Origin of the sequence: Glycomyces arizonensis DSM 44726, assembly GCF_000482705.1 — a bacterium.
In the GTDB taxonomy this organism is placed as follows: Bacteria; Actinomycetota; Actinomycetes; order Mycobacteriales; family Micromonosporaceae; genus Glycomyces; species Glycomyces arizonensis.
Map to the genome: position 1 here is coordinate 1 of NZ_AXWO01000029.1, position 55216 is coordinate 55216.

The following is a 55216-nucleotide window of genomic DNA, read 5'->3' on the forward strand; positions in this document are numbered from 1 at the left end:
GTGGTGCTCGGTAGGCGGTAGTGGTCGAGGGATGGGTTGTTCGGCGGGCGATAGTCGGTGGTAGGTGAGCAGTGGTGTTCGACTCGTAACCCTGCTCGGGGCGCCCGCGGGGCGCCGGGGCGCTACTCCGCCCCTCTGTACCCACCCGCCGCCGTCCTGCACACCACGAAAGTCCTCGCCAGCCTGACAGAGGGCCGAAAACGGGTCAAGGAAAAGTTTCTGCGCCTGTGGATAACTCCTCGGCGGAGAGTGCGCTGGACCTGTGGACCACTCCCGGCGAAGGCGTGCGGGACCTGTGGATAACTCCCCGGAACAGTGCGGTCCACCTGTAGCAACTCCCCAGAACGGGGTGGTGAGCTTCAGGATGCTGAGGCAGCGGCGTGCCGTCTTCGAGGACCCACCCCGCCCCTCCACTCCCGCCTTTGTCGCTGCCCGCTTGAAGCCGGCCTCACGATCACCTCACTGCCGAAGGGGCCCAGGTGAGCACTCCGCGTCTTTGTCGCCGCCTCAACGCACAACAACCATGTACAAGCAGGACCCCGCCAGCGCACCAACGACCATTGCCGGGCTCCCCAGGCGTCCTCTGCCGCTCTTTGCCGTTCTGCGGAATCCACGCCGCCGCGGAATCCGCACAGCCACCGCCGGGTTCCTTCTAGGCCGTGTTCCAGCCTGCCATCAGCAACCCCGCGTCATCCAGGGCCTCTACGAGGTTGTCCAACTCCCAGCGCATGACGTTCCTGCGGGTCCTCGTCTCCTTATCCCCTTCGGCCAGTTCGGCGTCCAAACGCCGTGCCGCCTCGCTCAAGTCCACCGGGCCCGGCGAGGGCGCCCCTGCCGCCAATGCCGCCAGTCTTCGGTAGGCGGCCTCCACCGCCGCCGCGAAGTCCTCCACCCCTGGCAATGCCGCTGCCTCGTCCTTGCTCACGCTCGCGTTCACCGCCACCAGTGCCCTGCCCGCCCGCGACAGTGCCTCCTCTGCTCCCAGCGCGTCCGCCGACAGCGGGCTCACGCTCGTCACCGGCTCGGCCTTCGCCTGGTCCGCCGCCGTGGCCAGTGCCGCCCGTTTTGCGCGCACCGCGTCGATCACCGCGTGCATGAGCTTCGCGTCGTAGTCGCCCGGATGGGCCTGCCGGTCCAATGCCAGACGCGCATAGTCGCTGTAGGCGTTCACCAGCTCGGCGAGCAGGTCGCCCAGCCGCCGGGTCTGCCACGTCGGCGCCAGCATGTAGAACCCGATCGCCAGTGACGCCCCGATCGCCGTCGACACGCCCCGGTCCAGCGCCCCCAGCAGCGGGTCGTCTCCCGACAGGTCGATCTGGAACACCGTGAACGCCGCCACCGCCGCCGCGAACACCAGCATCGACACCGGCCGCACCCAATAGGCCAGCAACGAGAAGACCAGCACCGCGAGGCTGAGCCACACCGGCTCGTGCGGCACCACCAGGCTCAGCAGCGAGGCGGCCACAACGCCGCCGAACGTGCCGAGCGCTCGCGTCACGCCCCGTGTCAGCGTCCCGGCGAAGTCCGCCTGGAGCACGATCCACGCCGTCAGCGGGATCCAGTAGCCGTGATCGCTCGGCCAGGCGAAACCGAGCCCGGTCGCCAACGCGATGACGCCCGCGCGGCGCAGCGAATGGTGCACCACCGGGTCCCTCCGGTGCAGGCGCCCGCGCAGCCGACTGAACGCCTCGCGGGCCTGCCCGGTCGCGTAGGCCAGCGCCGGGTCGGCGATGACGTCGTCCGAGCCGGTCGCGATGCGGCTCGCGTACCCCTCGGTGTCGTGCAGCGTCCGCAGCAGGCCGCTGATCTCGGTCGGGATCGTCCCGGTGGAAGTGGCGACGGGGTGCCGCGCGAGCCCTTCGAGGAGCTCGTCCCAGTCGAGCGCGGCGGGGGAGCGGGCGGTGATCTCGTCGGCGAAGTGGCGCAGCAGCCGCGCCGCCAGCAGCAGCGCCTCGGAGTGGAAGGCGACGGTGTCGGCCTCGCGGGCGTCGGCGCGGGCCCGCGCCGAGGCGACGCGGCCGATCGCGGCCGATACGGCGTAGATCTGGGCGCGCGCCTCCTTGACCGACGCGGGCAGGGCCCGGCGCCGGTCGAGTTCCCTGGCGGCCTCGGCGAGCGCCTCGGTCGCGAAGGGCGCGTTCGGGTCGCCCGCCAGCGCCTCGGCCTCGTCGGCGAGGGCCAGCCACGCCCCGGCGAGGATGCCGCGGTCGTGCGCCCACCGGTAGCGCGGCGGCAAGAGCGCCCCGAGCGCCTGCACCGCCGCGCCCGCGCAGACTGCGGCCGCCGCCGCCCACGGCGCCGCGTGTTCGGTCAGGTCGTCGGCGAGGAAGAACGGGATGCCCGAGACGGTGAGCATCACGCCCGTCGCCTGGGAGATCGAGCTGATGAACGTCAGCACCAGCGCGTACACCGCCGCCGCGGCGACGAGGAGCACCGGGTGCCCGAGCGAGCCGAGCAGGAGCCCGCCCGCGCTGGACAGGCCGATCAGCAGCGGCACGCCCGGCTCGGTCCGCGTGCCGGGCGTGAGCAGCCCCACGCCGCCGAGCCAGGCGCCGATGATCGCGGACTCGCCCCACGCCGGCAGGCCCAGCAGCTGCACGACGAGCATGGCGGCGGCGATCCCGGCGGCCGCGCGCGCGGCGAGCACCGGCGCGGCCTCGCCCGCGGTCCAGGACCGCAGGTCGCGGCCCACGCGCCTGAGCGACTCGGCGACCCCGGGATTGACCACACCGCCAGGCTATCGGCCCCGCCGCGCCCCGTGGTGTGACGGCTGCGACCGGTTACCCTTGACCGCATGCAACAACCGGTGCTGGTGGTCGACTTCGGGGCCCAATACGCGCAGCTCATCGCCCGCAGGGTCCGCGAGGCCCAGGTCTACTCGGAGATCGTGCCCTCCGACATGCCCGCGAGCGAGATGCTCGCGAAGCATCCGGCCGCCGTGATCCTCTCCGGCGGCCCCTCCAGCGTCTACGCCGACGGCGCCCCGCACGTCGACGAGGCCCTCTACAAAGCTGGCGTGCCGGTCCTCGGCATCTGCTACGGCTTCCAGGCGATGGCGCAGGCCCTCGGCGGCACGGTCACCAGGACCGGCACCTCCGAGTACGGCGGCACCGAGCTCGACGTCACCGCCTCCTCCAAGCTCCTGGCGGGACTGCCCGAGCGGCAGTCGGTGTGGATGAGCCACGGCGACTCGGTCACCGAGGCACCCGAGGGCTTCACCGTCGTCGCCGCCACCGCCGGGGCCCCCGTCGCCGCCTTCGAGAACGTCGAGGCGCGCCTGGCCGGCGTCCAGTACCACCCCGAGGTGGCCCACACGCCGCACGGCCAGGCCGTCATCCGCCACTTCCTGCACGACATCGCCGGGATCGTGCCGTCGTGGACGAACGCGCAGATCATCGACGAGCAGGTCGCGGCGATCCAGAAGCAGGTCGGCGACAAGCGGGTGCTGTGCGCCCTGTCGGGCGGCGTCGACTCCTCGGTGGCGGCCGCGCTCGTGCACCGCGCCGTCGGCGACCAGCTCACGTGCGTGTTCGTCGACCACGGCCTGCTGCGCGCCGGGGAGGCCGAGCAGGTCGAGAAGGACTACGCGCAGCTCACCGGCATCGACGTGCGCTGCGTGGACGCCTCGGCGCAGTTCCTGGACGCTTTGGCGGGCGTGGCCGACCCCGAGGAGAAGCGCAAGATCATCGGCCGCGAGTTCATCCGGACCTTCGAGGCCGCCGCCCGCGACATCGCCGCCGAGAAGGACATCGAGTTCCTCGTCCAGGGCACGCTCTACCCCGACGTCGTCGAGTCCGGCGGCGGCACCGGCACCGCGAACATCAAGAGCCACCACAACGTCGGCGGGCTCCCCGAGGACCTCCAGTTCGACCTGGTCGAGCCGCTGCGGACCCTGTTCAAGGACGAGGTCCGCGCCATCGGCATCGAACTGGGCCTGCCCGAGGCGATGGTCTGGCGCCACCCGTTCCCCGGCCCCGGGCTCGGCATCCGCATCGTCGGCGAGGTCACGCGCGAGCGCCTCGACCTGCTGCGCGCGGCCGACGCGATCGCCCGCGCCGAGCTGACCGCCGCCGGGCTCGACCGCTCGGTGTGGCAGTTCCCGGTGGTGCTGCTCGCCGACGTCCGAAGCGTCGGCGTCCAGGGCGACGGCCGCACCTACGGCCACCCGGTCGTCTTGCGCCCGGTGACCTCCGAGGACGCCATGACCGCCGACTGGTCGCGCCTGCCGTACGAGCTGCTCGCGAAGATCTCGACGCGGATCACCAACGAGGTGCCCGAGATCAACCGGGTCGTCCTCGACGTCACCAGCAAGCCGCCGGGCACGATCGAGTGGGAGTAGCGCCCTCCGGTGAATGGCGATAGACATCCCATGATCAGGTCGTACAGTTGAGGGATGCAATTCCGGATAGCTGCGTACGGGGAGGTACGTGACGAGAGCGGCCGGCTCCTTCTGACCCGGCGAAACCGCACAGGACGCGAGGCGGCCCCCTGGCATCTGCCGGGGGGCGTCATCGATCACGGCGAGCCCCCCGCCAGCGCGGCCCAGCGCCTGGTGGCCGCGCACACCGGTTTCGAGGTCGCCGCCCTGCGACCGCTCGAGGCGGTCGCCGTCGCCAGACGCGGCACGCACACCAACGCGATCCTCTATCAGGTCGCCGTCGAGGGCGGCCCGGCCTCGGGGCCCGACGGCGAGGCCCTCGAATGGGTCGACCCGGCCACGGCCGCCAAGGAGACCCATTCGCCGTTCGTCTCGGCGTGCCTCGGCCTGGCCGACGACCGGCTCGCGGGCCGCGTCGACAAGGCGCCCACCGAGCTGCGGCCCACGCCGCCGGCCAAGGCCAAGAAGGGCCGCCGCCGCCGGGGCCAGCGCTTCGGCGCCTACGGCGTCGTCGCCGACGCGGCCGGGCGCATCCTGTTGGCGCGCATCGCCGAGGGCTACCCCGGCGGCGGCACCTGGCACCTGCCCGGCGGCGGCGTCGACTTCGGCGAGTCGCCCAGAGCGGCGGTCTTCCGCGAGATCTACGAGGAGACCGGGCAGGACGCCAGCGTCGGCGCGCTGCTGAACGTCACCTCGTTCCGCCACCGCCGCGCGATCGGCCCCGAGGGCTACCCGCTCGACTGGCACGGGGTGCGGGCGATCTACTCGGCGACGGTCGCCGACCCTTCGGCCGCGCAGGTCGTCGAGGCCGCCGGCGGCTCCACGTCCGAGTCGCGCTGGTTCGACGCGGGCGTGCTGGCCGACCTGCCGCTGTCGGCGGCGGTCGAGGACGCCCTGGAGGTGGTGGACTTGACGAAGCTCGCGGCCACGCCGCCCAGAGCGGCTTAACGCCAGCGGGCGATGACGGTCTCTCCGGCGCGGATCGGCTCGCCCGGCGCGCAGACCGCGTCGGCGAGACCGGCCGGGAGGTAGACGTCGGTGCGCGAGCCGAACCTGATGAGCCCGTACCGCTCGCCCTTCGCCAGCGCCGCGCCGACCTTGGTGCGGTTGACGATCCGCCGCAGCACCGCGCCGGTGCGCTGGGCGACCACGACGCGGCCGCGGGCGGTGGCCAGGACGGTGTAGCAGGCGGCGTTGTGCTCGGCCTCGGGCGCCGAGACCTTCGCGTACCCGCCCTTCTCGAGGAACACGTCGACGACCTCGCCCGCGGCGGGGGCGCGGTTGATGTGGACGTCCAGGAGCGACAGGTGCACCGAGATCCGCAGCCACTCGGCGCCCGCGGTGCCGGTGGCGGCGCCGAACCGCTCGTCGACGACGGTCTCGACGCCCATGACGCGCCCGTCGGAGGCGGCCAGGACCGCCTCGGGCTCGTCGTCCTCGCCGCGCAGGTCCGCCTCGCGCTGCGGGTCGCGGAAGAACGCCGCGACCGGGAGGGCCGCGGCGGCCGGGACCAGCCACGCCTTGGAGGAGGGGCGGATCCGCTTCGTCGCCCACGCCGCGCCGAGCAGTGCCCCGCCGATGATCATGCCGTTGGAGTCGAGGTGCATGCCGGGGGTGAGCGGCACCGACGAGGCCCGCCACGCCGGGGCGAGGTCCTCGGCGGGCGCGACGCCCCGCGGCGCGGCCGCGTGCGCATCGGCCGAGCCGATGCGCAGCTTGTGGATCCGCAGCGGCGGGAAGGACCGCACGACCAGGTCGGTGCCGATGCCGTACTCGGCGACCAGTTCGGCGATCTCCTCGCGCGCCGGGGCGGTGAGCGTCGCGGCGAAGGACAGGACGCCGCCGGGGACGACCTTCGCGCGCAGCGTCGCGATGTCGGCGATGAACGCCTCGGCCTCGACGGTGACGGGCGCGGCGAGCATCACCTGCTCGGCCGCCTCGGCGTCGGCCAGGTCGTCGACGACGGTGACGTTCCCGGCCGTCCAGGAGCCCTCGGCGTCGAGCGCCGCACGCAGATCCGAAGTGGAGGAACGGTCGGCGACGACGGTGAGCCGGTCGGACGGCATGAGCGCCTCGAGTGCCGCCGTCAGCACCGGGTTCCCCCAGGCGGCGTCGACGACGAGACCGCTCTTGGGGCCGCGCCGGCGGCTGAATTCGTCGGTGATGCCGCGAGCCGCGGCTTTCGAGATCGGCATGCCCCCGACTATAGAGCGCCCCGCCCGCCCTCCAGGCGCTGCCGGGACCGGTCGATGCCTGCGGCAAGCGCCGTGGCGGCAGTGGTGAAAAGCATTCAATGCACCGGTTTGGCATCGTACTTTCGGTGAATTCCAAGCATCATTCGTATGAGCGGCCGCGCCTCGGCCGCGAGCGTCTCGTTTCCCTTCGTAGCAAGCGGACCACAACCCCACCGCTCCAGGAGGACGGAAGAACGATGAGACGACACCCGAGACTCGCCCCCTTCGCGGCGCTCGCCGCCGCGGCCCTGACCGCGCTCGTCCCCGCGGGCGCGGCCAGTGCCCAAGAGGACGAGCGCGAGCCGGTCACCGGCGACATCGTCGTCGACGAGGGCCTCGAACTGCGCGGCACCCTCGGCGCCGAGCAGTGGGACACGTGGGCGAACATGCTGGGGCTCACCCCGCGCGGCGGCGAGGAGACGCTCCAGGTCTACTGCATCGACATCCGCACCGAGCTCGACCACACCAGCCCCTACACCGAGGGCGACTGGGAGTCCTCGGGCGTGGCGAACCTCGAGAAGGTCCGCTGGGTCCTGTTCAACGGCTACCCGAACGTCACCGCCGAGGACCTGCTGGCGACCACCGACGCCGAGTCCGACGCGGACTGGGACGAGACCGGGACCGCCCGCGTCGCCTACGCCGGGACGCAGGCCGCCGTCTGGCACTTCACCGACGGCTTCAAGCTCGACACCGACGACGCCGTCATCGGCGGCAGCGACGAGCAGAGCGCGGCCGTGGCCGCGGTCTACGAGTACCTGACGGCGAACGCCGGGCGCGTCCCCGACCCCTCGGAGTTCTACATCGAACTCGACGGCGCCGAGGAAGCCTCCTATGCGGACGGCAGGTTCGGCCCGTACACGATCCGCTCGACCGCCGGGCCGGTCGAGCTGAGCGCCGAGGGCGGCACGCTGGTCGACGCCGAAGGCCGTGAAGTGGACATGCTGGAGGACGGCGGGCAGTTCGCCATCGTGCTCGACGAGGGCTCGGAGAAGATCACCATCACCGCCCACGGCACCTACGACCTCCCGGTCGGCCGGGTCTTCATCGCCGACCCCACCGCCGAGGTCGAGGAGTCCAACCGGGTCGCCTCGCAGATGCTCATCCTCGCCCAGCCGCGGGAGGCCGACATCCCCGCCGAGTGGGCCTTCGCGCTCCAACTGCCCGAGGACGAGCACCCCACTGAGTCCGCCAGCGAAGCGGCCCAACCGAAACTGCCGACCACCGGCGTGAATCTCACGGTGGTCTTCGCCGCCGGGCTGGCGCTGCTCATCGGCGGCTCCACCGTCATGGCCCTGGCGAAGCGGAAGTCCGCCGCCGGTTAGACCCGACAGACGCGGGGACGCACGAGCCCCGCTGCCGCCGGAGCGTTCGAGCCCGTCTTTCCAGAGCATCGCCGTCCAGTGCATGCCGATCGGGTTCGCGGCCGGGCACGCTCCGGCGGCTCACTCACTTGCATCGGGCGCATGGTGCGCCGGGGCCGAAGCGGGACTGCGCTTCGGCCCCGGCTCTTGCGTCCCAAGAGCGTCCACGCGTCACCGACGGGCGTCCCACGGACATCGATGCCGAATCGTTACAGTGTCGTCCCTCATGTGGACCGGCCGAGATCCCTTGCCGTCCAGGCAAAACCCCTGATCGGTACCGTTTCGGTGACGAAACCGGGTCTAGTGCAACCGGCGCGAGGTCACTAGCGTGTCGTATGCAGAACCAACGCGTCAATTCCCCGGAAAACAAAAGGGACTTCAACAGATGATGAAAAAAGCCCTGAAAGGGTCGCTGGCCGCTGCCGCGGGACTCGCGCTCGGCCTCGGCACCAGCGGAATCGCGCTGGCGCAGGACGGTGAGGCGGCTCCCACCGCTGTCACCGGCACCTACCAGCTCATTGAAAAAGGCATCACCCTCAACGGGGAGATCCCGGGCGAGAACATGGACGTCAGGGCCCAGCTGCGGGGCCTCAAGCTGAACGAGGGCGACGTCCGCCTCGTCTACTGCATCCAGATCAATGTGGGCATGAACGAGGACGTCGACCACGTGGAGAGCACCTGGGAGGCCGTCGGCGTCGACAACCTTCCGGAGGTGCTCGGCGTGCTGCTCGCCGGCTACAACGGTTCCAACGCCGCCGAGCTCATCGAAGCCGCCGGTGCCTCCGGCGAGGACCTCGGTGACTTCAACGAGGCCCAGGTCGCCTACGCCGGCACCCAGGCCGCCATCTGGTCGCTGACCGACGACTGGACCCCCGACGCCGACCCGACCGAGGGCGGGCAGGGCGTCGACAACGCCGTCACGAAGATCAAGGACTACCTGCGGGCCACCGAGCCGGTCGACGAGCCCGACATGGACCCGTACTTCGAGACCGACGACTCCGAAGCGGTCGTCGAGGGCGACACCTACGGCCCCTTCACCGTCTCCACCAACCTCGGCTCGGTCACCTTCGCGCAGCCCGAGGGCGCCACCATCGTCGACGAGAACGGCGAGGCCGTCACCGAGTTCGTCGACGGTCAGACCTTCTACGTCAAGTTCGACGAAGGCCAGTCCGGACCCGTCGCGCTCACCACCGACTCGGTCATCTGGACGACGCCGGTCGGCCGCGTCTTCGTTCCGGTCAACGACGAGGAGGATCCCGGCCAGAACCTCATCCTGGCCGAGTCCCACGAAGAGGAGCTCGCCGCCGAACTCGAGTTCGAGATCGCCGTCGAGGACGTCCCCGCCACCACCCCGGCCGCGCAGCCGCAGCTGCCGCAGACCGGCACGAACCTCACCATGGTCGCCGGCATCGGCGGCGCCGTGCTGCTCGCCGGTGTCGCCGCGCTGGTGCTCATGCGCCGCCGCGCCGCCACCGCCGGGGCCGACTGGGGCTCGGACGACGACAAGTAGCCGATCCCGCGCGCGGGCCGCACGCGCTTGAGCAGGGCCCGCGACACGGAATATGCGACAAAGCCCACACGCCCGCTGGTGTCACCGGCGGGCGTGTGGCATAATTGCCGACGTGAATCAGAACGCGCGATTTTACTTTTACTACGGCACGGATCGTCCGAGCCGTAGGTCGTCGCGCTGACCACAGACCTACAGCCCCGGGCGATGAGCCCGGGGTTTTTGCGCACCCAGGGCTCGAACCCGGACATGCGATCCGAAACGTACAAGGAGAAGCCCTGATGAGCACCACCACTGCCGACCAGACCGGGACCGACGAGCTCGGCGAGCTGCGCGGCCAGATCGACGCGCTCGACGCCGAGATCGTCCGCCTCTGGAAAGAGCGCGCCGGTCTGTCCAAGCGCGTCGGCGAGATCCGCATGGCCGGGGGCGGGACCCGCCTGGTCCTCGACCGCGAGCGCGCCATCCTGGAGAAGTACCGCACCGCCCTCGGCGAAGACGGCACCCAGATCGCCATGCTCATTCTCAGGGCGGGGCGCGGGCCGCTCTGAACCGCCCGGGCTCATGCCGCGCCGGGTCGTCGTACCCCGCGCGGCATAATTGACCCCCTATGAGTCACGACGCCACCGAATCCCCGCTGACCGGCCTCAACGAACCGCAGCGACAAGCCGTGGAGCACGCCGGCTCCCCCCTGCTCATCGTCGCCGGGGCGGGATCGGGCAAGACCCGCGTCCTCACCCACCGCATCGCCCACCTCCTCGCCGAGCGCGGCGCCCATCCCGGTGAGATCCTGGCGATCACCTTCACCAACAAGGCCGCCGCCGAGATGCGCGAACGCGTCGACGCCCTCGTCGGGCCCCGCTCGCGGGCCATGTGGGTCTCGACCTTCCACTCCGCGTGCCTGCGGATCCTGCGCCGCGAGGCCCACCGGCTCGGCTGGAAGTCGAGCTTCACGATCTACGACACCGACGACGCCCGCCGCCTGCTCACCCAGATCGTCAAGGAGCTCGGCCTCGACTCCAAGAAGCAGTCGCCGCGCTGGTTCGCCGCCGAGATCTCCCGGTTCAAGAACGAGCTCATCGGCCCCGAACAGGCCGCCGCCGCGGCCGACGACGCCCGCAGCCGCCTCATCGCCGACGTCTACGCCCAGTACGACGAGCGCCTGCGCCTGGCCGGCGCGGTCGACTTCGACGACATCATCGGCACCACCGTCCACCTGCTCCAGGCCTTCCCCGAGGTCGCCCGCTCCTACCGGATGCGGTTCCGCCACGTCATGGTCGACGAGTACCAGGACACCAACCACGCCCAGTACGTCCTCATCCGCGAACTGGTCGGCACCGGCGAGGACGCCGCCGAGCTGTGCGTCGTCGGCGACGCCGACCAGTCCATCTACGCCTTCCGCGGCGCCACCATCCGCAACATCATCGAGTTCGAGCGCGACTACCCCGACGCGAAGACGATCCTGTTGGAGCAGAACTACCGCTCCACGCAGACGATCCTCGACGCCGCCAACGGCGTCATCCGCAACAACACCGAGCGCGGCCGCGAGAAGCGCCTGTGGAGCGACGAGGGCGCCGGGGCGGCGATCCTCGGCCACACCGGCGACAACGAGCACGACGAGGCCGCCTGGGTCGCAGGCCGCATCGACGAGCTCGCCGACGCGGGGGAGACCTCCTTCGGCGACGTCGCGATCTTCTACAGGACGAATGCGCAGTCACGCGCCTTCGAGGAGGTGTTCGTGCGCCGCGGCATCCCCTACAAGGTCGTCGGCGGCGTGCGGTTCTACGAGCGCAAGGAGGTCCGCGACCTGCTCGCCTACCTCAAGCTCACCGTCAACGGCGACGACACCGTCTCGGCGCAGCGGGTCGTCAACGTGCCCAAGCGCGGCGTCGGGGACCGCGCCGTCGCCGAGATCGAGGCGCTCGCCGCCCGGCACCGGATCTCCTTCCCGGCGGCGCTGCGCCGCGTCGACGAGGCCGTCGGCGTCTCCTCGCGCGCCCGCGGTGGCATCAAGCGGTTCTGCGAGATCCTCGACGCGGCCACCGAACTGGCGCGCACGGCGGGTCCTGAGGAGGTCCTCGACAAGCTCATCGCCGACACCGGATACCTCGAAGGGCTCGAGCAGAGCAACGACCCCAGGGACGAAGGGCGCGTGGAGAACCTCCAGGAGCTCGTGGCCGTCGCCCACGAGTTCACCGAGCAAGTCGTGCGCGGCGCTTCGGATCCGGTCGACGAGGAGCCCGACATGAACGCCGACGTCGCCTCCTTCCTGGAGCACGTCGCGCTCGTGTCCGACGCGGACTCCATTCCCGACCCCGAGGCCGAGGACGGCGGCGTGGTGACGCTGATGACGCTCCACACCGCGAAGGGCCTGGAGTTCGACACGGTGTTCCTCACCGGCATGGACGACGGCCTGTTCCCGCACGAGCGTTCCATGTCGAAGCCGGGCGACCTGGAGGAGGAGCGGCGCCTCGCCTACGTGGGCCTCACCCGCGCCCGCAAGCACCTGCACGTCACCCGCGCCGGGACGCGGAACGTGTTCGGGCAGCCGGAGTTCTACGCCGCCAGCCGGTTCCTCTCCGAGATTCCGTCGGGGTTGATCGAATGGACCGAGGCCGCGCCGCCGCCGCGCCCGGCGAAGGGCCGCACGCCGTCGTTCGGGCAGCCGATCACCGTGCGCAACCCGGCGGACGTGCCGTCGCTGGAGGTGGGGGACCGGGTCACCCACGACAAGTGGGGCATGGGCCGCGTCGTCGAGCTCAAGGGCTCGGGGCCCAGGGCCCAGGCGCGCATCGACTTCGGCGACGGCGAGCCGAAATGGGTGATCCTGCGGCTCGCTCCCGTCGCGAAGCTCTAAGTCAGCTCCAGGCCCGCCGATTCGAGGTAGCCGATCGGCTCCACCGGCTCGCCGTTCACATGCACCTCGAAGTGGACGTGCGGGCCGAGCGAGAACCCGGTGTTGCCCGACTTGGCGATCTCCGTGCCCGCGTCCACCTGCTGGCCTTTGGCGACGAGGACCTCGGAGTTGTGCCCGTAGTAGGTCTCGACGCCGTCGCCGTGGTCGATGACGACGAGGTTCCCGAACCCCGACTCCCACCCGGCGTACTCGACGGTGCCGGGGTAGGCGGCGTAGACGGGCGTGCCGATGGCCGCGGCCAGGTCGATCCCGTTGTGGCTGCGGCCCCACCGCCGCCCGAACAGGGACGTGATGTCGATGTGGTCGAGCATCGGCCGCCACTCGATCTGCGCGGGCTGGGCGTCGATCGGCGAGTGGCGCTGCTCGTCTCGGGTCTCGGCCGGTGGGGTCGCGGCCGTCTCGCCGGGGGCCTCGACGGCGGGAGCCCGGGCGGTCGGCGCCTGCCCGCTGGGAGCCGGGGCGGCGACGGCCTCGGGGCGGGAGGTCTCCTCGGCGATCGCGGCGATGTCCGCGACCGCCTGCGAGGCGGCCGGGTCGGGTTCTCCTGAAGGGAGCCCCGCCGCGCTGGCGAGGGCGACGATCGACGAGGCGGCGACGGCGGAGCCGACGACCGCGGTGTAGCGGCGCTGCGTCCCGTCGACCAGTGGGGCGAGTTCGGCCGCCCACGAGGCGCGGTGCTGGCCTCGCATGCGATGCGGCCGGGTGGCGTGGCGCCGGATCGTCTCCGCGCCCGCCCGTCCGGTTTCGGACATCGGTCCTCCGGGGCCGTGGCGGCGCTCATCGCCGGGGAGCACCCGGGGGCTTGCCCGAACGTGAGCCTTGCGATCGGATCACCGTAGCGTCGCGCCGAGCGGCCGGGCGAGATTCGTCACCGGTCGGTGTGTCGGGAGCGGCGGATCGGTAAGCGTTCGCCCGCAAGGGATGGGGGTCACCCTGGCGATCGGACACATTGCCGATGTGAGCGATCACCAGGGTCGAAAGGCGCTCACATCCCCTGGTGGAGCGGGCCTTTTCACAAGGGCTTCGGTCGCAATGACCGGACCCGTCGACAAGAGCGCTTCGGCCATCGGAGAGAATGATGCGAGTCGTACTCACCCGTACGGCTGAACCAGAAATGGCCTGAGGTTCACGTCGGCAGGACTTTCCAAGTGCGAGAGGACTGTGGCACGATGGGCTGTACGGTCCCCTTGAACATACAAAACTCAGCAACTCACGGGAGGCCTCGTGAAACCGGTCAGACTGCTTAAGCGACTCGCTGCGGCCACAGCGACAGGGCTGCTCGCCATGGGCCTCGTTGCCGGAACCGCCTCGGCGGCGTCCGCGAACTCCGGCGATGTGGCCTTCACCGTCCAAGGCGGCAACTCCGGCGACGTGGCGCTCGTCGCCCCCCAGGACAACTCTGGTGATGTGGCCGTTGCCACTCCCCAGGGCGGCAACTCCGGAGACGTCGCCTGATTCAGGCGCAGTGTCATGAAGGCGAGTGCCCGTGATCCGAGATCGGTACCCGCGGCTCATCGGCCGGGTACTGCCATGGGCACTCACCGCACTGCTCGTCGCCACCGACGTGGCGGCGCTCGTCTACTTCGGTCCGCCGCAGGATTATCCGATCCTCCAGGTCGCGATGTTCGCGGCCTGCTTCGTGCTCGCCCAGAACCTGCTGGTGCAGCAGCACTTCCGCGGGCTCCGGATCTCCTTCAACCTGGCCGACATCCCGCTCGTCCTCGCGCTGTTCTACCTGCCGCCGTTCTGGATCGTCATGGTCCGCGTCGTGGCGTCGCTGATCTACTACACCGGGCGGTACCTGCGCAGCAAGGACTTCGGGCTGCTCAAGCCGCTGTTCAACATCGGCATGTCGGTCTTCGGGGCCGCCACCGCCGCGGCGGTCGTCCAGTACACGGGCCTGGGGAACGCCAACGACCCCCGCACCTGGCTGATCATCGTCGGCGCGGTCGTCCTCGTCGGATTCGTCACCACGATCCTCATCTCGCTGCTGCTCCTGCTCATCGGCGGATGGAGCAGCATGATCAGGGCCTGGGTCGGGTTCGCGATGACGCTGGCCGGGCCCGTCATGGCCGCCTGCGTCGGCCTGATCTTCCTCGTCCTCATCGAGGCCACCGTGTGGTCCGTGATCCCCGTCGCGTTCCTGCTGCTCACCATCGTCGTCTTGGCCCGCAGCTACATGAAGCTCCGCCGCCAGCGCCACATCCTCGGCGAACTCAACAACTTCACGCAGCTCGTCGCCGACTCGGTCCGCTCCAACCGGCTCATCGACGCCGTGCTCGGGCGCCTCCGCGAGATCCTCTCCGCCGAATCGGCCACGGTCTGGGTGCCCGCCGGGGGGCGGTACCCGGAGATCCGGCTGACCTCATCGGTCGACGACCACGGCCTCACCGACCTCGACCCGGTCCCCGGGAGCCTCCAGCGGTCGGTCATCGACACGAAGGAACCGCTCCTGGTGGATCTGCGCCACGGCAGCCGCCGGCAGCGCGACGAGCTCGAGTCCGCCGGACTGCGCTGCGCCATCCTGGTACCGCTGCGATCCGGCGACGACGTGTACGGATGCCTGTCGGTCGCCGACCGCATCGGGGGAGAATTGTCCGTTTTCGGCCCGGTCGACCTCCAACTCCTCGAGACCGTCGCCGCCCACGTCAGCGTCGCCGTCGACAACACCCGCCTGATCGACCAGCTCCGCCATGACGCCTACCACGACCCGCTCACCGGGCTGGCGAACCGGCGGCGCAGCCTCGAAGCCCTCCAGGAGGCGCTCGCGATCACCGTCCCCGGCGAGGTCGTCGCCGTGCTCATGTTCGACGTCGACGGCATGCACGAGATCAACGACGCCCTCGGGCACGAGGCCGGGGACGCGCTTTTGGCCGAGTTCAGCCGCCGCCTCACCGCCCACGCCCCGGACGCCTCGTTCATCGGCCGCATCGACTCCGACGAGTTCATCCTCCAGACGCGGCTGCCCTCCACCGAGGCCGCCGCCGAGACCGCCCGGCTGCTGCGCGCCGAAGTGCAGGGCCCGTTCGAGTTCAGCGGTGTCGCCGTCGAGGTCTCGGCCGCCGTCGGGGTCGTCACCCACCCGGACTTCGCCACCGACGCCGACGAGCTCCTCCAGCGGGTCGACACCGCCACCAGGCAGGCCAAGGACGCCGGCGACGGCGTCCAGACCTACCACTCGGGCCTCGAATCCGAGAGCCTGCGGCGCATCGGCCTCGCCGCCGACCTGCGCCGCGCCCTCGACCGCGACGAGCTCGAAGTCCACTTCCAGCCCAAGGTCAGCCTCGCCGACGGCGCCCTGTCCGGCGCCGAGGCCCTGGTCCGGTGGCCCCACCCGACGTACGGGCCCGTCGCGCCCGAGGAGTTCATCGCGATCGCCGGGAGCACCGGCCAGCTGGAGCAGCTCACCGAGATGGTCCTGGCCGAGGCGCTGCGGCGCTCGGCCGAATGGGCCAGGGAGGACGGGCCGCTGCCGATGGCGGTGAACCTCTCGCCGCGGACCCTCGCCGACGCGGACTTCCCCGCCGTGGTGGCCGCGCTGCTCGAACGGCACGCGGTGCCGCCGGAGCGGCTGACGTTCGAGATCACCGAGAACGACATGGCCGCCGACCGGGCCCGGCTCGCGCCGGTGCTGGACCGGCTGCACTCGATGGGCGTGCGGCTGTCGGTCGACGACTTCGGCACGGGCTACTCCTCGCTGGCGTACCTGCGGCGGCTGCCGATCCAGGAGATCAAGATCGACCTGCGGTTCGTGCAGGGCATGGCGACCGACGCCGACGACCGGGCGATCGTCAAGGCGGTCCTCGGCCTGGCCAGGCACTTCGAGGTCGCGGTGGTGGCCGAGGGCATCGAGTCGCACCAGACGGTCGAGGAGCTGCGGGCGATGGAGTGCGAGACCGGCCAGGGCTACTACTTCTCCAGGCCGCTGTCGCCCGACCGCTTCGCGGCGTGGCTCCAGACGCAGGGCGGCGGCAGGGACTCCGGCCGCCTCAGGGCCGTCTGAGCAGTCAGTGCGCCCGGCCTGTGTCCTGAGCCGCATCGCAGGCCCCGCTTCGAAAGACCGGGCGGGATCATGTACTCTTGTCAAGGCCGCGTGAGAGCGCGAGCGCCCCAATAGCTCAGTCGGCAGAGCGTCTCCATGGTAAGGAGAAGGTCAACGGTTCGATTCCGTTTTGGGGCTCGGAAGCACGTACCTGTCTCGGCGAAGCTTGCGAGCCGCAGATCACACGATGCTTCGGCTGCCTTCGACAGATGCTTTCCGATGGCAGTGGGCGCACGGCGGTGTAGCTCAGTGGTAGAGCAAACGACTCATAATCGTTGTGTCGGCAGTTCGATCCTGCCCATCGCTACTTTTTTGTTCAGCGTCGACTACCGAGCTAGGCTAGTCGACGCTTTTGTTTTGTCCGATCCAACCGGCCGCCGGGCCGGTTGCAGCTAGAGGAAGGCACTCATCGTGGCCAAGGCTACTGACGTTCGCCCCAAGATCACCATGGCGTGCGTGGAGTGCAAGGAGCGCAACTACATCACGAAGAAGAACCGGCGGAACAACCCCGACCGGCTCGAGCTCAAGAAGTACTGCCCGCGCTGCAGGACCTCCCGGGTGCACAAAGAGACCCGCTAGGCTCCGCGCCCGGCATGCTCAACACTTCGTATGTGGGACGGTCCCTGCCGACCACCGAACCGGTGACGATCAGCGCCGAGTCGGTCTCGCGTTTCGCGCGCGCCCTCGGGCTGCCCGAGGACGCACAGATCCCGCCTACCTACTTGATCTCCCTCACGCTGCCCGCGGCGGACCCGCTCATCGCCGACCCCGATTTCGGGCTCGACTGGAGCCGCGTCCTGCACCGCGAGCAGCGCTTCGCCTACCGCCGCGAGCTGCGACCGGGCGAGAGCGTCTCCTGCGCCGCCACGGTGGAGTCGATCAAGACCGTCGCGGGCAACGACCTCCTCGTCCTGCGCACCGACGTCATCGGCGACGAGGGCGTCGCGGCCGAGGTCTGGACCACCCTCTTCGTGGCGGGAGACCCGCAGTGATGACGCCGCAGCTCGAAGTCGGCCACACCGTCTTCAGCACCTCCTACCCCGTCGAGCGCGCCGACCTCGCCCGGTACGCCGACGCTTCGGGGGACCGCAACCCCATCCACCTCGACGAGGCCGCCGCGAAGGCCGCCGGGCTGCCGGACGTCATCGCCCACGGCATGTACACGATGGGCCTGGTCTCCCGCGCGATCCTCGAATGGCTCGCCTCGGCTGGGGTCGACGCGCGGATCACCGAGTTCTCGGCCCGCTTCGCCAAGCCCGTCGTCGTGCCGGTCGGCGGGACGGCCGTCGCGATCGAAGGCAAGGTCCGCAAGGTCGAAGGCGACACCGTCGAGGTCGCGATCACGGCCGTCAGCGGCGGCGACAAGGTCCTCGCCCCGGCGCGGGCCACGCTCACCGCGAACCGGGCGGACGCCTGACCTGCGGCACTGCCGCCGTCATTCGTACGTGAAGAACCCTTTGCCGCTTTTGCGGCCGATCTCGCCCGCGGCCACGAGCCTGCGCAGCAGCGCGGGCGGGAAGAACTTCGGGTCGGCCGTGTCGTCGTAGATGTTCTCGGTGGCGTGCGCGATCACGTCGATGCCCGTCAGGTCGGCCGTCGCCAGCGGCCCCATCGGGTGGCCGAAGCCCAGCCTGCAGGCCGTGTCCAAGTCCTCGGCCGAGATCACGCCGTCCTCGACCAGACGCGCCGCCTCGTTGATGAACGCGCAGATCAGCCGCGTCGTCGCGAACCCGGCCACGTCCCGGTTCACCACCACGCACGTCTTGCCGGCGCTCTCGGCGAACGAGCGGGCCCGCTCCAGCGCCTCGTCGCTCGTGTGCATGCCGCGCACCAGCTCGCACAGCGCCATCATCGGCACGGGGGAGAAGAAGTGCGTCCCCACCACCCGCTCGGGGTGCGTCGCTGCCGCCGCTATCTGGGTGATCGGGATCGCCGAGGTGTTCGTCGCCAGGACGGCCTGGGGTCCGCAGACCTCCGAGAGCCGCCGGAAGACCTCCTGCTTGACGTCGAGGCGCTCGAACACCGCCTCCACGACGATGTCGGCCTCGGCGGCCACGTCGAGGTCGGTGGTCGGGGCGATCCGGTCCCGGGCCGCCCCGGCGGCCTCAGCGGTCACCTTCTCCTTCGCGACGAACTTGTCGAGCGAGGCGCCGATGGACGCCTCCGCCCGCTCCAGCGCCCGCGGATCGCTGTCGACCAGCGCCACGTCCCACGCGCCGAGGGCCGCGACCTGCGCGATGCCCGAACCCATCAGTCCCGAACCGATTACCGCCACTTGCGCCATGCGGTGAGGCTATATGGTCGAGGGCATGGCGGTCAATCTCACCAGGATCTACACCAAGACCGGCGACGACGGCACCACCGGCCTCGCCGACTTCACGCGCGTGCCCAAGACGCACCCCCGGCTTGCGGCGTACGGCGACGTCGACGAGCTGGGCGCCGCCGTCGGGGCCGCGCTCGCGCTCCACGGCGGCGAGATCGACGAGGGCGTGACCGCGGTGCTGCTGGCCGTCCAGAACGATCTGTTCGATGTGGGCGCCGATCTGTCCACGCCGGTGGCCGAGGACCCGAAGCACCCGCCGCTGCGCATCGACGAGGGCTATGTGGAGCGCCTGGAGGGCTGGATCGACGAGTACAACGCCGAGTTGCAGCCGCTGCGCTCCTTCGTGCTCCGCGGCGGCACGCGGGGCGCGGCCCTGCTGCACCAGGCGTGCACGGTCGCCCGGCGCGCCGAGCGCGCGACGTGGGCGCTGCTGGAGGCCGAGCCGGAGACCACGCACCCGGTGCCGGTCACCTACCTCAACCGGCTCTCCGATCTGTTGTTCGTGTTGGCGCGCACCGCGAATCCCGGCGGCGACGTCCTCTGGCAGCCCAAGAGGTCACAGCGGTAACACCGGCTCCGGTGGGGCCCTGCTGTCCCTGCGTTGCTGAATTGTTACGCCTCGCGTCGCGGCGGATCTTGACCTGAGCGGTAACACCGGCAAAAATATGACCGGTAACATGTGCCTGAATGAATTCAAATCCCTCGAAATATCGTCTCAAGAAAGGCAGCACTCCCGTGCTCAAGAAGACCCTTGCCGGCATCGCGGCCGGCGCACTCCTCCTCGGCATGGCCGCCTGCGGCGGCTCCGATGACGACGGTGGCGGCGGCGGTTCCGACGACGGCCTGATCGTCGGCTTCGCGCAGGTCGGCGCCGAATCGGCCTGGCGCGTGGCGAACTCGGAGTCGGTCAAGGCCTCCGCCGAAGCCGACGAGCGCATCGGCGAGCTCAAGTTCGTCGACGCCCAGCAGGAGCAGGAGAAGCAGATCGAGGCGATCCGCAACTTCATCACCCAGAAGGTCGACGTCATCGTCCTGGCACCTGTGGTCGAGACCGGCTGGACCGACGTGCTCACCGAGGCCGAGAACGCCGGCATCCCCGTCATCCTCGCCGACCGCGGCATCGAGGAGGCCGACGAGGACCTCTACGTCACCCGCATCGGCTCGGACTTCATCGAGGAGGGCCGCAAGGCCGGCACCTGGACGACCGAGGAGTTCGCCGACAACGACACCACCCGCATCCTCCAGCTCGAAGGCACCGTCGGCTCCGCTCCGGCCAACGACCGCAAGACCGGGTTCTTCGAGGTCCTCGACTCCGAGGGCTTCTCCTACGAGCTGGTCGACTCCCAGTCCGGCGACTTCACCGCCGAGGGCGGCAAGGCCGTCATGGAGACCTTCATCTCCACCCACGGCCTGGAGGACATCGACCTGCTGTACGCCCACAACGACGAGATGGGCCTCGGCGCCATCCAGGCGATCGAAGAGGCCGGCTACACCCCCGGCGTGGACATCGAGATCATCATCGTCGACGGCTCCAAGGCCGGGTTCGAGGCCGGGGCCGAAGGCAAGGTCAACTACATCGTCGAGTGCAACCCCGTCTTCGGCGACCAGCTGATGGACCTCGTCGTCCAGGTCGCCAACGGCGACGAGGTCGAGAAGTTCACGGCCGTGGAGGAGAGCGCCTACGGCGAGGGCGAGTTCGAGGCCGAGCTGCCCAACCGGAAGTTCTAGACCCGCATACCGTGTCCGGGCGTCCGGCGGGGCCGATGCGGCTCGCCAGGCGCTGCCGAGCCGCCGCCCCGCGGGCCCGCCGGCCGCCCGGACCACCCCCCGACAACCCCAGAGCGAAGGTAAGAGCCTATGTCCGACGAGCCGATCGTCCAGATGAGGGGCATCACGAAGGACTTCACCGGGGTCCGCGCCCTCGACGGCGTCGACCTCACCCTCAGGCCCGGCGAGATCCACGCCGTCATGGGCGAGAACGGCGCCGGGAAGTCCACCTTGATCAAGGTGCTCACGGGCGTCCACAGTCCCGACGCCGGCCGGATCCTCCTGGGCGGCGAACCGGTCCGGTTTCACAGCCCCGGCCACGCCCAGGCGGGCGGCATCTCCACGGTCTACCAGGAGGTCAACCTCACCGAGAACCTCTCGGTGGCCGAGAACCTCTTCGCCGGGCGCGAACCGCGCCTCGGGCCGTTCATCAACTTCCGGGCCATGCGCCGCCGCGCCGCGGCCCTGATGTCCGACATCGGCGTCGACATCAACGTGGCCGCGCCGCTGTCGTCCTATTCGATCGCCACCCAGCAGCTGGTCGCCATCGCCCGCGCCGTCGACATCGACGCCAAGGTCCTCATCCTCGACGAGCCGACCTCCTCGCTCGACCGCGACGAGGTCGCCGTGCTGCTGCGCGTCATGCGCCGCCTCGCCGACTCCGGGTGCGCCCTGGTCTTCATCTCCCACTTCCTCGACCAGGTCTACGAGATCTGCGACCGGATGACGGTGCTGCGCAACGGGTCGCTCGTCGGCGAATGGGCCACGGCCGAGCTGCCGGAGAGCGAGCTCATCGGCCACATGCTCGGGCGCGAGGTCGAGGCGCTCGACGCCATCGAACGCCGCGCCTCCGAGAGCGCGCCCGAGGGCGGGACGCCGCTGCTGTCGGCCGAAGGCTTGGGCCGCAAGGGCTCCATCGCGCCGTTCGACCTCGACATCCGCGAAGGCGAGGTCGTCGGCCTGGCCGGGCTCCTCGGCTCGGGCCGCACCGAGGCCGCCCGCCTCATCGCCGGGGCCGACCGCCACGACGCCGGGCACCTCGCCTTCGACGGGCGCCAGGTCTCGGGGCACAACCCCCGCACCGCCGCCGCCCGCGGCATCGGCTTCTGCCCCGAGAACCGCAAGACCGAAGGGCTCGTGGGGGAGCTGAGCGTCGCCGAGAACATGATCCTCGCGATGCAGGCCTCCCGCGGCTGGGCCAGGGCCATCCCGCCCGCCCGCCGCGCCGAGCTCGTCGACGAGTTCATCGCCAAGCTCGACATCCGCCCGGCCGACCCCGACCTGCCGGTGGCGAACCTCTCCGGCGGCAACCAGCAGAAGGTCCTCCTGGCCCGCTGGATGCTCATTGCGCCGCGTCTGCTCATCCTCGACGAGCCCACCCGCGGCATCGACGTCGGCGCCAAGGCCGACATCCAGCGCCTGGTCGCCGAGCTGTCAGCGGAAGGCATGGCCGTTTTGTTCATCTCCGCCGAGCTCGAGGAGGTCACCCGGCTGTCCGACCGGATCGCCGTCCTGCGCGACCGCGAGCTCATCGACGTCCTCCACGAGGAGTCCGACATGACCACCGAACGCATCGTCGACACGATCGTCTCCCGAGGAGGCGCCGAATGAGCGCCTCGACCTCGCTGAAGACCGGCCGGGGGAGGGCTGGCGCCTACTTCAAGCGGCTGATGTGGCCGCTCATCGTCCTCGCGGCGCTCCTGATCGTCAACGTGGCCGTCACCGGCTTCGACTTCCTCATCCCCGACGTCCACGACGACCGCCTCTCCGGCGCGTTCGTCAACATCCTGCGCCGCGCCGCGCCGCTGCTGCTCATCGCCCTGGGCATGACGCTCGTCATCGCCACCAAGGGCATCGACCTGTCGGTCGGCGCGGTCTACGCCATCGGCGCGGCCATCGCCTGCCAGTACCTCATGAGCCGCGACCAGTCCTCGATCGGCGCCGTCGTCTTCGCCGTCGCCCTCGCCTTGGCGATCGCCGCGGTCATCGGCGCCTGGAACGGCACCATGGTCGCCTACTTCGGCGTCCAACCGATCGTGGCGACCCTGATCCTCATGATCGCCGGGCGCGGCATCGCCCAGCTCATCACCGGCGGGCACATCCCGACCGTCGGCGACACCTCGCCGTTCGTCGAGCTCGGGCGCGGCGCGATCGGGACCGTCCCGGTGCCGATCTGGATCGCCGCCGCCGTCTTCGCCGCGCTCGTCCTGCTCACCCGCACCACCGCCCTGGGCATGCTGCTCGAATCGGTGGGCGGCAACCCGGAGGCCTCGCGCCTGGCCGGGGTCCGCTCCAAGGGCATCACGATCCTGGTGTACCTCATCACCGGGGCCTGCGCGGGCCTGGCCGGGATCCTCGGCGCGGCCAACCTCGGCAGCGCCGACGCCAACAACGGCGGCCTGTGGATCGAGCTGGACGCGATCCTCGCCGTCGTCATCGGCGGCACCGCCTTGATCGGCGGCCGGTTCTTCCTGGTGGGCACCACCATCGGCGTGGTCATCATCGGGACGCTGGAGGTCACCATCATCAACGTCGGCCTCTCCAGCCAGTGGCAGTTCACCGCCAAGGCGATCGTCGTGTTCATCGTCGCGATGCTCCAGTCGCCGGAGTTCCGCGCCTGGGTCCTGCGGCCGTTCCGGTCCAGACGGGCCCGCCGATCGCCCGCCGAGCCCACCCCAGAGCCCGCCCCCGAGAAAGCCCCCGTCACATGAGCAGCACCACGTTGACCGAGCGCCCGACCCGCTCCACCGTGTTCGACGGCCTCAGCCGCTACATCCCCATCGGCGCCACCGTGGCGCTCCTGGTGGCCATGTACCTCGGCGGGATCGCCCGCTACCCCAACTTCGACAACCCGCAGCTGATCCCGGACCTGTTCATCGGCAACGCCGGGCTCCTCATCGTCGCCGTCGGCATGACGTTCGTGATCATCTCCGGCGGCATCGACCTGTCGGTGGGCTCGGTGATGGCGTTCTCGACGATGGCCTGCGCCTGGCTCACCGTCGACGCCGGGCTCCCGGCGAGCGTCGCCGTCCCGGCCGTGCTCGCCTTCGGGATCGCCTCGGGCGCGTTCACCGGCGCGGTCATCCACTACTTCAACGTGCAGCCGTTCATCGCGACGCTGGCGGGCCTGTTCCTCTACCGCGGCCTGACGCTCCAGATCTCCGACCACGACGTGTCGATCCGGGAGATCGACTTCTTCTCCTGGGGCATGGAGCGCGTCGAGTTCGGCGAACCGCGGGACGGGGGCTTCAGCCTCCCGTACATCTCGTTCATCGCCTTCGCCGTCGTCATCGTCGCCTTCGTCGTCCTGCACTACACCAGGTTCGGGCGCAGCGTCTACGCCGTCGGCGGCTCCGAGCAGTCCGCGCTGCTCATGGGCCTGCCGGTGGCGCGCACCAAGATCAGCGTGTACGCCGTCAGCGGCTTCTGCGCCGCGCTCGGCGGCGTCATCGCCGCGTTCTACACCAAGAGCGCGAACCCGCTCGCGGGCGTCGGCTTCGAACTGGACGCGATCGCCGCCGTCGTCGTCGGCGGGACGCTCCTGACCGGCGGCGCCGGGTTCGTCCTCGGCACCGTCGCGGGCGTCATGGTCATGGGCATGCTCTCGACGATCATCGCCTTCCAGGGGAACCTGTCCTCGTGGTGGGCCCGCATCGTCGTCGGCGTCCTGCTGTTGGCCTTCATCCTGCTCCAGCGGGTCCTGGCCCGCTCGGGCGAGCGCAAACGCAAGGCGTAGCCGCATTCACCCACGTCAGGGCCGCCGACCGCACCGGTCGGCGGCCCTGGTGCTTGTACGGGATTGCAGACCTGTACGTCAAGATGTAGTATTCCTGCTATAAAACGAAAGACTCCTGTGACAGAGAGGTGATCATGGCGCAGCCCCTGACCGACGCCGGTCCCGCCCTCGCCGTGTCCGACCTCCGGATGCGGTACGGCGACAAGGACGTCCTCACCGGCGTCGACTTCACCATCGAACCGGGCGGCGTGACCGCCCTCCTCGGCCCCAACGGCGCCGGCAAGACCACCATCGTCGAGATCCTCGAAGGCTTCCGCGCCCGCTCGGCGGGCAGCGTCGAAGTCCTCGGCACCGACCCCGCCCGCGGGGGCGAGCACTGGCGGGCCCGCATGGGCATCGTCCTCCAGGAATGGCGCGACAACGGCAAATGGCGCGTGCGCGACCTCGTCGTCCACTTCGCCGACTACTACCGCCCGTACGCCGAGCCGTGGGGCGCCGACGAGCTGCTCGACATGGTCGGCCTCGCCGAGCAGGCCGGGCAGCGCGTCCAGTCCCTCTCCGGCGGCCAGCGGCGCCGCCTCGACGTCGCCCTGGGCATCATCGGACGCCCCGCGCTGCTGTTCCTCGACGAGCCGACGACCGGCTTCGACCCGCACGCCCGCCGCGAGTTCCACGAGCTCATCCACCGGCTCACCGACCTCGAGGGCACCACCATCCTGCTCACCACCCACGACCTCGACGAGGCCGAGAAGCTCGCCGAGCGCATCCTCATCCTCGCCGGGGGCCACATCATCGCCGACGGCTCGCCCGACCAGCTCGCCCGCTCGGCCGCCACCGTCGCCGAGATCTCCTGGACCCAGGACGGGCAGCGGCACGTCCACTCGACCGAGGACGCGACCGCCTTCGTCCGCAAGCTGCTCGCCACCGACGACGACGGCGCGGTCACCGACCTGGAGATCCACCGCGCCAGCCTCGAGGCGGCCTACCTGACGCTCGTCGAGCAGTTCGAGTCCGGCCGCTCCGAGAAGGCGGTCGACCAGTTCAGGGAGATGACCGAGTGAACACCACCGCGCACGAATACAAGACCGGCTGGAAGCGCGGGCTCGTCGAGACCCGCATCTCACTGACCACGCCGAGCGACATGCTCGGCTACCTCGTGCCCCTGGCGATCATGGTCGTCGTCCTCGCGTTCATGCGGGGCGGCTCGTTCGAGGACGCCCCCGTCTCGCTGGGCTCGATGAGCATGCCCGGCATCATCGGTCTGAACCTCGCCTTCGGCGGCATGATGACCCTGGTGGGCGCGCTGGTCATGGACCGCACCAACGGGACGCTGCTGCGGGCCAAGTCGATTCCCGGCGGCATGACCGGCTACCTCGTCGGCCGCATCGTCTCGACCTCCATGTTCCTCCTGCTCAACACCGTGGTGCTGCTGGGCGTCGGGTTGATCGTGTTCGACGGGCTCGAATTCGGCTCCCCCGACCGGTGGCTGCTGTTCGTCCTCGTCGTGGCGATGGGGCTGATCTCGATGCTGTCGATCGGCGCGGTCCTCGGCTCGCTGGTCAACCAGCCGCAGAACATGGCCCTGGTGGTGATGCCGTTCATGGGCGTCGTCGCGATCTCCGGTATCTTCTACCCGATCGCGGCCCTGCCGGAATGGCTCCAGGCCATCGGGCAGGTCTTCCCGGTCTACTGGCTGGGCCTGGGCATGCGGCACGCGCTCCTGCCCGACGCGCTCTCGGCGGTCGAGATCGGCGACTCGTGGCGGACGCTCGAGATGTTCGCGGTGCTCGCGGCCTGGGCGGTCGTGTCGCTCGCGGTGGCCCCGCGGCTGCTGCGCAGGATGTCGCGGCGGGAGTCCGGCTCGTCCGTGGCCCAGCGGCGCGAGAAGATGCAGCAGGGCTGGGGGTAGGGGCCGTGGCCGACGACGTCGTGTACAACCGCATCGCGGTGCTGCGCGCCGAGCGGGGCATCACGAGGCGCCAGCTCGCCGACGCCCTCGGCGTCCACTACCAGACCGTCGGCTACCTCGAACGCGGCGAGTACAGCCCGAGTCTGCACCTGGCGCTGAAGATCGCCGAGTACTTCGAGGTGAGCGTCGAGGTCGTATTCTCCACCAAGCCGTTCCCGCGAATAGGAGCGTGAACGCAGCCCGACAGACCACTACCCACAGGCGGCCTCGCGCCCCGCAGCACGAGCGGCCACAACACCCTGGCCGCGCGGGTCGCGGGGCCGCCGTTTGTCTGGTCTTGGAGTGCCATACGTATGGTATTCTCGGGTCATGTTGAAGACCACGATCTATCTTCCCGAGGAGCTCAAGGACGCCCTCCGGCGAAGTGCCGCCGAGCACGGTGTGGCGGAGGCCGAGCTGATCCGCGAACTCCTCGAAGCCGGGCTCGCATCCGAGTCGCCGCAGTGGGACAGGCTGCCCACGATCCACAGCCCTGAACTCGCGGCACTGGACGATGAAGAGCAGTTCCTGCGGTCGAGCGACTTCGACAAGTGATCATCTGCGATACGAACTGCCTTCTCAGCCTGGTCAATGCCGATGATCCGCACCACGTGGAGGTACGAGGACTGGCCTACGCGCAGTCGCGGCCGCTCATTGTGAGCCCGCTGGTACTGGCGGAATTCGACTATCTGGTACGGAAGGTCGTGAACGGCGCGACGGCGCGCGGCCTCCTGGCAGGACTGCTGGAGGGGCGGATGATCGAAGTTCCATCGCTATCGCGCACGGACCTGCTGGCGGCGATCAAAGTGGACGGCAAATACCGGGCGCTGGATCTCGGGCTCACCGATGCCAGCCTCGTCGTACTCGCCTACCGTTACCACACCACTGATCTGCTCACTCGCGATGAGCGGGATTTCCGTCCAGTGACGCCGCTGCAGGGCGGAGCGTTCCGGCTGCTGCCGAAGGACCGATGACCGGAACAGCGTCCCCTGCGGGTCGCGGGGCCGCCGTTCACCTGTCGTAAAAGGCCGCCCCGGGCGGGGCGGCCTCAAGCCAGGACAGGAAACCGGTGACGGCCGATTCGGTCATCGCGAGCTCCACCTCGCCGGTGGAGCTCTTGCAGCGCAGGACCGTCACCTCCGGCGGGAAGATCTGGGCCTCGGCGCCGGCGGGCACGCGCCGGTCGGCTATCTGGAGGTCGGTGCGCGCGAGGGTGTACCGCGGCCCCAGCGCGAGGGAGAACATCCGGTACCAGCGCAGGGACCCGCGCTCGTACACGGCGAAACCGGGGGCCCAGCCGCGCCCGGCCATGCGCCGCGAGAGCCTCGCGGCCATCGCGACCGAGCCGTGCTTGGAGAAGACGGATCTGCGGACGTACGTCAGCAGGAGGAACACCGCGACGGCGACCGCCAGGGCGGCGGCGACGAGCAGTGCCTTGACCATGGGCTCAGGCCGCGGCGGGGGCGACCGCTTCGGCGGTCTCCGCGAGGATGGTCACCCCGTCGGCGGTCACTGACAGGAAGCCGCCCTCGGTCCGCCAGGCGTGCTCGCCGCCGTCGGTCTGCACGCGGACCTCGCTGCCGACCTTGAGCTCGCCGAGCAGCGGCTGGTGGCCGGGGAGGATGCCGAGTTCGCCTTCAGTGGTGCGCGCGTAGACCGCCGTCGCCTCGCCGGACCACACCTTCGACTCGACGGCCACGAGTTCGACGTTCAGTTGCTTGGCCACAACGCTCCTTAAGCAAACTCCGAGGATGGTTACGGGGAAGTCTAGACGCCGCGGGCGCGGTCGTCGAATCGACCACCCGGCGCGGACCCGAAGATCACCCGCATGAGGCGCTGCGGCGACGACGAGGCCCCCGGCCGGAGCCGGGGGCCTCGACGAGTCGAACGAGGTGCTGCGGCGCGTCTAGACGCGGGCGCGGCGGGCCAGGCGCTCGGGGTCCATGATGATGACGCTCTTGCCGTCCAGGCGCAGCCACCCGCGCCCGGCGAAGTCGGCGAGGGCCTTGTTGACCGTCTCGCGGGAGGCGCCGACGAGCTGGGCCAGCTCCTCCTGGGTGAGGTCGTGCGTCACGCGCAGGACCCCGCCGTCGCGGGTGCCGAAGCGGCTGGCCATGTGCAGCAGCGCCTTGGCGACGCGGCCGGGCACGTCGGTGAAGATGAGGTCGGCCATGGAGTCGTTGGTGCGCCGCAGGCGGCGGGCGATCACGCGCAGCAGCTGCTCGGCGATCTCGGGCCGGTTGGCCAGCCACGGCCGCAGCGCGGTCTTGGACAGCCGGGCCATGCGGGTGTCGGTGAGCGCGGTGGCGGTGGCGGTGCGGGGGCCGGGGTCGAACAGGGCGAGCTCGCCGACCATGTCCGAGGGGCCCATGACCGCGATCAGGTTCTGGCGGCCGTCGGCGGAACGGCGTCCGAGCTTCACCTTCCCGGACATGACGATGTAGAGACTGTCGCCCGGCTCGTTCTCGGTGAAGACGGTCTGGCCCTTGTTGACGTCGACGTACTCCATCTCTTTGATGAGCGACTCGACAGCTTCGGGGTCGACGCCCTTGAACAGGGCGGCCCTGGCCAATACATCTTCCATGTCCGTTCGCACCTTTCTTCAACGCACCGCTAGTGCAAGTACTGAGTCTATGCCTCTTGTCCGCATTGCGGGAGCGAGACCCCCGTAAATCCACATGCGCACTGTCGACGCCGAATTCGACTTTCGTACCCGAAGGAATGGGTTCCGTCGCTTCCGAGTTTCACAGCGTGAGCATTACCTCACCCGGTGAGCTGGGGTTTTGCCCGAAAGCAGTGGTCGCGTCGGCGGCGACCGCTACAGCCTACCGCTATTGTGACGCTCCGCCCAACAGCGAGTTGGCATCAGGCGTGCATATCGCGGCCGCGACGGCGGCATTTCCCCGCCGAGTGCGTCGGCGCTCACGTGCACGCGCCGGTGTCGACTTCGCCCGAGGCGCTTTCGCCTTCGGCGAGGACCGGCGCCGTCTCGGCCATGGTGAGCGCGTATCCGGTCTCGGGGTCGTCGACCGCCGCCGCGAAGATCACGCCGAACACCTCGCCGTCGGTCGTCAGCAGCGGCCCCCCGGAGTTCCCGCCGATGATGTGGGCGTACAGCTGGTAGACCTCGCGGGTCACCGTCCCGGAGTCGTAGATGTCGGGCCCCGAGACCGTGCGGGCCTCCCGCACGCGCGCCGCGACCGGCGTGTAGGGGCCGCCGCCGGGGTAGCCGACGACGATCGCGTCGTCGCCGGAGGCGCCGACCGCGTCGGTCACCGGCAGGGCCGGGGCGTCCAGGCCCGGCACCGACAGCACCGCGAGGTCCGTCTCCGGATCGAACACGACGACCTCGGCGTCGAGCAGCTCCCCGCCCGATTCGACCCGCACCTCGTCGGTCCCGGCCACGACGTGCGCGTTGGTGGCCACCAGGCCCTCGGCGTACACGAAGCTGGAGCCCTCGATCTGCCGGTCGCACTGCGGGGCCGTGCCGTGGACCTTCAGCACCGACGGCTGGGCGTTCACGACCACGCTCGAGGCGGCCAGCTCCGGGTCGGGCGGCTCGACCTCCCGCACCTGCGTCGGGTCCAGCCCGGAGAACACGTCGGGGATCTGCGAGGTGTTCAGCGACTCGCGCATCGAGTCGTAGACGCCCTTGACCGCCTCGGGCATGTACTGGTCGATGCCGCCGACCAGGCTCGAGTTGCGCACGGCCGAGGCCACGGCGGGCATGCTCGAGTTCGCCAGCGGCGCGGCGGCCATCCACGTGACCAGCAGGACCGCGGCGACCGAGACGAGGGGCCCGGCGAGGTGGTCGAGCCGCATCGAGCCGTTCCGCTTGACCTTCTTGCGCAGTTTGAAGCCGATCGCGGTGGCCCCGGCCTGCCCGCCGAGGGCGAGCGCGAAGACGACGACGAGCGCGGCGATGAGCTTGGCGAGCGGGTCGCCGTAGAGGTCGGCGGCGAACGGCGCGAGCTGGACGCCGAGCAGCGCCCCGCCGAGGAACCCGAGGAACGTCGCGGCGGAGATGATGAAGCCCTGCCGGTAGCCGTTGACGGCGAACAGGAGCGCGAGCAGGACGATGGCGACATCGACCACCAGCCCGCCGCTCGTCGCCTCCATCGGCCCTCCTCGCATCGTGGTGTGGACGGGGTGTCAGAACCCTTCGAGTTCCATCATCCGGCCAGTGTTCCATGGCCGTGACCAGCCGCCCAAGTCGAGCAGCCACGACAGTACCCCCGCGGTGAACCCCCAGATCAGCGGCACGCCAGGGACGATGAAGCCCGGTCCGGTCCGTCCCGACGGGTAGCGGACGCTGCCACGGGAGGCGGGGTCGGCCAGGCTCGGCAGGCCGACGCGGTGGGCGGCGGCCACCTCCTCGCCGTCGACGGGCGTCACCGGATGCGGATTGGTCCACAGTGCCAGAACGGGGGTGACGGCGAAGCCGGAGACGGGGATCCACAGCGGCGGCAGGGAAGCGCCGATCGCGACGGTGCGCGGGTCGACGGCGAGCTCCTCGGCGGCCTCCCGCAGCGCGGTGGCGGCGGCGTCGGCGTCGCCGGGGTCGGCCGCGCCGCCGGGGAAGGCGACCTCGCCGGGGTGGTGCCTCAGGCCGCTGGCGCGCTGCTGGAGCAGTACTGACGGGTGGTCGTCCTCGCGCTCGCCGCGGTCGCTGAGGAGCACCAGGACGGACGCGGAGCGGGCCTCGTCCGCCGAACGCAGCCGGGAGGTGTCGCGGACGACCCTCGGCACGTCGGGGCCCTCCACCTCGTTCGCGGCGGCGACGAGCGGGGCCCACCACGGCGGCGCGGTGCCGGTCCCCTCCTGCTGCTCGACGGTCACGACGGCAGCTCCAGGCCGAACGCGGACTCGGCGGCCCGGGCGAGCGCCTCGGCGGTGGTGCCGGGCTCGTTGAGCACTGCGGCGACCGTCCCGTCGGGGGCGACGAACGCGATCCCCGGCAGGGCCGGAACGCCGAGCGCGATCCGGACCTGCTCGTCGGCGTCGAACACCGACGGGTAGGTCAAGGCGAACTCCTCGGCGAACCAGCGGGCCTTGGCGCGGGTGTCGGCGCTGTCGACGCCGACGACGTCGATGAGGTCGCCGTGGGCCTGCCAGAACGCCTCGATCTCGGGGGCCTCCTCGACGCACGGACGGCACCAGCTGGCCCACAGCACGACCACGAGCGGCTTGCCGCTGGTGCCGAACGCGGTCGGGGCCTCGTCGCCGAGGCACGGCAGTTCGAGCTCGCCGACCGGCTCGACCGGCGTCGTCCCGGCGGTGCAGGCGACCGACCAGGTCGGTTCGGGGTCGCCTGCGGCGTCGTGCTCCTCACCCGCACTGCCGGTGCACCCCGCCAGCAGCACGAGCGACGCGAGCACCGCCAGCGCCCACCTCACAGCGCCCCCTCGATGCCCGCCAGCTTCGCGAGCTCTTCGACGTTGCTGCCGCGCAGCAGCTTCACGGCCTCGGCCGGGTCGGTGGGGCCCTCGCCGAACGAGGGGCACTTGGCGGCGAGCGTGCACGCCCCGCAGGCCGGTTTGCGGGCGATGCAGACCCTCCTGCCGTGGAAGATGATCCGGTGGGAGAACATCGTCCACTCGCGCTTGTCGATGAGCTCGTGCAGCTGGAACTCGAGCTTGACCGGGTCCTTGCCCTCAGTGAGGCCGAGCCGGTTGGTGAGGCGGATCATGTGCGTGTCGACGGGGATCCCCGGCAGACCGAAGGCGTTGCCCAGGATGACGTTCGCGGTCTTGCGGCCGATGCCCGGGAGCTTGACGAGTTCCTCCATGCGCTGGGGCATCTCGCCGCCGTGGTCGGCGACGAGCGCCTTGCCCAGGCCGATGATCGACTTGGTCTTGTTGCGGTAGAACCCGGTCGGGCGGATGATCGCCTCGACGTCCTCGGGGTCGGCCCCGGCGTAGTCCTCGGCTGTCTTGTACTTGGCGAACAGCGCCGGCGTGGTGAGGTTCACGCGGACGTCGGTGCACTGGGCCGAGAGGATCGTGGCGACGGCCAGTTGGAGCGGATCTGAGTAGTCGAGTTCGCATCTCGCGTCGGGGTGGGCCGCGGCGAGCAGCCGGTCGATGGCGCGGGCGCGGCGCTTCTTGGCCAGGTCGCTCTCGGCTCTGCTGTTGTCGTTGCTCTCGTCTCTGGGGGCTTTGCGAGCCATAAATCGGTCCAGCTGGCGTCGGCGGCGGTCACCCCGCCATGTTACGCGGCGATCGGGCCGCGGCCGAGGGAGCGCACCGCGCCGGGCGCCATGCCGTCGTGCGCCGCGCCGGGGCGCGCCGCCGCTTGAGGCACACTGCGGCCGCGGTGCCCAGCGCGGCGGTGAGCACGGCGGCGGCCGCGAGCGGCCACGGCGGCACGACCGCGCGCAGTCCGGCCGTCTCCACTAGCGGCGGGAGGCTCGCCGGGTCGGCCGCCACGGCGGCGGCCGCGTCGACCACGCCGGCGCCCAGCGCCGCCTCGCCCGCGTCGGCGGTCGCGGTCAGCACGCGGGCGACCGCGGCGGCGCCGAGTTCGGGATGGGCCGAGCGCACCAGCGCCGCCGCCCCCGAGACGATCGCCGTCGCGAACGAGGTGCCCGTGGCCTCCTTGTGGCCGCCGCCCGAGGCGGCGACCGTCAGGCCCGCGCTGGGGGCGGCCAGGTCCGTCTCCGCGCCGGTGACGGCCGTGGGCCACCGCTGCCCCGACCGGTCGGTGCCGGTGACCGCCAGGACTTCGGGCAGGCGCGCGGGGAACCACACCGCGTCGCCGGAGTCCGGCTCGGCCTGGTTGCCGGTGCAGGCGACCACGAGGACGTCGTGGCGCCAGGCGTAGTCGATGGCGTCGGCGAACGCCCGCGAGTCGTAGTGACCGCCGAGGGAGAGGTTGACGACGTCGGCGCCGTGGTCGACCGCCCACCTGACCGCGTCGCCGACCATCGCCGAGTCGTGGTAGCGGTTCTCGTCGTCGAGGACGCGCACCGGCAGGATCGCCGCGCCGGGGGCGATCCCGGGGTGGCCCGAGGCGGGCCGACCGGCGATGAGCCCGGCCACGGCCGTGCCGTGGCCGACCGGGTCGGCCTGCGCGAACGCCCGCTCGTAGTCCGGCCCGGCGTCCGAGCCGAGCGCGAACGGCGGCGACCCTGAGTCCGCACCGGACCCGACGTAGCTGCGGCCCGGCAAGACCGCGCCGGCCAGGTCGGGGTGGTCGGCGTCCACGCCGGAGTCGATGACCGCGACCGTCACCCCCGAGCCGGTCGACGCGGCCCACGCGCGCTCGGCGCCGACGGCCGACAGGTGCCACGCCGCGGCGGGCGCGGACCAGGTGGCAGGGGCGAACAGTATGACTGCCAACAACGTCGAGCAGACACATGCGATAGTGGTGCGTGCGCAGCGGTCCCTCATGAGAACCGGATCGTGACACAGCGGAGTGGTGATGATACGGGAACGACACGCGCCCGTCTTTATGAATTCGTTATTTTTGGCCTACTGACGGAAACTTGACAACACCCTCGCGTTACGGTGACGATCGCGAGGGAACACCGCGTTACCTCGTCGCTGCCCCATCGAGGACCGGTAGGGGGGAAGGACTGAATGGGATCGATGTGGGAACCGAGTAACGAGACCGAGCACCGTCTCCGCGAAGCGCTGCGCGCCGACGACCAGGACGGCTACTTCCGGATTCTCTCCCAGATCGAACTCGTCCTTCCGTTGTCCTACGAGGACCCGACGGGCCTGGGCGGGGCCGACACCTGGGCCACCTGGACCACCGACGACCGCACCCACATCCTCGCCTTCACCTCCGAGACCGCCCTCGCCGTGTGCCTGAGGGACAACGCCGGATCCTCCCGCCGCGTCCGCTTCAGCGCCCTCGCCGAGGCCTGGCCCGACGAGGAGTGGTGGCTGGCGGTCAACCCCGGCCTGCCCATCGAGGGGTACCTTCCGGCATGGTTCGTCTCGCAGGTCGCCCAGGGCATGACCACCGTCCCCGGCGAGTCCGGGCCCGAGCAGCACTCCGGCGAGCAGTCCTTCGCCACCATGGCCCACTCCGACCCCTTCGCCAACCCCATGGAGCCCGCCCCGCCCATCCGCGAGGGCAGCTTCATGCCCGCCGCCCCGCCCGTCCCCGAGGTCCCGCCCGCCCCCCGGCGCTCGGCCGACCTCGGCGGCGCGAACTCCGGCGCCTACTCCACCGTCGGCGGCACCACCGGCGCGGGCCTGCCGCTGCGCCGCCCGCCCGGCGAAAGCGAGCCGCCCGCGTCCGCCCCCGGCGCCTTCGGCGAGCAGGCCTACCCCTCCCAGCCCCCGGCGAGCGCGGCCCCCGAGCAGCCCCTGTGGCCCTCCGAGCAGACCGAATGGCCCGACGCCCCCGAATGGCTCCGCGAGCAGCAGGGCGGTCCCGGCCCGCTCCCGCAGCGCGAACCGGCCGACCCGTACGGCGCCCCCGAGCCCTACCAGTCGTCGCAGCCCGGCGCGTTCGAGCCGCCCGCGCGGCAGCCCGACGCGTTCACCCCCGCCGGCTCGCACTCCGAGCCGCCGTCGAGCCCCCCGCCCTCGGCCGAGTCGTTCGCCTCCATGTCCAGCGCCTTCGGCCGCAGGCCCTCCCCGGCGCAGGAGCAGACGCACCACTCGGAGCCGCCCCAGCAGCAGCACGGCGAGCCCGCGCCGCCCCCGCCCGTCGAGCTCTCCGGCGCCGACGCCGAGCCGCTCCTGGCCGAATCGGCCGCGCAGGGCGACACCGCCGCGTTCCTGCACACCCTGCTGTGCAGCAGCGTGATCCTGCCCATCGGCGACCCCGAGGCCGCCGCCATCCGCGTCGGCGACCCCGCCTTCCGGTGGGCCTCGGACATCGTCGACGGCATCCACGGCATCACCGTCTACACCACGGTCGAGCGCCTGCACGCCCGCGCGGGCGAGGACGCCCCGTACACCGAGGTGGCCTTCGGCTGGCTCATCCAGCACTGGCCCGGCGTCGAGTACGCCCTCTACGTCAACCCCGGCACCGAGGTCGGCGCCAACATGTCCGGCCCCGAGATCGAGCCGCTCATCAAGTGGGCCGAGGCCAAGGACCTCTTGGACCTCGCCGCCGCGATGGAGCGCCGCCAGGCCGCCGAGGCGCGCGCCGCGGCCCCCTCCCAGCGCGTCAAGCCCGTGCTGTGGCAGAAGACCATCCCCCACGAGCAGGTGCCGTTCTACCTCGAACGCGGCTACGACCGCGTCGGCGGCTTCGTCCACCCCGCGGCCGCCGTCGAGCACCTGCGCACCCCCGCGCAGCTGTACCTCGCGCTCGGGCTGCTGCGCGGCTCGGACGCCTTCAGCCCCACCGACGACGCCGTCCACGTCCTGCGCTGGATCGGCTACCGCACCGACCTGTACCCGCTCGCGCTCGGCGGCGGCGACGCCGCCAGCGCCGAGGCGCGCGGCGGCTGGATCGTCGAACCGGGGCCCTTCCGCGGCGACGGCCTGGCCCCCTCCGAGTCGGGCGACGACCAGATCCCCGAGCACAAGGTCGACTCGGTGCGCCTGCCCCACGGCGCCCAGATCTTCCGGATCGACTCACGCGGCGACGTCACCGAGCTGGCCGTGTTCGATGCCGACACGCGCGAATGGGCGCCAGTCGAGGGCACCGGCCGCTTCACCGGGCCCGTTGAGGGCGGCGGCCGCCCGGCCGCCATCGAGGCCGCCCCGTCCCCGGCGCTCCCGGCGTCGCCCGGCGACGCGCCGATGCCCGCCGGGCCGATGGGCGAGGCCGCCCCCGGCTACGGCGCGGGCGGCTACGAGACCTCCGCGCTGGGCGACGCGTTCGGTTCCGACCCCGCCGAGGGCCACTACGACCTGGTGCGGCCCGCGCCCGAGGACCGGGCCGCGTCCGTGCTGGACCACCGCGAATGGAAGGGCGCCTGAGGATGAGGGACGGCTACATCGCGCGCTGGAACGGCGCCGAGTACGACTCCAGCCCCGACGGGGCCCACGTGCGGCTGTACTCGCCGACCGGCGGCGACGGCTTCGTGCAGGTCGCCGAGGGCCGCTACCGGCGCGGCGTGCCGATCGGCGAGCTCGACGACTTCTTCTATGTGCGCACGGTCTGCACCTGGCGCGGCGAGCCGTTCTTCGTGCTCGGCGAGTCGGGCGACTGGCTGCGCCTGGAGTACCGCGGCGGGAGCAGCGACGTGGCGGTGAGCCTCGGCCTGGAGCCGTACGACACCGGCGTGTACCAGATCTGGGCGCCCGTCGGCGAGGTCGGCGAGATCGCCGAGCAGTACCTCTAGAGCCCAAGGCGACCGTGTTCTAGGCCCCCATTCGGCGAAAACCGGACGGCGACCGCTTTCATGCGGGCGCCGTTTTGCTGTATGCTTCAGAAAACTGCAAGAAAGCGTTTGCCGCTCGCGAGGTCCGCGAGACGGCGGCGCCCGCGAGTCCACCGCCGCCTCGCGGGCCCCGCGAGCGGCGAAGCACCGTCATCGTCTGGAGCAGACCCCCTATGGCAGAACGAATTCCCGTCGGCATCGCCCTGAACGGCGTGACCGGGCGCATGGGCTACCGGCAGCACCTGGTCCGCTCGCTGCTCGCCATCCGCGAACAGGGCGGCGTCGAACGCGCGGACGGATCGGTCATCTGGCCCGAGCTCATCCTCGTCGGCCGCAACGCCGACAAGCTCGCCGAGATCGCCGACCGCCACGGCCTGGACCGGTACACCACCAGCCTCGACGAGGCGCTCGCCGACGACGGCGTCGACATCTACTTCGACGCGCTCACCACGCAGCACCGCCTCAGTGCCGTGGGCGCCGCCATCAAGGCCGGCAAGCACGTCTACACCGAGAAGCCCATCGCGACCAACCTCGACGACGCGCTGAACCTCGCCAGGGCCGCCCGCGACGCCGGCGTCAAGAACGGCGCCGTCGCCGACAAGCTGTACCTGCCCGGCCTGCGCAAGCTCAAGCGCCTGGTCGACTCCGGATTCTTCGGGCGGGTCCTGTCGGTGCGCGGCGAATTCGGCTACTGGGTCTTCGAAGGCGACTGGCAGTCCGCGCAGCGGCCCTCCTGGAACTACCGCGCCGAAGACGGCGGCGGCATGGTCCTCGACATGTTCCCCCACTGGTCCTACGTCTTCGAAGGCACGCTCGCCCCCATCAGGTCCGTCTCCGCCCACGTCACCACCCACATCCCCGAGCGCACCGACGAACGCGGCGAGCCCTACGCCGCCACCGCCGACGACGCCGCCTACGCCCTCTTCGAACTCACCGACGGCACCGTCGTCCAGATGAACTCCTCCTGGTGCACCAGGGTCGACCGCGAAGAACTCGTCGAATTCCACGTCGACGGCACCGAAGGCTCGGCCATCGCGGGGCTGCGCAAATGCCGCGCCCAGCACCGCGCCCACACCCCCAAGCCCGTGTGGAACCCCGACATCGAGCAGCCGATCGACTTCCGCGCGCAGTGGCACGACGTGCCCGACAACGAGACCTTCGACAACGGCTTCAAACTCCAATGGGAGGAGTTCCTGCGCCACGTCGTCGACGACGAGCCGTGGCACCACGACTTCCTCGCCGCCGCCCGCGGCGTCCAGCTCGCCGAGGCCGGCTACCGCTCCGCCCGCGAAGGGCGCCGCATCGAACTCGAGGAGCTCGGGCTGTGAGCCGCCGCTTCCACTCCCGCGTCATCTACTCGGCCGCGCACGTCGTCGCCGACCCGCTCGCCGACAACGGGCCCGGTCGGCCCGCCGCCGTCGACTGGGACGCCACCATTGCCTACCGCCGCCACCTGTGGGACCTCGGCCTCGGCGTCGCCGACGCGATGGACACCGCCCAGCGGGGCATGGGCCTGGACTGGGAGGCCACCAAGGAGCTCATCCGCCGCTCCGCCGACGCGGCCGGACCCGACGACCTCCTCGCCTGCGGCGTGGGCACCGACCAGCTCCCCGCCGAGACCGCCACGCTCGAAGCGATCAAGGCCACCTACCTCGACCAGCTCGCCGTCGTCGAGGACGCCGGCGCCGGCACCATCCTCATGTGCTCGCGCGCCATGGCCGCCACCGCCAAGGGCCCCGACGACTACCGGCGCCTCTACGGCGAACTGCTCGGCGAAGTCAGCGGCAAGGCCATCCTCCACTGGCTCGGCCCCATGTTCGACCCGGCCCTGGCCGGCTACTGGGGCTCGGACGACCTCGACGAGGCCGCCGACACCTTCGTCGCGATCATCACCGAGAACGCGGCCAAGATCGACGGCATCAAGATGAGCCTGCTCGACGCCGACGCCGAGATCGCCCTGCGCCGCAGGCTCCCCGAGGGCGTGCGCTGCTACACCGGCGACGACTTCAACTACCCGCAGCTCATCGCCGGCGACGAGCGGGGCCACTCCGACGCGCTCCTGGGCATCTTCGACCCGCTCGCGCCCCTGGCCGCCAAGGCCGCCAAGCGCCTCGACGAGCACGACACCGAAGGCTTCCGCGCCCTCCTCGACCCCACGGTCCCGCTGGCCCGCAAGGTCTTCGAAGCGCCGACGTACAACTACAAGACCGGCGTGGTCTTCCTCGCCTGGCTCTCGGGCCACCAGGACCACTTCAAGATGGTCGGCGGCCTCGAATCGGCCCGCTCGATCACCCACTTCAAGGAGATCTACGAGCTCGCCACCGCGGTCGACCTCTTTCCGAACCCCGCCGTGGCCGAAGAGCGCTTCGACGCCCTGCTGAAGGTGGCGGGCCAAGCCCCGGTGAGCCGTCGATGAGCACCGACCTCGAACGCTTCCCCTTCAACCGGTTCTCCTTCAACCATGCCACCGCCAAGTTCTGGGACCAGACCGAGGCCATCGAGGCCTGCGCCCGCACCGGCTCCGGCATCGGCCTGTGGCGCGAGCCCGTCGCCGAACACGGCCTGGCCGCCACCGCGAAACAGGTCCGCGACGCCGGCGTCACCGTCACCAGCCTGTGCCGGGCCGGGTTCTTCACCGACCCCACCGATCAAGCCATCGACGACAACCGGCGCGCCATCGACGAGACCGCCGAACTCGGCGCCCCGACGCTCGTCCTCGTCGCCGGGCCGATCCCCGAAGGCGGCACGATCGACAGCGCCCGCGACGGCGTCGCCGAGGCCCTCGCCCGGCTCGCCCCGTACGCGGCCGAACGCGGCGTGACCCTCGCGATCGAGCCGCTCCACCCGATGTTCGCCTCGGACCGCTGCGTCGTCTCCACCCTCGGCCAGGCCCTCGACCTCGCCGCGCCGCACCCCGCCGCGGCCGTCGGCGTCGTCGTCGACACCTACCACATCTGGTGGGACCCGGAAGTCTGGAACGGCATCGCCCGCGCCGGCGCCGAAGGCCGCATCGCCTCCTTCCAGCTCGCCGACTGGATCACCCCGCTGCCCGCCGGCGTGCTCACCGGCCGCGGCCAGCTCGGCGACGGGTGCATCGACATGCGCCGCTACCGCGACGCCGTCGACGCGACCGGCTTCACCGGCCCGATCGAGGTCGAACTGTTCAACGACGCCCTGTGGGCCCGCCCGGGCCAGGAGGTCTTCGACGAGACCCGGGCGGCGTTCGCGAGAGCGCTCGCATAAGGCACGGACGCCGCGGCCCGGGCGGCCAGACCCGGACCGCGGCACGTGCCGGTCAGTGCTCCGCCTCGCCGCCGTTCGTCACGCAGAACTCGTTGCCGTCCGGGTCGGCCAGCACCGTCCACCGGAACGACCCGTCCGGCGCCCCGCGGTCCGCGACCCGGGAAGCACCCGCCTCGATCAGGCGGTCCACCTCCTTGCCCGCGTCGCCGGCCAGCAGGTCGAGGTGGATCCGCCCCGGCTCCGTGCCCTCCACGTACTGGAAGCCCATCCCCGGTCCGGAGCCGAGACCGACCACGACGAACTCGCTCCAATCAGTGATGATCTCCCCGCCCAGCGCGCCGGCCCACCACTGGGCCAGCTCGCGCGGCCGATCGGTGTTCACGGTGACGTTCACAATCTTCAAATCCATGGAGGCCAAGCTAACCGCCGCCGCCGACAACCCGGGCCGAACCGCGCCGACAAGCACGAACACCCGCCGTCCCCGCTGCTCCGCAACCGGGGATCGAACGGGCCGTCGAGACACGGCACCTCCACCCACGACCTGCTGTCCCTACAACCGGGGGGCGAACGGGGCCGCGGGGCGGCCGGCCGGCTCGTCCGGATCGAGCCGGCCGGACCCCTTCCCGCGGGATCCTCGGTAGGCGCCGCGCGGGGAGCGACCCCGCGCGAACTTGTGATGGCGATGTCTGCAGAACCCACTGCACCGCCTGACCTACCGAGGTGGGAATGAAGCCTTGTCCGGGTTTTTCACAAGATCATCACCCGAGTTGTCAATAGGTGGCAAGAAAAAGTTTTCGGCCTGTGGATAACTTTCGAGCCGTCTGCCACGATGAGGGGATGAAGGTTCCCGGGAGCGGCCTCATCAGCGGCCTCGCCGCCACCGCGCGCACCGCCACGCGCCGCGCCGTCACCCGCCAGTACCCCGAGCACCAACCCGAGCTGCCCGACCGCACCAGAGGCGTCATCGCACTGCTCGAACCCAACTGCACCTCCTGCATGCTCTGCGCCCGCGAATGCCCCGACTGGTGCATCTACATCGACTCCCACAAGGAGACCGTCGAAGCCGAAGGCGCGGCCCGACCCCGCCAGGTCAACGTCCTCGACCGGTTCGACATCGACTTCTCGCTGTGCATGTACTGCGGCATCTGCGTCGACGTCTGCCCCTTCGACGCCCTGTTCTGGGCCCCCGACTTCGACTACGCCGAAGGCGACATCCGCGACCTCCTCCACGGCAAGGAGCACTTGGGGGAGTGGATGCACGGCGTCCCGACCTCGGCACTGCCCGAGACGGAGGCGCGATGACCCTCGCCGACGTGCTGCTCGCGGCCTTCGGCCTGCTCGCGCTCGGCGCCGCGCTCGCCGTGGTCACCACGCGGCGGATCGTCCGGGCCGGGCTGTGGCTCGCCGTCGCCTTCGCCGGGATCGCCGGCGCGGCCCTCGTCCTGACCGCCGAGTTCCTCGCGTGGGTGCTCGTGCTCGTCTACGTCGGCGCGATCGTCGTGCTGCTCCTGTTCGCCACCATGCTCACCAAGGCCCCCACCGACCCGTCCGACGAACTCGACCGGCCGAGGCTTCCCGGCGCCCTCGTCGCCGGCGGCATCGGCCTCGCCCTCGCCGCCGTCCTCGTCGGCGCGTTCGGGTGGACCCGGGTCGGCCTCACCGGCCGCGAGGCGGGCGACGCGGCCGCCATGGGCGAGGCGGTCTTCGCCGACTGGGTCCTGCCGTTCGAGGTCCTCTCGCTGCTCCTGCTCGCCGCCCTCGTCGGCGCCATCGCCGTCTCCACCAGGGACACCACAGGCAACGATCACATAACGGAGCCTCACTAGCCGCGCGGTAAGCTAGCGGCCATGACCTCACCGATTTTCGCACTGGCCGACGAGTACATCACCTCGTTCGCGCGGCTGCACCCCATGGCCGCGGGTTCCATCGGCATCAAAGGCGACTTCGGCGTCGCCTCCGACCTCGGACCCGAGGCCGAAGCCGAACGCGCCCAGCTCGCCCGCGACACCCTCGCCACACTGCGCGCCCTCGACTCCACCGGAGCAGCGGATGATCTCGCCCGGCTCCACATGGCCGAGCGGCTCGAATCCCAGCTCGCCCTCTACGACGCCGGCGAGTGGCGCCGCGCCCTGCGCGTGCCCTACGGCTTCATCCAGAGCCTGTGCTCCTACGTCGACCTCGCGCCCCGCGGCACCGAAGACCAGTGGCGCACCACCGTCGCCCGCATCCGGGCCATCCCCGAGATGCTCGCCACCTGGCGCCGGACCATGGACGCCGGCATCGAAGCCGGCCAGACGGTCGCGAAACGGCAGGTCGCCGAAGGCGTCAAGCAGGCCCGCCGCAACGCCGGCGCCCGCGTGTTCGACAAGCACGTCAAGGCCTACGGCGACGGCCCGCAGCTGCGCGACCTCGCCGACGCCGCCGAGGCCGCGTACGAGGCGTTCAACGCCACCGCCGCCTACCTCGAGACGGACTACGCGCCGCACGCCGCCGACCGCGACGGCGTCGGGGAGGAGCGCTACCTCCTCCACGCCCGCAACACCCTGGGAGCCGCCCTCGACGCCCGCGACGCCTACGCCTGGGGCTGGGAGGAACTGCACCGCATCGAGGACGAGATGGCCGCCGAAGCCGCCAAGATCCTCCCCGGCGCCAGTGTCGACGAGGTCGCCGCGCACCTCGACGCCGCGGACCCCCTCACCGACCACGACGCCTATCTCACCTGGCTCACCGACCGGCACCAGAGCTCCCTTGAGGCCCTCGACGGCGTCCACTTCGACATCGACCCGCGCCTGATGAACCTCGACGTCGAACTCGTCCACGGCTCCTCGGCCGGGTCGCCCTACTACACCGGCCCCAGCGAGGACCTCACCCGCCCGGGCCGCACCTGGTGGCCCGTCGCCGAACGCGAGCACTTCGCCGTCTGGCGCGAGCTCACCACCGTCTTCCACGAAGGCGTTCCCGGCCACCACCTCCAGATCGGGCAGACGAAGATCGCCGGGGACGGCCTCAGCCGCTTCGCGAAGAACTCCGGGTCCATCTCGGGCCACGCCGAAGGCTGGGCCCTGTACGCCGAGCGCCTCGCCGACGACCTCGGCTGGCACTCGGACCCCGCCACCCGCCTGGGCATGCTCAAGGGCTCGGCGATGCGGGCCGCCCGCGTCGTCATCGACATCGGCTGGCACCTGGACCTGCCGCTGCCCGCGGCCGAGGCCGCGCGGCACGGCGAACGCTGGAACTTCGAGGTGGCCCTCGAAGTGCTGCGCGAGCGCGGCGGGATCGCCGGGCACCGCGCTCACGCCGAGATCGTCCGCTATGCGGGCTGGCCCGGCCAGGCCATCTGCTACAAGCTCGGCGAGCGGGCCTGGCTCGCCGCCCGTGACGAGGCCAAGGCCGCCGCCGGAGCCGATTTCGACCTCAAGGCCTGGCACACCAGGGCGCTGAGCCTCGGCCCGATCGGCCTCGACAACCTCGCCGCGGTCCTGCGGGGTTAAGGGGGTGCCTGGTGGGTCAGACCGGGCGCTACCCGGCCCATTTGCCCGCTCTGACCCACCAGGCACCCCCTAGCTCCGGCTCAACGCCACAGCTCGACCGTGGCGGCGGCGACCTCGTCGGTCTCCTCGCCGAGCCGGTGCAGCTGCCGCTGCTCCAGCTCCATGAGGACGGTGTTGAGTCGGCCGGCCCGGTCGGTGTCCGGCAGCCGCAGCAGCCAGTTGCGGGCGATGGCCGCCTGCCGGTACTGCCTGAGGAGGTGCTCCAGGTCGGCGGCCGGGACGATCACGCCGTCGGCCGCCCGGCCGAGTCCCGGTCGCGCGGCCTCGGCCATGTAGCGGGCGAACCGGGCGGCCTGGCGCGCCTTGTCGCGCGCGGCCGTCAGGTCCTCGGCGTAGTGGAGCTTCGCGTACGTGTCCAGCAGGTGCGTCTTGGCCTGCGTGAGCGTCCCCATGAGGGAGGCGGCGGGCGCCCGGCCGTCGCGGGTGAGCTCGGCGCGGTCGGCGAAGACCCGCACCTGCCCCAGCAGGGCCGCCACCCACGCCTGGGTGCTGATCCGGTCGATCTGCCGGTAGGCGGCGTCCTGCTCGGACTTGAGCGCTCCGTACCAGTGGGGGCGGTCGGCGGCGGCCAGGTCGAGCTCGTCGAACCGGTCGGCGAAGTGGACGCGCAGCGCCTCGAGGTCCTCGGTGCGCTTGAGCGCCGCCAAGAGCCGCTCGAGCTGCGGCCCGCCGTACGGCGGATGGACGAACAGGTGCCGGTAGCCGCGGACGGCGGTGCGGATGCGGTGGACGGTCGCGCGGGTGAGGCCGACCGATCCGGGCTCGTACCGCTGCGTCTGCGCGATGGCCCGGTTCAGCACGTCGATCTGGCCGCCGATGTAGGCGCGGACGACGACGCCGGCGCGCGTGGACGCCGTCATCGTCCCGGCCCGCACGCCGCCGGCGGCGGTTGCTGCTGACATGGCCCCTCCCCCGGATCACCCTGCGATCAGTATCGCAGCGCCGTTCCGGAGGGAGGGGCGTAAGCGGTGTTTTTCCGCTGCCTCGCTATGACGGGATGCACTCGAGTTCGGGCATCGACGTCAGCGAGCCGTTGACGTTGAAGCCGAAGTCGACCGACTGGCCCGCCGCGACGCTGGCGTTCCAGCCCGAGGGACCGGCCATCTCCATGTCACCCATGGAGGAGATCTCGGTGTTCCACGAGTTGGTGATCGTGATCCCCGAGTTCGGTTCCCACAGCCAGTGGATCATCCAGCCGCCCATGTTCGTCGTGCCGGTGTTGGTGACGCTGATCGACACGGTCGCGCCCGAGCCCCAGCTGTTGACCGTGGCCTCGGCGGTGCAGGTGGCGTCGGTCGGGTCGTCGGGCTCGTCGGTGGTCGGGTCGTCCGGCTCGTCCGTGGTGGGGTCGTCGGGCTCGTCGGTGGTCGGGTCGGGGTCGGTCACGCCGCCGTCGTTGCCCGGCAGGTCGGCGTTCGGGTTGATGCCCGAGACCTCGCCGTTGCCGCCGTCGAACATCAGGTCGGAGCAGGCGTAGAAGTTCTCGGTGCTGTCAGAGCGCACCCAGTGGGTGAAGATCATCTGGTAGCCCGAGCGCTGCGGCAGGGTGAGGCTGGCGTAGTAGTAGTGGTCGTCGGCGCCGGGCCCGCCGTTCTGGGGCGGGTCCTGGATGGTCGCGAACTTCTCGATGTCATCCCATCCGAGGGGCTGGCTGGGGTCCCAGCCGGGGTTGGTGATGTACAGGTCGAACCGGCCCGGGTGGGCGGCCCAGTTGTTGAAGCGCCACTCGTAGGTCGCCCCTGAGGTGACGTGGGTCTTGGGCCAGTCGCCGGGGTCGTTGTACGGCTCGAAGTTGTACGGGCCTCGGCCGCCGCCGTCGCACAGCCGTCCGTCGGGGATGTAGCCGACGGTCTGGCCTGCGCCGTTGGAGTCGAGGTTGCCGAACCAGTTGTAGAACGGGCCTGAGCCGGCCTCGTCGAGGACGTGCTGGCACATCTCGTTCGTCGGGTCCAGCGCACCGTTGCCCGATAGGGCGTCGAAGTAACAGAAGTACTGACGCGAGCCGGGGAAGACCGTGGCGCCGTGCGCTTCGGCCTTCGACTGGGTGAACACCGTCGACAGGGCCGCGGCCACCGCGGCGGCGATGACGAGCGCCATAATGGCGATAAGCCTGCGGTGCCTGCTGTGCAGGCCCACGGCTGTTGCTGTGGACATGAGGTACTCCTCTGGCAATCATGGAGCGCTCCCAACCTGGCTCTCATGAACCTGCGCCTGACTGTTCGAACTGCTGGTGTGGTGTCACCGCACCACTTGAACTTGCATTGTAATATTCGACTATATCGATATACGGCGCGTTTTTGCAAATGCCGCGCTCAGTGGGCGGCCGCATCGCGGATAGACTCGCCCCATGGACACCGGTGACACCGCTCCCGACTTCACGCTCCCCGACGAGACCGGCCGAGAGCGGACGCTCAGCGAACTGCTCGAGGGCGGCCCGGTGGTGCTGTTCTTCTACCCGATGGCCATGTCGGCCGGCTGCACGGCCGAGGCCTGCCACTTCCGCGACCTCGCGGGAGAGCTCGCCGACCTCGGCGCCCAGGCGGTCGGGATCTCGCTCGACGACATCGCGAAGCAGGCGGAGTTCGCCTCCAAGCACTCCCTGGGCTACCCGCTCCTGTCCGACCCCGATGGCGAGGCCGCCGAGGCCTTCGGCGTCAAGCGCAAGATCAGCGCCCTGCGCACCCAGCGAAAGACCTTCGTCATCGACACCGATCGCACCGTGATCGGCGTGGTCAAGAGCGAAATGAAGATGAACGCCCACGCCGACAAGGCCCTCGAAATCCTCCGCAACCGCAAACCGTCCGCGTAATCCTATACTATATATCCTATAGGATTCTGTAGGCAGGTTATGGGCTATAGACCACCACTCGCGGGCTATAGACTATAGGATATAAAACTCAATCATAGGTTATAAGTTATTTCCTATAAGAAAACCGGTACTCCGAATCGGAGTACCGGTCGCCTTGGGGCCGCGCCCTGCTCGGCTACATGATCGCTCCGCGCAGCACGTCGTGCAGTGACATCGTCGGCCGGTGGATCAGGTCGCTCAGGTCAGTCGAGTTCGAGTCCAGATCGCCGCGGGCGACCCCTTCGTCGGCGTCGGTGATCATCATCGCCGCCGGCATCGGCAGGCCCGACTCCACCAGCGCCTGCGTGTACGCCTCGGGATCCATGTTCTGGTAGACCACATCGGTCCCGGCGGCCTTCCCGATCGCCGTGGCCAGCTCGTCATAGGTGAACGGCTCGTCCCCGCACAGCTCGAAGCTCCTGTCGACGCCGTGGTCCTCGGTCAGCAGCACCGCCGCGGCCTCGGCGTAGTCGTTGCGCGTCGCCGCCGCCACCCGGCCCTTGCCGGCCGCCCCGTACAGCGTCCCGGACTCGATGATCCGATCGAGGTTCTGGGTGTAGTTCTCCATGTACCAGCCGTTGCGCAGGATCACATGCGGTACGCCCGTCTCCTGGAGGTACCGCTCGGTGCCGATGTGCTCGGTGGCGAGCGCGACCTGCGAGGTGTCGGCGTTGAGGATGCTCGTGTACAGCACCAGCCCCACCTCGGCGTACTTCGCGGCGTCGATGACATTGCGGTGCTGCGGCAGGCGCTGGCCCACTTCGGAGCCCGAGATCAGCAGCAGCTTCTCGACGCCGTAGAGCGCCGGTTGGAGCGTGTTGGGCTGGTCGTAGTCGGCGTGCCGCACCTCGACGCCGCGCTCGGCGAGCTCGGACGCCTTCGCCGGGTCGCGGACCAGCGCGGTGATCTGCTCGGGCGGTACCTCGCGCTCCAGCAGACGTTCGATGACGAGCCGGCCGAGATGCCCGGATGCGCCGGTGACAGCGATCATGTCGCACTCCCCTCATATGTGCCCATCGCCCATCGAAACACAGTCGGTGGTGCCTGTCAGGGCAAGAGGGAACTCAGCGGCAGTGCAGAGGAAACGAGGGAAGGTCGCCTTCGGCTCGGTCGGGGAATTCGCGGGTGCGCCCCGGATTTCGAGTAGGGACCCGCGAAGGGATGCAGATGCCGTCCGGAACTTCCGGCTGGACTTCAGACTCCCGAGCGACATCCGAAGTTCGGATGCCGCTCGCGAACCTCGGGCTGTGCCTCAGATGCCGCTCGCAAGCTCGCGAAATGCCTTCCCTCGGTGGGAGATCGCGTTCTTCTCCTCGGAGCTCAGCTCGGCGCTGGTGACGTCGTAGCCCTCGGGGATGAACAGCGGGTCGTAGCCGAAGCCGTTCGAGCCGCGCGGTTCGCGGCCGATGCGGCCGGGCATCTCGCCGTGGACCACCACCTCGCGCCCGTCGGGCCACACCAGCGCCGCCGCGCACACGAACTTGGCGCCGCGCCCGGCCTCGTCGATGTCGGCGATCTGGCCGAGCAGCAGCGCGTTGTTCGCCTCGTCGTTCTTGGCGGGGCCCGCCCAGCGCGCGGAGAGCACGCCGGGCATCCCGTTCAACGCGTCGACGGCGAGGCCGGAGTCGTCGGCGATGGTCGGCAGGCCGGTCCGCGCCACGCCGTCGCGCGCCTTGAGCAGCGCGTTTCCCGTGAACGTCAACTCGGTCTCGGGCGTCTCGGGGTACTCGTCCACGGCGTCGAGTCCCACCAGCGCCACCGCAGGCGCAGCCTCGGCGAGGATCTGGCGCAGTTCGGCGATCTTGCCCGCGTTGCGGGTGGCCAGCAGGACCCTCATGTCGCCTACGACAGCAGCGTCCGGGCCTGGAGCGTGGCGAGCTCCTTGCAGCCCTTGACGGCCAGGTCGAGCAGCTGGTCGAGCTCGGAGCGGTTGAACACGGCCTCCTCGCCGGTGCCCTGCACCTCGACGAAGTCGCCCTCGCCGGTGCACACCACGTTCATGTCGACCGAGGCGGCCACGTCCTCCTCATAGGGCAGGTCGAGGACCGGAACGCCGCCCACGACGCCGACGCTGATCGCCGACACCGAGGTCGTGAGGATCTTCTCGGGCTTGCGGGCGAGCTTCTGCTCCTTGAGCCACGTGACCGCGTCGTGCAGGGCGACGTACGCGCCGGTGATCGAGGCGGTCCGCGTGCCGCCGTCGGCCTGGAGGACGTCGCAGTCGAGAGTGATGGTGTTCTCGCCGAGCGCCTTGAAGTCGATGCAGGCGCGCAGGGACCGGCCGATGAGGCGCGAGATCTCGTGGGTGCGCCCGCCGATCTTGCCGCGGATCGACTCCCGGTCCGACCTGGAGTGGGTCGAGCGGGGGAGCATCGAGTACTCGGCGGTCACCCAGCCTTCGCCGCTGCCGCGGCGCCACCGCGGCACGCCGGGGGTGACGGAGGCGGTGCACAGCACACGGGTACGGCCGAATTCGACGAGGACGGAGCCCTCGGGGTGGTCGGTCCAGGAGCGGACGAACGTCACTGGGCGCAGCTCGTCGGCCGCGCGCTTGTCGGGTCGAGTCATCTCCACCAGCCTACGGGAACGAACAGGCGTGTGACACACTGGTTGCTGCTCCTCCGCCCCGCGGGGGAGGCCGCGCTCGAGCGGCGGCACCACCAAGCCCGGTCGCCGCTCGGATTCGCACGAGTGGCGGAACTGGCAGACGCGCAGGATTTAGGTTCCTGTGCCTTCGGGCGTGGGGGTTCGAGTCCCCCCTCGTGCACAGATTTTCTTACCAGGACCCGGGGGCTTGCCTATCAGGTCCGCTTGGTGTACCTCGTAGCCAGGCGTCGAGAGCGTTGCGATCGTTGTCGGTAAGTCCCTGGGATGCATCAACTGGGTGGAGGCGTGCGTGGCCGTGATGGCGCACGGATACCCAGTCGATGTGGGCTTCGGTGATCTCGTCGTCGACCCAGGCGAACGAGCGTCCGGCGGCCCATGCGACCAACGCGCGCGTCTTCCAGTGCAGGTTGAACCACTGATCTTCGAGTTCGCCTTCGATCGATGATTCCGGCTAGTGCACCACCGGCAGCGACGGTAGACCCAGCCGAGGAGCCACCTCGGCATTGGCTTCGTCTTCCCAAGGTGAAGCCCAGACCAGTTCGCAGGCAGCATTGCCAGCTGCGGTCCTAGCCAGGAATCGAGTCGCGCCAGGTACGAGTCATTTGCTGGATCTTCCGCTACTCGCCGTTTCCGTTTGCCGAATGGAATGAGGGTTCCGTCGACGTCGAGGAACAGCAGCAGCTGCTGCTCGCCGTGATCGATTGTTCCATGTGGCACAGCGCTTCGGTCATCGGAGTGGATATGGTCACCGGTCAGCCTCGTCACCTGCGTTCGTCTCAGCCCTTCCACCGCTTTATGTCGGCCGGTGGGCGGCGGGGGTCGGGCCAGACTTGTATCCGGAGCCTCTCCATGGTTTCCGCGTCGTCGTCCGAGAGGTGTCCCGCTCGGGCCGCATTGCGCAGGTTCCAGCGCGAGACGCGGACGCGGAGCCATCCCGGTTCGGCTGGGATGCGCTGCGCATCGGGAAAGTAATCGGTGCAGCCGAGGATCACCAGTCTGCCTGACGTCGCTTTGAGGCTGGCCTCCACCACGTTGTCGAACTGATCGGCGTCGGGTCTGGGCGCTCGTGTATGGAGTTCGAGGGTGACCGCCACGGTCACGTTGACCTCGGTACCGATGGCAAGAGCGCCATCTCCAACGGCAATCGAGTTCCGCGTGGCGGCCGGGGTCCAAAGCGTGCCGAAATCCGCTGCAGAGTTCTCGTCCAAGAGATGAATCTGGTGGTAGTCGGCGAACAGTTCGAGCTGTATCCGGGAAGTCGGACTGGAAGGTTGATCGATGCCAAAGGTTGAACCGGAGCTCACGCGAGAATCATAGCGAGCCGGTTCAGCAGGGCCCCAATCTGCGGTGATGGATTCAAGTCCGGCACCGCTAGACACAGCGTTTCTTATTCGGACCCGGTAGCCCAGCTGCTGGACCCGGTGCCGTTATCGGATTGGGAATCGGTTCGCCTCGGTCGGTGGTTGGTCGCTCTTACAGCAGGAAGTCGAATCCTGAGCCGTCAGGCAGGGCAATCCGGTCGTAGGTGGCGAGCTTGGGTTTGAAGCGGCCTTTGAGTTCGCGTTCGACTGAGGGGACAAGGCGGGCTTCAGACGCGGGTGTCTGGAACTCGATTTTGCAGACCACTGGTTCGAGGGGGAGATCGGGGTTGCCGGTTCGGTCGATGTTCGTTCGGCGCTCCTCTCGGTCGGTGATGGTGCGGATGCAGCCGATGCGGGCGAAGCGATGGTCGGTGAGCAGCCAGATGCCCTTGCCGCGGGTGGAGGGAGTCGAGGTGTCGAAGGCCGCCATGCAGTCCGGTTGCGGGCCGAAGGCGATGGAGCGCGGGGGTGATTTCGGCCTGCCGCCGCCGGGCCCGATGTAAATGTCGAACACCGCCAGCACCAGCCAGGGGATGATCCAGAGCGGGGCCAGGACGATCTTCAGGACGAGCATGAGCGCCTTGGCGGTGTGGTTGATCAGGTCGCCGTTGGGTTCGCGGCCCTCGACCTCGTAATGGGCGAGTCCTTCGAGGGAGACCCAGCGGACTTGTTCTCCGGGGCTGAGCACTTGGCCGGTGAGGATCTCCTGGTAGTCCCGCTGCAAGTCGAGTGCTCGGTACATGGCCGCTATCCTTCCAGGTCGACGGCCAGCTTGTCGAACTCGCCGGCCGTGTCCTCGTCGATCGAGGCGTAGGCGTCGGCGCAGTCGCGAAGCTTGGTCGCCTCCCCGGAGAAGGCATCGGTGAGGTTCTGGGTCGACTCGATGAGACCCTGGCAGCCTTCAGCGTACGAAGTCTCGAAGGCGAGACCGGTCAGACCCCAGGTCATCTCTGCGGCTCCGACGCCCGCCGCGTCGGAGGCGATCTGGCTGGCGGTGGGTTCGAGGTTGTCCAGGGCCGAGGCCATAGCCGTCAGCTCTCCGGCTTCGACGCTGAATCCGTCGAAGGAACCGGGTGGGCTCGTGATGTGGCCGACCTCTGGCGGAGTCTCGGAGCCGGTGAAGTCGGCCCACAGCTCCTCGGCATTCGCGGCTGCGGTCTTCCCGATCGCGATCCCCGCCTTGGTGAGCAGCCCTTTCCACAAAGCGCCCTTCGCGGTCCGGTCCAGGATCGGGATCTTGCGGATGAGTGCCAGGAGTCTGCGGAAGATGCGCTGCGCCCACTGGTACTTGCGGGTCGCGCGGAGCATCATCATGCTCCCTTTGAGCGCGGCGCTGGCGATGAAAGCCGCGACCGAGCCGCCCGCGGTCGCCCAGCTCGAGGCGAGCGCCACGAGGCCGCGGGTGATGAGCCAGGAGACCAGTTCGGTGATGACGGCCTTGATGACGTTGTAGATGGTCTCGGCGAGCATCCTCGCCCAGTCGAGCAGTTGTGAGACGTCGAAGGCCTCCTTCGACATTGCTCTGGCCGCGGCAGCCATCCCACCCAGCTCGTCACTAGCGGCGGTGGCGGCTTCGCCCTCCCAGACGGTGATGTTGTTGTTGGTCTCTGTGGTGAGGTCGTCGGCCAGCGACGCCAGGTCGGCCTGGATCTGCTGTAGGTCCTCGGCCTGCTGCTGCATGGCGTCAGCGTCGCCGGTGACCATGATCAGGACGTCTTCGAGCGGCTGCACCAGGTCCAGGACGATCGTCAGTCCAGCGTTGACGAGAGTGCCGATGGGGTCTTGAAGCAGCCCGACCGCGTCCAGCCCGAGGCCCCGGATCTCCCCAGCGATCTCGCCGGTCGCGTCAGCGACGCTGGTCTCACCGTTGGTGGCTTGATCGATGGCGTCGGCGATGCCGGTGCCACGCCGAATGAACGGCAGCTCGGTGATCTGCGAGCCGAATTGATCGGTCACATCGATTACTCCTCGCGGGAGATGGGGTGGGAACGTCTCCACGAGAGGATATGCGAATCAGTTACCCAGCGTGGTTCACGAAAGCTCCGAATGGGACGCGCGTCATCGCAAGTCGATGACATAGCCCGGTCAACAGGGCCGTGGCCTGGGGTGATGGGTTCAGATAGGCCGTCGCTAGGTGCACAGACAAAGGCCCTGTTCACAGGGCCTTTTCTCGTATCCCCGACAACGGCGGGGCCCTCGCCGGAATCGTCGCCGAGGGCCGAAAAGAGCCGTATTCAGAGCCAAAGGCCAGTCTCAATCGGTGTCGAGGAAGCCCTTCCCGAACGCCGCGTCCAGCAGTTCCGCGTCCTTGGCGATGACCGGTCGGAGTCGGTGCCGGTAGACCGTCCGCGTGGCCGTTGTGTTCGGGCAGCGTTCGTCACCTGATCATTGCGGGGAAAGGCTCACTGCGGCCGTTGTCCATTCGCGGAGCCGCGGCGGCTCATGGAACGCGCCACAGTCGACGACGCTACCGTTTCCGCTGGAGCACCCCCGCGAAGACCGCCACGAGGACCCCCGCCACGGGGATTGCGAGCAGTCCCGCCCGCAGGCTCGCCGCGTCCGCCACGGCCCCGATGATCGGCGGCGACACCAGGAAGCTCAGGTTCATGAGCCACCCCAGTGCCGTCAGGCCCGTGCCCGGTCGCAGGCCCGGGAGCGAGTCGGCCGTCTGCCTCGCGGCGGGTACCAGCGTCGCGACGCCGAGCCCGACCAGGGTGAAGCCGACGATCGTGCCGGCCACGTTCGGGAACGCGAGCGCGGCGCCCATGCCGACCGCGGCGAGGAGCCCGCCCGCGCGGGCGACCGTCCTCTGGCCGAACCGGTCCACGAGCCGGTCACCGGCCAGGCGCGCGAGGAACTGCGCGCTGACCATCGCGATGTAGCCCGAGGCCGCGATCGCGGCCGGGGCATGCAATTCGTCGGCGAGGTAGAGCGTCGACCAGCTCATGCTCGTGCCCTCCATCAGGATGCCGCCGAACGCGAAGATCCCGACGGCCGCCAGCGTCAGCGCCGTCCGCGCGTTGAAGCGCGACTTCGGCTGCTCCTCATCGCTCTGCTGCGCCGCGTCGTCCTCGGGTGCGCCGTCCCGGTCGGGACCGCGCAGGCAGTACGGCAGCGCTGCGAGCCCCATGGTCGCGAACAGTGCCGCGACGATCCCGAAGTGGACGCCGAGCGAGAGGTCGAGTGCGATCGCCCCGGCGGCCATGAGACCGCCGGTGATCGCTCCCACCGACCACAGCGCATGGAAGGAGTTGATGATGGAGCGGCCGTATCGCCGCTGAATCCGCAGCCCGTGGGCGTTCTGCGCGGTGTCGGTGATCGTGTCGACGGCCCCTCCGACGAACAGGATGGCCCCGAGGGCGATCGGGGACGGGGCGATGACCGCGACGAAGTAGCACAGCGCGGTGAAGGCCGTCCCGATCGTTGCCGTGTACGCCGATCCGAAGCGCCGGATGAGGAACGCGGAGGCGAGTCCGGCGGTCACCGCGCCCGCGGGCCAGGTCGCCATGGCGAGGCCGAACGCCGTGTTGTCGAGTTCGAACGCCGCTTTGAGGTCGGGGAAGCGCGGCGCGAGGTTGGCCGCGAGTGCGCCGTTGGTGAGGAACAGGGCGGCGACCGCGATGCGGGCGCGTCGTTCGATCGCGGTGGGGCGGTGGAGGGTCCGGGTGGTCATGTGGACGACCGTACACAGCTGATGTACGATCGTCCACATGATTTCCGCCGATCACTTCAAGGACGGCCCTCGGACGATGCGCGAGCGGATGCTCGCCGGGGACTTCTACGTCGCCGACGACCCCGAGCTGGCCTCGCTCATGCACCGCGCCGCAGTCCTCGCCGCCCACTTCGCGGCGGCGTTCACCGAGGACTACGACGCCGCCCGCGCGCACCTCGCCGAACTGCTCGGCGACCTCGGCGAGGGCGTGTTCGTCCGCCCACCGCTGTACGTCGACTACGGCTCGAACATCCGCATCGGCGCCCGGTCCGAGGTGAACTTCGGCCTCGTCGCGCTCGACGTCGCCGCGATCACGATCGGCGAGGATTGCCGGATCGGACCGAACGTGCAGCTGTTGACCCCGACGCACCCGCTGGAGCCCGGGCCGCGGCGCGACGGCTTCGAAGCGGCGAGGCCGATCACCTTGGGTGACAACGTGTGGCTCGGCGGAGGCGTGATCGTCTGCCCGGGCGTCCGGATAGGCGACAACACGGTGGTGGGCGCGGGCGCGGTCGTCACGCGCGACCTCCCGGCGAACGTCATGGCCGTCGGCAATCCCGCGCGCGTGGTCCGCGAACTGGAACCCGACGATGACTGACGCCCGGTCGACCCGCCGGTTCGACCCCGACCGCCGCGAGCGCATCATCGCCGTGTGCCTCGACGTGATCGCCGAGTCCGGTGTCGCGGAGACCTCGCACCGCAGGGTCGCCGCTGCCGCGGACGTCCCGCTCGGGTCGATGACCTACCACTTCTCGGGCATGGACGAGCTGCTCCACGAGGCGTTCTCGCGCTACGCGGCCGCCGCCTACGGCTGGTTCGACGCACTCATGTCCGAACAGGACTCGGTGGAGGAAGCCGTGCGCGCCGTGGTCGCGATGCTGACCGCCCCGACCGCCCAGTCGCAGCGGGACCTGGTCCTCGCTCACGAGCTCTACACGCTCGCGGCCCGGAAACCGGCTTTCCGCGAGTTGACGAACCACTGGATGGCCCGTTCCCGCGCGGCCCTCGAACGCCATTTCGACCCGGCGACGGCCCGGATGCTCGACGCGCTCATCGAGGGCCTTACCATCCACCGGGCCCTGGACACCGAGCCGTACGACCCGGCGGTTGCGGAAGCGGCGGTTCGGCGCATCTGCGCGGTCGCCCAGGAGCGCATGGCATAAGGGCGGCCCGGACCGCAGGGGAAAGCATGGAAAGGGCGCTGACACGGGCCCGCCAGGACCGCCGCTGGGTGGGGTCGTGGAGCCCTGAGCGGATCGTCCGCCGGGTCGAGCACGTCCTGGCCTATAGCCGCCCTTGTGGCGTCGCGAATCTGATGGGGCGCGTGCTGCGTAGCGCCAGGGGCGCTGCCGAACGTGAAACTGTGGCGGGCAGCGTCAGACAGGCG

54 protein-coding genes, 3 tRNA genes and 2 pseudogenes (1 of these 59 cut by a window edge) are annotated in these 55216 nt (G+C 70.3%); 36 read left to right on the forward strand and 23 right to left on the reverse strand.

The features are described 5' to 3' along the window. Positions 1-652: 652 nt before the first annotated feature. On the reverse strand, positions 653-2728 hold the full coding sequence (locus H613_RS32435) for an FUSC family protein (protein ID WP_035738448.1): 2076 nt from the start codon (positions 2726-2728) through the stop codon (positions 653-655). A gap of 66 nt (positions 2729-2794) precedes the next feature. Here H613_RS32435 and guaA point away from each other — a divergent pair, with 66 nt between their 5' ends. Together guaA and H613_RS27355 are read left to right on the forward strand one after the other, a co-directional pair. Beyond that, complete coding sequence (gene guaA / locus H613_RS0117350) at positions 2795-4339, forward strand: glutamine-hydrolyzing GMP synthase (protein WP_035738450.1); 1545 nt, start codon at positions 2795-2797, stop codon at positions 4337-4339. Positions 4340-4393: 54 nt separating this feature from the next. Further along, positions 4394-5326, forward strand: coding sequence for an NUDIX hydrolase (locus H613_RS27355; RefSeq protein ID WP_084546726.1), 933 nt, complete (start codon positions 4394-4396; stop codon positions 5324-5326). On the opposite strand, the gene H613_RS0117360 is transcribed toward H613_RS27355, so the two are convergent. Next, the gene (locus H613_RS0117360; RefSeq protein ID WP_051393495.1) at positions 5323-6573 is read right to left on the reverse strand and encodes a phosphatidylserine decarboxylase; all 1251 of its coding nucleotides are present in this window, start codon (positions 6571-6573) and stop codon (positions 5323-5325) included. The genes H613_RS27355 and H613_RS0117360 overlap by 4 nt on opposite strands. A 236-nt stretch (positions 6574-6809) precedes the next feature. Between H613_RS0117360 and H613_RS0117365 the strand changes: the two genes are divergently transcribed. The 4 genes from H613_RS0117365 to pcrA all read left to right on the forward strand — a co-directional run bounded on the left by H613_RS0117365 (position 6810) and on the right by pcrA (position 12337). Further along, a complete protein-coding gene (locus H613_RS0117365) occupies positions 6810-7934 on the forward strand; it encodes a Cys-Gln thioester bond-forming surface protein (protein WP_026924800.1) in 1125 nt (374 codons plus the stop codon). A gap of 424 nt (positions 7935-8358) precedes the next feature. After that, positions 8359-9483, forward strand: coding sequence for a Cys-Gln thioester bond-forming surface protein (locus H613_RS0117370; RefSeq protein WP_026924801.1), 1125 nt, complete (start codon positions 8359-8361; stop codon positions 9481-9483). A 278-nt stretch (positions 9484-9761) separates the two neighbouring features. Continuing rightward, a complete protein-coding gene (locus H613_RS0117375) occupies positions 9762-10031 on the forward strand; it encodes a chorismate mutase (RefSeq protein WP_026924802.1) in 270 nt (89 codons plus the stop codon). Between the two features lie 59 nt (positions 10032-10090). Next, a complete protein-coding gene (gene pcrA / locus H613_RS0117380) occupies positions 10091-12337 on the forward strand; it encodes a DNA helicase PcrA (RefSeq protein WP_026924803.1) in 2247 nt (748 codons plus the stop codon). Here pcrA and H613_RS31780 read toward each other — a convergent pair. Continuing rightward, positions 12334-13149 (reverse strand): M23 family metallopeptidase, encoded by an 816-nt coding sequence (locus H613_RS31780; protein WP_051393496.1) that lies wholly within the window; start codon positions 13147-13149, stop codon positions 12334-12336. The two genes, pcrA and H613_RS31780, sit on opposite strands and share 4 nt — an antisense overlap. 532 nt (positions 13150-13681) lie before the next feature. Here H613_RS31780 and H613_RS31025 point away from each other — a divergent pair. The 7 genes from H613_RS31025 (at position 13682) to H613_RS0117420 (ending at position 17856) form a co-directional block, all read left to right on the forward strand. Further along, on the forward strand, positions 13682-13852 hold the full coding sequence (locus H613_RS31025) for a hypothetical protein (protein WP_156926095.1): 171 nt from the start codon (positions 13682-13684) through the stop codon (positions 13850-13852). A 31-nt stretch (positions 13853-13883) separates the two neighbouring features. Beyond that, a complete protein-coding gene (locus tag H613_RS27365; RefSeq protein ID WP_156926096.1) occupies positions 13884-16400 on the forward strand; it encodes a putative bifunctional diguanylate cyclase/phosphodiesterase in 2517 nt (838 codons plus the stop codon). Positions 16401-16504: 104 nt separating this feature from the next. Further along, a tRNA-Thr gene (locus tag H613_RS0117400) sits at positions 16505-16577 on the forward strand. Between the two features lie 97 nt (positions 16578-16674). Continuing rightward, positions 16675-16746 (forward strand) — tRNA-Met (locus H613_RS0117405). A 101-nt stretch (positions 16747-16847) separates the two neighbouring features. Beyond that, entirely contained in the window at positions 16848-17018 is a 171-nt protein-coding gene (gene rpmG / locus H613_RS0117410; RefSeq protein WP_026924804.1) for a 50S ribosomal protein L33, read from the forward strand. 14 nt (positions 17019-17032) lie between these two features. Then, positions 17033-17431 (forward strand): FAS1-like dehydratase domain-containing protein, encoded by a 399-nt coding sequence (locus H613_RS27370; protein WP_051393498.1) that lies wholly within the window; start codon positions 17033-17035, stop codon positions 17429-17431. Continuing rightward, positions 17431-17856 (forward strand): MaoC/PaaZ C-terminal domain-containing protein, encoded by a 426-nt coding sequence (locus H613_RS0117420; protein ID WP_026924805.1) that lies wholly within the window; start codon positions 17431-17433, stop codon positions 17854-17856. The genes H613_RS27370 and H613_RS0117420 overlap by 1 nt, the downstream gene beginning before the upstream one ends. Before the next feature lie 18 nt (positions 17857-17874). Here H613_RS0117420 and H613_RS0117425 read toward each other — a convergent pair whose 3' ends face one another. Further along, positions 17875-18723: a 3-hydroxyacyl-CoA dehydrogenase family protein gene (locus H613_RS0117425; protein WP_026924806.1), complete on the reverse strand. Its 849-nt coding sequence runs from the start codon at positions 18721-18723 to the stop codon at positions 17875-17877. Positions 18724-18748: 25 nt separating this feature from the next. On the opposite strand from H613_RS0117425, the gene H613_RS0117430 reads away from it, so the two are divergent. From H613_RS0117430 to H613_RS0117475, 10 genes are all read left to right on the forward strand, one after another. After that, positions 18749-19330 (forward strand): cob(I)yrinic acid a,c-diamide adenosyltransferase, encoded by a 582-nt coding sequence (locus tag H613_RS0117430; RefSeq protein WP_026924807.1) that lies wholly within the window; start codon positions 18749-18751, stop codon positions 19328-19330. Between the two features lie 167 nt (positions 19331-19497). Then, entirely contained in the window at positions 19498-20490 is a 993-nt protein-coding gene (locus H613_RS0117435; protein ID WP_026924808.1) for an ABC transporter substrate-binding protein, read from the forward strand. Between the two features lie 129 nt (positions 20491-20619). Continuing rightward, positions 20620-22140 (forward strand): sugar ABC transporter ATP-binding protein, encoded by a 1521-nt coding sequence (locus H613_RS0117440; RefSeq protein WP_026924809.1) that lies wholly within the window; start codon positions 20620-20622, stop codon positions 22138-22140. Further along, complete coding sequence (locus tag H613_RS0117445) at positions 22137-23240, forward strand: ABC transporter permease (protein ID WP_026924810.1); 1104 nt, start codon at positions 22137-22139, stop codon at positions 23238-23240. The genes H613_RS0117440 and H613_RS0117445 overlap by 4 nt, the downstream gene beginning before the upstream one ends. After that, positions 23237-24265, forward strand: coding sequence for a galactofuranose ABC transporter, permease protein YjfF (gene yjfF / locus H613_RS0117450; RefSeq protein WP_026924811.1), 1029 nt, complete (start codon positions 23237-23239; stop codon positions 24263-24265). Before H613_RS0117445 ends, yjfF begins: the two co-directional genes overlap by 4 nt. 134 nt (positions 24266-24399) lie before the next feature. After that, positions 24400-25326, forward strand: a complete 927-nt coding sequence (locus tag H613_RS0117455; RefSeq protein ID WP_026924812.1) for an ABC transporter ATP-binding protein — start codon at positions 24400-24402, stop codon at positions 25324-25326. Further along, positions 25323-26174 carry an ABC transporter permease gene (locus tag H613_RS0117460; protein ID WP_026924813.1) on the forward strand — a complete coding sequence of 284 codons (852 nt, stop codon included), beginning with the start codon at positions 25323-25325 and terminating at the stop codon, positions 26172-26174. Before H613_RS0117455 ends, H613_RS0117460 begins: the two co-directional genes overlap by 4 nt. 5 nt (positions 26175-26179) lie before the next feature. Continuing rightward, positions 26180-26407: a helix-turn-helix transcriptional regulator gene (locus H613_RS0117465; RefSeq protein WP_035738453.1), complete on the forward strand. Its 228-nt coding sequence runs from the start codon at positions 26180-26182 to the stop codon at positions 26405-26407. A 136-nt stretch (positions 26408-26543) separates the two neighbouring features. Then, positions 26544-26768: a ribbon-helix-helix domain-containing protein gene (locus H613_RS27375; RefSeq protein WP_035738454.1), complete on the forward strand. Its 225-nt coding sequence runs from the start codon at positions 26544-26546 to the stop codon at positions 26766-26768. Next, positions 26765-27187, forward strand: coding sequence for a type II toxin-antitoxin system VapC family toxin (locus H613_RS0117475; RefSeq protein ID WP_026924815.1), 423 nt, complete (start codon positions 26765-26767; stop codon positions 27185-27187). Before H613_RS27375 ends, H613_RS0117475 begins: the two co-directional genes overlap by 4 nt. A gap of 37 nt (positions 27188-27224) precedes the next feature. Here H613_RS0117475 and H613_RS0117480 read toward each other — a convergent pair whose 3' ends face one another. From H613_RS0117480 to H613_RS27390, 8 genes are all read right to left on the reverse strand, one after another. Next, entirely contained in the window at positions 27225-27656 is a 432-nt protein-coding gene (locus H613_RS0117480) for a DUF2550 domain-containing protein (RefSeq protein WP_026924816.1), read from the reverse strand. Between the two features lie 4 nt (positions 27657-27660). Further along, entirely contained in the window at positions 27661-27939 is a 279-nt protein-coding gene (locus H613_RS0117485) for a F0F1 ATP synthase subunit epsilon (RefSeq protein WP_026924817.1), read from the reverse strand. Between the two features lie 180 nt (positions 27940-28119). After that, on the reverse strand, positions 28120-28797 hold the full coding sequence (locus tag H613_RS0117490; protein WP_026924818.1) for a Crp/Fnr family transcriptional regulator: 678 nt from the start codon (positions 28795-28797) through the stop codon (positions 28120-28122). A gap of 338 nt (positions 28798-29135) precedes the next feature. Next, complete coding sequence (locus tag H613_RS0117495; RefSeq protein WP_026924819.1) at positions 29136-30332, reverse strand: MarP family serine protease; 1197 nt, start codon at positions 30330-30332, stop codon at positions 29136-29138. A gap of 33 nt (positions 30333-30365) precedes the next feature. Then, complete coding sequence (locus H613_RS27380) at positions 30366-31052, reverse strand: NUDIX hydrolase (protein WP_051393499.1); 687 nt, start codon at positions 31050-31052, stop codon at positions 30366-30368. Beyond that, positions 31049-31609, reverse strand: coding sequence for a TlpA family protein disulfide reductase (locus H613_RS29430; RefSeq protein WP_051393500.1), 561 nt, complete (start codon positions 31607-31609; stop codon positions 31049-31051). The genes H613_RS27380 and H613_RS29430 overlap by 4 nt, the downstream gene beginning before the upstream one ends. Further along, on the reverse strand, positions 31606-32382 hold the full coding sequence (nth, locus tag H613_RS0117510) for an endonuclease III (RefSeq protein WP_035738456.1): 777 nt from the start codon (positions 32380-32382) through the stop codon (positions 31606-31608). Before nth ends, H613_RS29430 begins: the two co-directional genes overlap by 4 nt. Positions 32383-32410: 28 nt before the next feature. Beyond that, the gene (locus tag H613_RS27390) at positions 32411-33553 is read right to left on the reverse strand and encodes a S8 family serine peptidase (RefSeq protein ID WP_051393501.1); all 1143 of its coding nucleotides are present in this window, start codon (positions 33551-33553) and stop codon (positions 32411-32413) included. Between the two features lie 249 nt (positions 33554-33802). Here H613_RS27390 and H613_RS0117520 point away from each other — a divergent pair, with 249 nt between their 5' ends. The 5 genes from H613_RS0117520 to H613_RS0117540 all read left to right on the forward strand — a co-directional run bounded on the left by H613_RS0117520 (position 33803) and on the right by H613_RS0117540 (position 39750). After that, positions 33803-36103 carry an SseB family protein gene (locus H613_RS0117520; RefSeq protein WP_156926098.1) on the forward strand — a complete coding sequence of 767 codons (2301 nt, stop codon included), beginning with the start codon at positions 33803-33805 and terminating at the stop codon, positions 36101-36103. 2 nt (positions 36104-36105) lie between these two features. Further along, on the forward strand, positions 36106-36468 hold the full coding sequence (locus H613_RS0117525; RefSeq protein ID WP_026924822.1) for a UCP033725 family protein: 363 nt from the start codon (positions 36106-36108) through the stop codon (positions 36466-36468). A gap of 212 nt (positions 36469-36680) precedes the next feature. Next, positions 36681-37835 (forward strand): Gfo/Idh/MocA family protein, encoded by a 1155-nt coding sequence (locus tag H613_RS31785; RefSeq protein ID WP_026924823.1) that lies wholly within the window; start codon positions 36681-36683, stop codon positions 37833-37835. Further along, positions 37832-38923 carry a dihydrodipicolinate synthase family protein gene (locus H613_RS27395; protein ID WP_156926099.1) on the forward strand — a complete coding sequence of 364 codons (1092 nt, stop codon included), beginning with the start codon at positions 37832-37834 and terminating at the stop codon, positions 38921-38923. Before H613_RS31785 ends, H613_RS27395 begins: the two co-directional genes overlap by 4 nt. Then, complete coding sequence (locus H613_RS0117540) at positions 38920-39750, forward strand: sugar phosphate isomerase/epimerase family protein (RefSeq protein WP_026924824.1); 831 nt, start codon at positions 38920-38922, stop codon at positions 39748-39750. The genes H613_RS27395 and H613_RS0117540 overlap by 4 nt, the downstream gene beginning before the upstream one ends. A gap of 52 nt (positions 39751-39802) precedes the next feature. On the opposite strand, the gene H613_RS0117545 is transcribed toward H613_RS0117540, so the two are convergent. Next, the gene (locus H613_RS0117545; protein ID WP_026924825.1) at positions 39803-40159 is read right to left on the reverse strand and encodes a VOC family protein; all 357 of its coding nucleotides are present in this window, start codon (positions 40157-40159) and stop codon (positions 39803-39805) included. A 428-nt stretch (positions 40160-40587) separates the two neighbouring features. Between H613_RS0117545 and H613_RS27400 the strand changes: the two are divergent. From H613_RS27400 to H613_RS0117560, 3 genes and pseudogenes are all read left to right on the forward strand, one after another. Continuing rightward, a pseudogene (locus tag H613_RS27400) lies at positions 40588-41019 on the forward strand (4Fe-4S binding protein); the annotation flags it as partial. A 29-nt stretch (positions 41020-41048) separates the two neighbouring features. Next, positions 41049-41576, forward strand: a complete 528-nt coding sequence (locus tag H613_RS0117555) for an NADH-quinone oxidoreductase subunit J family protein (RefSeq protein ID WP_026924826.1) — start codon at positions 41049-41051, stop codon at positions 41574-41576. 21 nt (positions 41577-41597) lie between these two features. Next, positions 41598-43241 carry a DUF885 domain-containing protein gene (locus H613_RS0117560; protein ID WP_026924827.1) on the forward strand — a complete coding sequence of 548 codons (1644 nt, stop codon included), beginning with the start codon at positions 41598-41600 and terminating at the stop codon, positions 43239-43241. 80 nt (positions 43242-43321) lie between these two features. Here the strand turns inward: H613_RS0117560 and H613_RS0117565 are convergent, their stop codons facing one another. Both H613_RS0117565 and H613_RS27405 read right to left on the reverse strand, forming a co-directional pair. Then, positions 43322-44203 carry a CHAD domain-containing protein gene (locus H613_RS0117565; protein WP_026924828.1) on the reverse strand — a complete coding sequence of 294 codons (882 nt, stop codon included), beginning with the start codon at positions 44201-44203 and terminating at the stop codon, positions 43322-43324. Between the two features lie 85 nt (positions 44204-44288). Next, positions 44289-45455 (reverse strand): lytic polysaccharide monooxygenase, encoded by a 1167-nt coding sequence (locus tag H613_RS27405; protein WP_084546730.1) that lies wholly within the window; start codon positions 45453-45455, stop codon positions 44289-44291. A gap of 193 nt (positions 45456-45648) precedes the next feature. Here H613_RS27405 and H613_RS0117575 point away from each other — a divergent pair, with 193 nt between their 5' ends. Then, positions 45649-46110 carry a peroxiredoxin gene (locus tag H613_RS0117575; RefSeq protein ID WP_026924829.1) on the forward strand — a complete coding sequence of 154 codons (462 nt, stop codon included), beginning with the start codon at positions 45649-45651 and terminating at the stop codon, positions 46108-46110. Positions 46111-46285: 175 nt separating this feature from the next. Here H613_RS0117575 and H613_RS0117580 read toward each other — a convergent pair whose 3' ends face one another. The 3 genes from H613_RS0117580 to rph all read right to left on the reverse strand — a co-directional run bounded on the left by H613_RS0117580 (position 46286) and on the right by rph (position 48717). After that, positions 46286-47140, reverse strand: coding sequence for an SDR family oxidoreductase (locus tag H613_RS0117580; RefSeq protein ID WP_026924830.1), 855 nt, complete (start codon positions 47138-47140; stop codon positions 46286-46288). A 261-nt stretch (positions 47141-47401) separates the two neighbouring features. Further along, positions 47402-47986, reverse strand: a complete 585-nt coding sequence (gene rdgB / locus H613_RS0117585; RefSeq protein ID WP_026924831.1) for an RdgB/HAM1 family non-canonical purine NTP pyrophosphatase — start codon at positions 47984-47986, stop codon at positions 47402-47404. Positions 47987-47991: 5 nt separating this feature from the next. Next, the gene (rph, locus tag H613_RS0117590; RefSeq protein WP_026924832.1) at positions 47992-48717 is read right to left on the reverse strand and encodes a ribonuclease PH; all 726 of its coding nucleotides are present in this window, start codon (positions 48715-48717) and stop codon (positions 47992-47994) included. A gap of 117 nt (positions 48718-48834) precedes the next feature. Here rph and H613_RS0117595 point away from each other — a divergent pair. Beyond that, positions 48835-48916 (forward strand) — tRNA-Leu (locus H613_RS0117595). 9 nt (positions 48917-48925) lie between these two features. Here the strand turns inward: H613_RS0117595 and H613_RS32670 are convergent. From H613_RS32670 to H613_RS0117615, 5 genes and pseudogenes are all read right to left on the reverse strand, one after another. Next, positions 48926-49458, reverse strand: a pseudogene (locus H613_RS32670) (HAD domain-containing protein). 74 nt (positions 49459-49532) lie between these two features. Beyond that, positions 49533-50060, reverse strand: coding sequence for a hypothetical protein (locus H613_RS0117600; RefSeq protein ID WP_211234870.1), 528 nt, complete (start codon positions 50058-50060; stop codon positions 49533-49535). Positions 50061-50229: 169 nt separating this feature from the next. Continuing rightward, positions 50230-50859, reverse strand: coding sequence for a hypothetical protein (locus H613_RS0117605; protein ID WP_026924834.1), 630 nt, complete (start codon positions 50857-50859; stop codon positions 50230-50232). Between the two features lie 5 nt (positions 50860-50864). Beyond that, positions 50865-52073, reverse strand: a complete 1209-nt coding sequence (locus tag H613_RS29435) for a hypothetical protein (RefSeq protein WP_051393504.1) — start codon at positions 52071-52073, stop codon at positions 50865-50867. Positions 52074-52584: 511 nt separating this feature from the next. Then, entirely contained in the window at positions 52585-53790 is a 1206-nt protein-coding gene (locus H613_RS0117615) for an MFS transporter (RefSeq protein ID WP_026924835.1), read from the reverse strand. Between the two features lie 40 nt (positions 53791-53830). Here H613_RS0117615 and H613_RS0117620 point away from each other — a divergent pair, with 40 nt between their 5' ends. The 3 genes in view from H613_RS0117620 to H613_RS27415 are tightly spaced (at most 26 nt apart) and all read left to right on the forward strand, a layout consistent with a single transcriptional unit that may run on beyond the window. Beyond that, positions 53831-54427: a maltose acetyltransferase domain-containing protein gene (locus H613_RS0117620; protein ID WP_026924836.1), complete on the forward strand. Its 597-nt coding sequence runs from the start codon at positions 53831-53833 to the stop codon at positions 54425-54427. After that, entirely contained in the window at positions 54420-54992 is a 573-nt protein-coding gene (locus H613_RS0117625) for a TetR/AcrR family transcriptional regulator (protein WP_026924837.1), read from the forward strand. The genes H613_RS0117620 and H613_RS0117625 overlap by 8 nt, the downstream gene beginning before the upstream one ends. Before the next feature lie 26 nt (positions 54993-55018). Then, on the forward strand, positions 55019-55216 hold the 5' portion of the coding sequence (locus H613_RS27415; protein WP_051393505.1) for a helix-turn-helix domain-containing protein. It continues 162 nt past the right edge of the window; 198 of the gene's 360 nt are visible here — the first part of the coding sequence; it begins with the start codon at positions 55019-55021; the stop codon falls past the right edge of the window.

Coding starts and splice junctions, on each gene's coding strand:
- guaA (WP_035738450.1), top strand. CDS start 2,795: ATGCAACAACCGGTGCTGGTGGTCGACTTCGGGGCCCAATACGCGCAG.
- H613_RS27355 (WP_084546726.1), top strand. CDS start 4,394: ATGCAATTCCGGATAGCTGCGTACGGGGAGGTACGTGACGAGAGCGGC.
- H613_RS0117360 (WP_051393495.1), bottom strand. CDS start 6,573: ATGCCGATCTCGAAAGCCGCGGCTCGCGGCATCACCGACGAATTCAGC.
- H613_RS0117365 (WP_026924800.1), top strand. CDS start 6,810: ATGAGACGACACCCGAGACTCGCCCCCTTCGCGGCGCTCGCCGCCGCG.
- H613_RS0117370 (WP_026924801.1), top strand. CDS start 8,359: ATGATGAAAAAAGCCCTGAAAGGGTCGCTGGCCGCTGCCGCGGGACTC.
- H613_RS0117375 (WP_026924802.1), top strand. CDS start 9,762: ATGAGCACCACCACTGCCGACCAGACCGGGACCGACGAGCTCGGCGAG.
- pcrA (WP_026924803.1), top strand. CDS start 10,091: ATGAGTCACGACGCCACCGAATCCCCGCTGACCGGCCTCAACGAACCG.
- H613_RS31780 (WP_051393496.1), bottom strand. CDS start 13,149: ATGTCCGAAACCGGACGGGCGGGCGCGGAGACGATCCGGCGCCACGCC.
- H613_RS31025 (WP_156926095.1), top strand. CDS start 13,682: ATGGGCCTCGTTGCCGGAACCGCCTCGGCGGCGTCCGCGAACTCCGGC.
- H613_RS27370 (WP_051393498.1), top strand. CDS start 17,033: ATGCTCAACACTTCGTATGTGGGACGGTCCCTGCCGACCACCGAACCG.
- H613_RS0117420 (WP_026924805.1), top strand. CDS start 17,431: ATGACGCCGCAGCTCGAAGTCGGCCACACCGTCTTCAGCACCTCCTAC.
- H613_RS0117425 (WP_026924806.1), bottom strand. CDS start 18,723: ATGGCGCAAGTGGCGGTAATCGGTTCGGGACTGATGGGTTCGGGCATC.
- H613_RS0117430 (WP_026924807.1), top strand. CDS start 18,749: ATGGCGGTCAATCTCACCAGGATCTACACCAAGACCGGCGACGACGGC.
- H613_RS0117440 (WP_026924809.1), top strand. CDS start 20,620: ATGTCCGACGAGCCGATCGTCCAGATGAGGGGCATCACGAAGGACTTC.
- H613_RS0117445 (WP_026924810.1), top strand. CDS start 22,137: ATGAGCGCCTCGACCTCGCTGAAGACCGGCCGGGGGAGGGCTGGCGCC.
- yjfF (WP_026924811.1), top strand. CDS start 23,237: ATGAGCAGCACCACGTTGACCGAGCGCCCGACCCGCTCCACCGTGTTC.
- H613_RS0117455 (WP_026924812.1), top strand. CDS start 24,400: ATGGCGCAGCCCCTGACCGACGCCGGTCCCGCCCTCGCCGTGTCCGAC.
- H613_RS27375 (WP_035738454.1), top strand. CDS start 26,544: ATGTTGAAGACCACGATCTATCTTCCCGAGGAGCTCAAGGACGCCCTC.
- H613_RS0117480 (WP_026924816.1), bottom strand. CDS start 27,656: ATGGTCAAGGCACTGCTCGTCGCCGCCGCCCTGGCGGTCGCCGTCGCG.
- H613_RS0117490 (WP_026924818.1), bottom strand. CDS start 28,797: ATGGAAGATGTATTGGCCAGGGCCGCCCTGTTCAAGGGCGTCGACCCC.
- H613_RS0117495 (WP_026924819.1), bottom strand. CDS start 30,332: ATGGAGGCGACGAGCGGCGGGCTGGTGGTCGATGTCGCCATCGTCCTG.
- nth (WP_035738456.1), bottom strand. CDS start 32,382: ATGGCTCGCAAAGCCCCCAGAGACGAGAGCAACGACAACAGCAGAGCC.
- H613_RS0117520 (WP_156926098.1), top strand. CDS start 33,803: ATGTGGGAACCGAGTAACGAGACCGAGCACCGTCTCCGCGAAGCGCTG.
- H613_RS0117525 (WP_026924822.1), top strand. CDS start 36,106: ATGAGGGACGGCTACATCGCGCGCTGGAACGGCGCCGAGTACGACTCC.
- H613_RS31785 (WP_026924823.1), top strand. CDS start 36,681: ATGGCAGAACGAATTCCCGTCGGCATCGCCCTGAACGGCGTGACCGGG.
- H613_RS0117540 (WP_026924824.1), top strand. CDS start 38,920: ATGAGCACCGACCTCGAACGCTTCCCCTTCAACCGGTTCTCCTTCAAC.
- H613_RS0117545 (WP_026924825.1), bottom strand. CDS start 40,159: ATGGATTTGAAGATTGTGAACGTCACCGTGAACACCGATCGGCCGCGC.
- H613_RS0117555 (WP_026924826.1), top strand. CDS start 41,049: ATGACCCTCGCCGACGTGCTGCTCGCGGCCTTCGGCCTGCTCGCGCTC.
- H613_RS0117560 (WP_026924827.1), top strand. CDS start 41,598: ATGACCTCACCGATTTTCGCACTGGCCGACGAGTACATCACCTCGTTC.
- H613_RS0117565 (WP_026924828.1), bottom strand. CDS start 44,203: ATGTCAGCAGCAACCGCCGCCGGCGGCGTGCGGGCCGGGACGATGACG.
- H613_RS27405 (WP_084546730.1), bottom strand. CDS start 45,455: ATGTCCACAGCAACAGCCGTGGGCCTGCACAGCAGGCACCGCAGGCTT.
- H613_RS0117575 (WP_026924829.1), top strand. CDS start 45,649: ATGGACACCGGTGACACCGCTCCCGACTTCACGCTCCCCGACGAGACC.
- H613_RS0117580 (WP_026924830.1), bottom strand. CDS start 47,140: ATGATCGCTGTCACCGGCGCATCCGGGCATCTCGGCCGGCTCGTCATC.
- rdgB (WP_026924831.1), bottom strand. CDS start 47,986: ATGAGGGTCCTGCTGGCCACCCGCAACGCGGGCAAGATCGCCGAACTG.
- rph (WP_026924832.1), bottom strand. CDS start 48,717: ATGACTCGACCCGACAAGCGCGCGGCCGACGAGCTGCGCCCAGTGACG.
- H613_RS0117605 (WP_026924834.1), bottom strand. CDS start 50,859: ATGTACCGAGCACTCGACTTGCAGCGGGACTACCAGGAGATCCTCACC.
- H613_RS0117615 (WP_026924835.1), bottom strand. CDS start 53,790: ATGACCACCCGGACCCTCCACCGCCCCACCGCGATCGAACGACGCGCC.
- H613_RS0117625 (WP_026924837.1), top strand. CDS start 54,420: ATGACTGACGCCCGGTCGACCCGCCGGTTCGACCCCGACCGCCGCGAG.